This is a genomic window from Aeromonas sp. Y289-2 (assembly GCF_027705925.1).
In the GTDB taxonomy this organism is placed as follows: Bacteria; Pseudomonadota; Gammaproteobacteria; order Enterobacterales; family Aeromonadaceae; genus Aeromonas; species Aeromonas veronii.
The window spans coordinates 114,841-169,754 of record NZ_JAPDCH010000008.1; the positions used below are offsets into that span (position 1 = coordinate 114,841).

At 60.0% G+C, this 54,914-nt stretch carries 57 protein-coding genes, 1 tRNA gene and 1 riboswitch (2 of these 59 only partly in view); of the genes, 31 read left to right on the forward strand and 27 right to left on the reverse strand.

All coding sequences use genetic code 11. The annotated features are described in order from the left end of the window. On the forward strand, nucleotides 1-992 hold the 3' portion of the coding sequence (locus OKC43_RS13475) for a BglG family transcription antiterminator (RefSeq protein ID WP_236271755.1). Its footprint begins 913 nt before the window's first position; 992 of the gene's 1,905 nt are visible here — the last part of the coding sequence; its start codon lies beyond the left edge, outside the window; it ends in the stop codon at nucleotides 990-992. Nucleotides 993-1,009: 17 nt separating this feature from the next. Here OKC43_RS13475 and npr read toward each other — a convergent pair whose 3' ends face one another. The 10 genes from npr to OKC43_RS13525 all read right to left on the reverse strand — a co-directional run bounded on the left by npr (nucleotide 1,010) and on the right by OKC43_RS13525 (nucleotide 7,825). After that, nucleotides 1,010-1,282: a PTS phosphocarrier protein NPr gene (gene npr / locus OKC43_RS13480; RefSeq protein WP_005336318.1), complete on the reverse strand. Its 273-nt coding sequence runs from the start codon at nucleotides 1,280-1,282 to the stop codon at nucleotides 1,010-1,012. Next, nucleotides 1,260-2,168 (reverse strand): RNase adapter RapZ, encoded by a 909-nt coding sequence (gene rapZ, locus OKC43_RS13485; protein WP_236271754.1) that lies wholly within the window; start codon nucleotides 2,166-2,168, stop codon nucleotides 1,260-1,262. Before rapZ ends, npr begins: the two co-directional genes overlap by 23 nt. Nucleotides 2,169-2,213: 45 nt before the next feature. Further along, nucleotides 2,214-2,660: a PTS IIA-like nitrogen regulatory protein PtsN gene (gene ptsN / locus OKC43_RS13490; protein WP_005336322.1), complete on the reverse strand. Its 447-nt coding sequence runs from the start codon at nucleotides 2,658-2,660 to the stop codon at nucleotides 2,214-2,216. Between the two features lie 2 nt (nucleotides 2,661-2,662). Beyond that, nucleotides 2,663-2,950: a ribosome hibernation promoting factor gene (hpf, locus tag OKC43_RS13495; RefSeq protein ID WP_005336323.1), complete on the reverse strand. Its 288-nt coding sequence runs from the start codon at nucleotides 2,948-2,950 to the stop codon at nucleotides 2,663-2,665. 20 nt (nucleotides 2,951-2,970) lie between these two features. Next, nucleotides 2,971-4,410, reverse strand: a complete 1,440-nt coding sequence (locus OKC43_RS13500; protein WP_236271753.1) for an RNA polymerase factor sigma-54 — start codon at nucleotides 4,408-4,410, stop codon at nucleotides 2,971-2,973. Between the two features lie 65 nt (nucleotides 4,411-4,475). Then, nucleotides 4,476-5,201, reverse strand: a complete 726-nt coding sequence (gene lptB / locus OKC43_RS13505) for an LPS export ABC transporter ATP-binding protein (RefSeq protein WP_005336333.1) — start codon at nucleotides 5,199-5,201, stop codon at nucleotides 4,476-4,478. Between the two features lie 3 nt (nucleotides 5,202-5,204). Then, the gene (gene lptA / locus OKC43_RS13510; RefSeq protein WP_040068817.1) at nucleotides 5,205-5,732 is read right to left on the reverse strand and encodes a lipopolysaccharide transport periplasmic protein LptA; all 528 of its coding nucleotides are present in this window, start codon (nucleotides 5,730-5,732) and stop codon (nucleotides 5,205-5,207) included. Next, on the reverse strand, nucleotides 5,719-6,279 hold the full coding sequence (lptC, locus tag OKC43_RS13515; protein ID WP_005336338.1) for an LPS export ABC transporter periplasmic protein LptC: 561 nt from the start codon (nucleotides 6,277-6,279) through the stop codon (nucleotides 5,719-5,721). Before lptC ends, lptA begins: the two co-directional genes overlap by 14 nt. Then, nucleotides 6,276-6,830 (reverse strand): 3-deoxy-manno-octulosonate-8-phosphatase KdsC, encoded by a 555-nt coding sequence (gene kdsC, locus OKC43_RS13520; protein WP_005336340.1) that lies wholly within the window; start codon nucleotides 6,828-6,830, stop codon nucleotides 6,276-6,278. Before kdsC ends, lptC begins: the two co-directional genes overlap by 4 nt. Continuing rightward, nucleotides 6,830-7,825 (reverse strand): KpsF/GutQ family sugar-phosphate isomerase, encoded by a 996-nt coding sequence (locus OKC43_RS13525; protein WP_042053489.1) that lies wholly within the window; start codon nucleotides 7,823-7,825, stop codon nucleotides 6,830-6,832. The genes kdsC and OKC43_RS13525 overlap by 1 nt, the downstream gene beginning before the upstream one ends. 207 nt (nucleotides 7,826-8,032) lie before the next feature. Between OKC43_RS13525 and mlaF the strand changes: the two genes are divergently transcribed. The 7 genes from mlaF to murA are packed head-to-tail and all read left to right on the forward strand — an operon-like array spanning nucleotide 8,033 to nucleotide 12,553. Further along, nucleotides 8,033-8,833: a phospholipid ABC transporter ATP-binding protein MlaF gene (mlaF, locus tag OKC43_RS13530; RefSeq protein WP_005336343.1), complete on the forward strand. Its 801-nt coding sequence runs from the start codon at nucleotides 8,033-8,035 to the stop codon at nucleotides 8,831-8,833. Next, nucleotides 8,833-9,612 (forward strand): lipid asymmetry maintenance ABC transporter permease subunit MlaE, encoded by a 780-nt coding sequence (mlaE, locus tag OKC43_RS13535; RefSeq protein ID WP_069554191.1) that lies wholly within the window; start codon nucleotides 8,833-8,835, stop codon nucleotides 9,610-9,612. Before mlaF ends, mlaE begins: the two co-directional genes overlap by 1 nt. Before the next feature lie 7 nt (nucleotides 9,613-9,619). After that, entirely contained in the window at nucleotides 9,620-10,117 is a 498-nt protein-coding gene (mlaD, locus tag OKC43_RS13540; RefSeq protein WP_005336348.1) for an outer membrane lipid asymmetry maintenance protein MlaD, read from the forward strand. A gap of 2 nt (nucleotides 10,118-10,119) precedes the next feature. Beyond that, on the forward strand, nucleotides 10,120-10,752 hold the full coding sequence (locus OKC43_RS13545) for an MlaC/ttg2D family ABC transporter substrate-binding protein (protein WP_005336350.1): 633 nt from the start codon (nucleotides 10,120-10,122) through the stop codon (nucleotides 10,750-10,752). After that, the gene (locus tag OKC43_RS13550) at nucleotides 10,749-11,021 is read left to right on the forward strand and encodes an STAS domain-containing protein (protein WP_005336352.1); all 273 of its coding nucleotides are present in this window, start codon (nucleotides 10,749-10,751) and stop codon (nucleotides 11,019-11,021) included. The genes OKC43_RS13545 and OKC43_RS13550 overlap by 4 nt, the downstream gene beginning before the upstream one ends. Continuing rightward, nucleotides 11,021-11,278 carry a BolA family iron metabolism protein IbaG gene (ibaG, locus tag OKC43_RS13555; RefSeq protein WP_005306001.1) on the forward strand — a complete coding sequence of 86 codons (258 nt, stop codon included), beginning with the start codon at nucleotides 11,021-11,023 and terminating at the stop codon, nucleotides 11,276-11,278. Before OKC43_RS13550 ends, ibaG begins: the two co-directional genes overlap by 1 nt. Nucleotides 11,279-11,296: 18 nt before the next feature. Continuing rightward, nucleotides 11,297-12,553, forward strand: coding sequence for a UDP-N-acetylglucosamine 1-carboxyvinyltransferase (gene murA / locus OKC43_RS13560; RefSeq protein WP_005336355.1), 1,257 nt, complete (start codon nucleotides 11,297-11,299; stop codon nucleotides 12,551-12,553). A gap of 87 nt (nucleotides 12,554-12,640) precedes the next feature. Here murA and pmbA read toward each other — a convergent pair whose 3' ends face one another. Continuing rightward, nucleotides 12,641-13,984, reverse strand: a complete 1,344-nt coding sequence (gene pmbA / locus OKC43_RS13565; RefSeq protein ID WP_040068810.1) for a metalloprotease PmbA — start codon at nucleotides 13,982-13,984, stop codon at nucleotides 12,641-12,643. Nucleotides 13,985-14,098: 114 nt separating this feature from the next. On the opposite strand from pmbA, the gene yjgA reads away from it, so the two are divergent. Both yjgA and OKC43_RS13575 read left to right on the forward strand, forming a co-directional pair. Then, nucleotides 14,099-14,623 carry a ribosome biogenesis factor YjgA gene (gene yjgA, locus OKC43_RS13570; protein ID WP_005336359.1) on the forward strand — a complete coding sequence of 175 codons (525 nt, stop codon included), beginning with the start codon at nucleotides 14,099-14,101 and terminating at the stop codon, nucleotides 14,621-14,623. 391 nt (nucleotides 14,624-15,014) lie between these two features. Further along, nucleotides 15,015-15,797, forward strand: coding sequence for a gamma-glutamyl-gamma-aminobutyrate hydrolase family protein (locus OKC43_RS13575; protein ID WP_076495568.1), 783 nt, complete (start codon nucleotides 15,015-15,017; stop codon nucleotides 15,795-15,797). 12 nt (nucleotides 15,798-15,809) lie between these two features. On the opposite strand, the gene OKC43_RS13580 is transcribed toward OKC43_RS13575, so the two are convergent. Next, nucleotides 15,810-16,193 (reverse strand): hypothetical protein, encoded by a 384-nt coding sequence (locus OKC43_RS13580; RefSeq protein WP_040069030.1) that lies wholly within the window; start codon nucleotides 16,191-16,193, stop codon nucleotides 15,810-15,812. Between the two features lie 145 nt (nucleotides 16,194-16,338). Here OKC43_RS13580 and OKC43_RS13585 point away from each other — a divergent pair, with 145 nt between their 5' ends. Continuing rightward, nucleotides 16,339-17,865 (forward strand): cyclic nucleotide-binding domain-containing protein, encoded by a 1,527-nt coding sequence (locus tag OKC43_RS13585; protein WP_021231830.1) that lies wholly within the window; start codon nucleotides 16,339-16,341, stop codon nucleotides 17,863-17,865. Nucleotides 17,866-17,910: 45 nt separating this feature from the next. After that, nucleotides 17,911-18,309 carry an STY0301 family protein gene (locus tag OKC43_RS13590; protein WP_019444854.1) on the forward strand — a complete coding sequence of 133 codons (399 nt, stop codon included), beginning with the start codon at nucleotides 17,911-17,913 and terminating at the stop codon, nucleotides 18,307-18,309. A gap of 76 nt (nucleotides 18,310-18,385) precedes the next feature. Here OKC43_RS13590 and OKC43_RS13595 read toward each other — a convergent pair whose 3' ends face one another. The 6 genes from OKC43_RS13595 to lptM all read right to left on the reverse strand — a co-directional run bounded on the left by OKC43_RS13595 (nucleotide 18,386) and on the right by lptM (nucleotide 23,236). Beyond that, the gene (locus tag OKC43_RS13595; RefSeq protein ID WP_236271752.1) at nucleotides 18,386-19,096 is read right to left on the reverse strand and encodes an HAD-IA family hydrolase; all 711 of its coding nucleotides are present in this window, start codon (nucleotides 19,094-19,096) and stop codon (nucleotides 18,386-18,388) included. 32 nt (nucleotides 19,097-19,128) lie between these two features. Continuing rightward, on the reverse strand, nucleotides 19,129-20,106 hold the full coding sequence (gene xerC / locus OKC43_RS13600) for a tyrosine recombinase XerC (protein WP_270659515.1): 978 nt from the start codon (nucleotides 20,104-20,106) through the stop codon (nucleotides 19,129-19,131). Continuing rightward, nucleotides 20,099-20,779, reverse strand: a complete 681-nt coding sequence (locus OKC43_RS13605) for a DUF484 family protein (RefSeq protein WP_162515120.1) — start codon at nucleotides 20,777-20,779, stop codon at nucleotides 20,099-20,101. The genes xerC and OKC43_RS13605 overlap by 8 nt, the downstream gene beginning before the upstream one ends. Nucleotides 20,780-20,870: 91 nt before the next feature. Further along, entirely contained in the window at nucleotides 20,871-21,701 is an 831-nt protein-coding gene (gene dapF / locus OKC43_RS13610; RefSeq protein WP_005336371.1) for a diaminopimelate epimerase, read from the reverse strand. Between the two features lie 75 nt (nucleotides 21,702-21,776). Next, nucleotides 21,777-23,027 carry a diaminopimelate decarboxylase gene (lysA, locus tag OKC43_RS13615; protein WP_144715402.1) on the reverse strand — a complete coding sequence of 417 codons (1,251 nt, stop codon included), beginning with the start codon at nucleotides 23,025-23,027 and terminating at the stop codon, nucleotides 21,777-21,779. Nucleotides 23,028-23,059: 32 nt separating this feature from the next. Further along, nucleotides 23,060-23,236, reverse strand: a complete 177-nt coding sequence (lptM, locus tag OKC43_RS13620; protein ID WP_019444858.1) for an LPS translocon maturation chaperone LptM — start codon at nucleotides 23,234-23,236, stop codon at nucleotides 23,060-23,062. Nucleotides 23,237-23,309: 73 nt separating this feature from the next. Here lptM and cyaY point away from each other — a divergent pair, with 73 nt between their 5' ends. Beyond that, on the forward strand, nucleotides 23,310-23,624 hold the full coding sequence (gene cyaY, locus OKC43_RS13625) for an iron donor protein CyaY (RefSeq protein WP_019444859.1): 315 nt from the start codon (nucleotides 23,310-23,312) through the stop codon (nucleotides 23,622-23,624). Next, nucleotides 23,621-24,274, forward strand: a complete 654-nt coding sequence (locus OKC43_RS13630) for an alpha/beta hydrolase (RefSeq protein ID WP_236271750.1) — start codon at nucleotides 23,621-23,623, stop codon at nucleotides 24,272-24,274. The genes cyaY and OKC43_RS13630 overlap by 4 nt, the downstream gene beginning before the upstream one ends. 66 nt (nucleotides 24,275-24,340) lie before the next feature. Here OKC43_RS13630 and OKC43_RS13635 read toward each other — a convergent pair whose 3' ends face one another. Continuing rightward, on the reverse strand, nucleotides 24,341-26,860 hold the full coding sequence (locus OKC43_RS13635) for a class I adenylate cyclase (protein ID WP_236271749.1): 2,520 nt from the start codon (nucleotides 26,858-26,860) through the stop codon (nucleotides 24,341-24,343). A gap of 323 nt (nucleotides 26,861-27,183) precedes the next feature. Here OKC43_RS13635 and hemC point away from each other — a divergent pair, with 323 nt between their 5' ends. From hemC to OKC43_RS13655, 4 genes are read left to right on the forward strand one after another with little or no spacing between them, the layout of a single operon-like run. Beyond that, entirely contained in the window at nucleotides 27,184-28,113 is a 930-nt protein-coding gene (hemC, locus tag OKC43_RS13640) for a hydroxymethylbilane synthase (RefSeq protein WP_139473287.1), read from the forward strand. After that, nucleotides 28,110-28,844 carry a uroporphyrinogen-III synthase gene (locus tag OKC43_RS13645; protein ID WP_236271748.1) on the forward strand — a complete coding sequence of 245 codons (735 nt, stop codon included), beginning with the start codon at nucleotides 28,110-28,112 and terminating at the stop codon, nucleotides 28,842-28,844. The genes hemC and OKC43_RS13645 overlap by 4 nt, the downstream gene beginning before the upstream one ends. After that, nucleotides 28,841-29,890, forward strand: a complete 1,050-nt coding sequence (locus OKC43_RS13650) for a uroporphyrinogen-III C-methyltransferase (protein ID WP_005336380.1) — start codon at nucleotides 28,841-28,843, stop codon at nucleotides 29,888-29,890. The genes OKC43_RS13645 and OKC43_RS13650 overlap by 4 nt, the downstream gene beginning before the upstream one ends. Before the next feature lie 10 nt (nucleotides 29,891-29,900). Then, the gene (locus OKC43_RS13655) at nucleotides 29,901-31,064 is read left to right on the forward strand and encodes a heme biosynthesis HemY N-terminal domain-containing protein (RefSeq protein ID WP_150995502.1); all 1,164 of its coding nucleotides are present in this window, start codon (nucleotides 29,901-29,903) and stop codon (nucleotides 31,062-31,064) included. Nucleotides 31,065-31,134: 70 nt separating this feature from the next. Here OKC43_RS13655 and OKC43_RS13660 read toward each other — a convergent pair whose 3' ends face one another. Then, nucleotides 31,135-31,386 carry a YkgJ family cysteine cluster protein gene (locus OKC43_RS13660; protein WP_005336384.1) on the reverse strand — a complete coding sequence of 84 codons (252 nt, stop codon included), beginning with the start codon at nucleotides 31,384-31,386 and terminating at the stop codon, nucleotides 31,135-31,137. A 134-nt stretch (nucleotides 31,387-31,520) separates the two neighbouring features. Further along, a complete protein-coding gene (glpX, locus tag OKC43_RS13665) occupies nucleotides 31,521-32,531 on the reverse strand; it encodes a class II fructose-bisphosphatase (protein ID WP_005336386.1) in 1,011 nt (336 codons plus the stop codon). Between the two features lie 221 nt (nucleotides 32,532-32,752). Here glpX and OKC43_RS13670 point away from each other — a divergent pair, with 221 nt between their 5' ends. From OKC43_RS13670 to OKC43_RS13705, 8 genes are all read left to right on the forward strand, one after another. Beyond that, nucleotides 32,753-33,808, forward strand: a complete 1,056-nt coding sequence (locus OKC43_RS13670; protein ID WP_021231817.1) for a porin — start codon at nucleotides 32,753-32,755, stop codon at nucleotides 33,806-33,808. 120 nt (nucleotides 33,809-33,928) lie between these two features. Continuing rightward, on the forward strand, nucleotides 33,929-34,849 hold the full coding sequence (locus OKC43_RS13675; protein ID WP_040069028.1) for an ABC transporter substrate-binding protein: 921 nt from the start codon (nucleotides 33,929-33,931) through the stop codon (nucleotides 34,847-34,849). A 33-nt stretch (nucleotides 34,850-34,882) separates the two neighbouring features. After that, nucleotides 34,883-35,761, forward strand: coding sequence for a DMT family transporter (locus tag OKC43_RS13680; protein ID WP_019444869.1), 879 nt, complete (start codon nucleotides 34,883-34,885; stop codon nucleotides 35,759-35,761). A gap of 435 nt (nucleotides 35,762-36,196) precedes the next feature. Beyond that, nucleotides 36,197-37,663, forward strand: a complete 1,467-nt coding sequence (gene yjeM, locus OKC43_RS13685) for a glutamate/gamma-aminobutyrate family transporter YjeM (protein ID WP_042053465.1) — start codon at nucleotides 36,197-36,199, stop codon at nucleotides 37,661-37,663. A 259-nt stretch (nucleotides 37,664-37,922) separates the two neighbouring features. Next, nucleotides 37,923-38,834, forward strand: coding sequence for a D-alanyl-D-alanine endopeptidase (pbpG, locus tag OKC43_RS13690; protein ID WP_005336410.1), 912 nt, complete (start codon nucleotides 37,923-37,925; stop codon nucleotides 38,832-38,834). Nucleotides 38,835-39,057: 223 nt separating this feature from the next. After that, the gene (locus OKC43_RS13695; RefSeq protein WP_236271747.1) at nucleotides 39,058-40,095 is read left to right on the forward strand and encodes an acyltransferase; all 1,038 of its coding nucleotides are present in this window, start codon (nucleotides 39,058-39,060) and stop codon (nucleotides 40,093-40,095) included. Between the two features lie 293 nt (nucleotides 40,096-40,388). Further along, on the forward strand, nucleotides 40,389-42,431 hold the full coding sequence (locus OKC43_RS13700; protein WP_270804018.1) for a TonB-dependent receptor: 2,043 nt from the start codon (nucleotides 40,389-40,391) through the stop codon (nucleotides 42,429-42,431). A 64-nt stretch (nucleotides 42,432-42,495) separates the two neighbouring features. Further along, the gene (locus tag OKC43_RS13705; protein ID WP_236271746.1) at nucleotides 42,496-43,119 is read left to right on the forward strand and encodes a PepSY-associated TM helix domain-containing protein; all 624 of its coding nucleotides are present in this window, start codon (nucleotides 42,496-42,498) and stop codon (nucleotides 43,117-43,119) included. A 237-nt stretch (nucleotides 43,120-43,356) separates the two neighbouring features. Here the strand turns inward: OKC43_RS13705 and OKC43_RS13710 are convergent. Beyond that, nucleotides 43,357-43,442 (reverse strand) — tRNA-Leu (locus OKC43_RS13710). A gap of 143 nt (nucleotides 43,443-43,585) precedes the next feature. On the opposite strand from OKC43_RS13710, the gene OKC43_RS13715 reads away from it, so the two are divergent. After that, nucleotides 43,586-44,119: an RDD family protein gene (locus tag OKC43_RS13715; protein ID WP_236271745.1), complete on the forward strand. Its 534-nt coding sequence runs from the start codon at nucleotides 43,586-43,588 to the stop codon at nucleotides 44,117-44,119. A gap of 74 nt (nucleotides 44,120-44,193) precedes the next feature. On the opposite strand, the gene lptG is transcribed toward OKC43_RS13715, so the two are convergent. Further along, nucleotides 44,194-45,264: an LPS export ABC transporter permease LptG gene (lptG, locus tag OKC43_RS13720; protein WP_193860547.1), complete on the reverse strand. Its 1,071-nt coding sequence runs from the start codon at nucleotides 45,262-45,264 to the stop codon at nucleotides 44,194-44,196. A 25-nt stretch (nucleotides 45,265-45,289) separates the two neighbouring features. After that, nucleotides 45,290-46,402: an LPS export ABC transporter permease LptF gene (gene lptF / locus OKC43_RS13725; RefSeq protein ID WP_043821844.1), complete on the reverse strand. Its 1,113-nt coding sequence runs from the start codon at nucleotides 46,400-46,402 to the stop codon at nucleotides 45,290-45,292. A gap of 172 nt (nucleotides 46,403-46,574) precedes the next feature. On the opposite strand from lptF, the gene pepA reads away from it, so the two are divergent. From pepA to OKC43_RS13740, 3 genes are all read left to right on the forward strand, one after another. After that, entirely contained in the window at nucleotides 46,575-48,083 is a 1,509-nt protein-coding gene (gene pepA, locus OKC43_RS13730; protein ID WP_005336423.1) for a leucyl aminopeptidase, read from the forward strand. 174 nt (nucleotides 48,084-48,257) lie between these two features. After that, on the forward strand, nucleotides 48,258-48,713 hold the full coding sequence (locus tag OKC43_RS13735; RefSeq protein ID WP_005336425.1) for a DNA polymerase III subunit chi: 456 nt from the start codon (nucleotides 48,258-48,260) through the stop codon (nucleotides 48,711-48,713). Nucleotides 48,714-48,777: 64 nt separating this feature from the next. After that, the gene (locus tag OKC43_RS13740) at nucleotides 48,778-51,630 is read left to right on the forward strand and encodes a valine--tRNA ligase (RefSeq protein WP_236271744.1); all 2,853 of its coding nucleotides are present in this window, start codon (nucleotides 48,778-48,780) and stop codon (nucleotides 51,628-51,630) included. A 70-nt stretch (nucleotides 51,631-51,700) separates the two neighbouring features. Here OKC43_RS13740 and OKC43_RS13745 read toward each other — a convergent pair whose 3' ends face one another. Continuing rightward, entirely contained in the window at nucleotides 51,701-52,687 is a 987-nt protein-coding gene (locus OKC43_RS13745) for a sodium:calcium antiporter (protein ID WP_236271743.1), read from the reverse strand. 87 nt (nucleotides 52,688-52,774) lie between these two features. Continuing rightward, nucleotides 52,775-52,882, reverse strand: a riboswitch (yybP-ykoY riboswitch). A 172-nt stretch (nucleotides 52,883-53,054) separates the two neighbouring features. Between OKC43_RS13745 and OKC43_RS13750 the strand changes: the two genes are divergently transcribed. After that, the gene (locus OKC43_RS13750; RefSeq protein WP_033115503.1) at nucleotides 53,055-53,642 is read left to right on the forward strand and encodes a superinfection exclusion B family protein; all 588 of its coding nucleotides are present in this window, start codon (nucleotides 53,055-53,057) and stop codon (nucleotides 53,640-53,642) included. Between the two features lie 96 nt (nucleotides 53,643-53,738). Here the strand turns inward: OKC43_RS13750 and OKC43_RS13755 are convergent, their stop codons facing one another. Further along, complete coding sequence (locus OKC43_RS13755) at nucleotides 53,739-54,599, reverse strand: AraC family transcriptional regulator (RefSeq protein ID WP_236271804.1); 861 nt, start codon at nucleotides 54,597-54,599, stop codon at nucleotides 53,739-53,741. Nucleotides 54,600-54,603: 4 nt separating this feature from the next. Then, on the reverse strand, nucleotides 54,604-54,914 hold the 3' portion of the coding sequence (locus tag OKC43_RS13760) for a GNAT family N-acetyltransferase (RefSeq protein ID WP_005336436.1). It continues 187 nt past the right edge of the window; only the last 311 of its 498 coding nucleotides appear in the window; the start codon falls outside the window, past its right edge — the gene reads right to left on this strand; it ends in the stop codon at nucleotides 54,604-54,606.

A 54,914-nucleotide genomic window follows, 5' to 3' on the forward strand; every position in this document is an offset into this window, starting at 1 on the left:
ATCAACACTACCCTTACGACCTGCGAGGCGACCAACAGCTGCGGGCCGACCTGCAAACCCATATCAGCGCCATGCTGCTACGGGTCAAATACCAGATTGGCAACCACAACCCGCTGGCCGATCACATCAAGCAGTACTACCCGCTCGCCTATGACATCACGTTGGCGGCCATTTCGGAGTGGATCAAGCAAACCCCCTACCGACTGACCCACCACGAGATCGGCTATCTGGTGATCCATATCGGCGTCGGGCTGGAGCGCCATTACGATATCGGCTATACCCGCCGCCCGCAGGCGCTATTGCTTTGCGATGCGGGCAACGCCACCTTCCGGGTGCTGGAAGCACGTATCAAGCGGGAGTATCCCCAGTTGCAGCTGACCACGCTGGAGTCGGTGCGGGATTACGAATGTCTGGCGCAGATCGCGCAGGACTTTGTCATCAGTACCGTCAAGGTGAACGAAAAAAACGCCCCCGTGGTACTCGTTGCCCCCTTCCCGACCCAATACCAGCTGGAGCAGCTTGGCAAGCTGGTGCTGATCGACCGCACCCGCCCCTACATGCTCGACAAATATTTCGATGCCGACCACTTCATGGTGGTCAACGGCCCCCTCAGCCAGGCCGAACTGTTTGCCCGTATCTGTGATCAGCTGGAGGCGGAAGATCTGGTGGAGAGCGGCTTCAGAGCCTCACTGCAGGAGCGGGAGCGGATCGTCTCCACCATGCTGGGAGAAGGGATCGCCCTGCCCCACTCCCTCGGTCTGCTGGCGCGCCGCACTCTGGTTTACACCGTACTGGCCCCGCAGGGGATCGACTGGGGCAACGGAGAAATCGCGACGCTCATCTTCGTGCTAGCCATCAGCAAGGCCGACTACGAGGAGGCGATGGGTCTCTACGACCTGTTTCTGGCACTGATGAACGAAAAAGCCAGCAGGAATCTGCTGGCTTGTCGGGATTTTGCCAGCTTCAAAGCGCTGGCGCGTACCGGTTCATAACATATAACGAGGAGTGACTACTCCTCGTTGAAGCCGGAGGTGAACAGCTCCACCACGGCGGCCAGGGCCTCGACCTCTTCGGGGCCCTCAACCTGTACTTCCACCTGCCGCCCTTGCGCGGAATCCAGCATCAGCAGGCCGATGATGCTGTCAGCATCGGCCTCCACACCATCTTCATTGCGCAGCAGCACGTGAGCATCGAAACCCTGCACCAACTCGAACAGCATCATGGCAGGTCTGGCATGAATACCCAGCTTGTTTTTCACTTCAACCGAGGCGGAAACAGTCATCGGGTCGTCCTATTGGTCCGTCAAGATTGGGGGCACTCTTGTCGAGAGTGCGGTGGCGGATCTGCACGTTCTTGCCAAGCAAACGGAATGCACTGGCCAGCCGCTCTGCAATAAAGACCGAGCGGTGCTGACCACCGGTGCAACCGATGCCGACCGTGAGGTAGCTGCGATTGTTGCGCTCCAGATGGGGCAACCAGGTCACCAGCATGTTCTCGATCTGCTGGGTAAACAGCATCACGTCAGCCTGCGCCGAGAGGTAGTTGGCAACCGGCTCATCCTTGCCAGTGAACGGCTTGAGCTCGGGGATCCAGTGCGGATTGGGCAGGAAGCGAGCATCGAACACGAAGTCGGCATCCTTGGGAATGCCGTACTTGAAGCCGAACGACTCGAACACCAGCACCAGCTCGTTCTCTTTCTTGCCGAGTACCCGGGTTTTGATGAGCTCGCTCAGGTCGTGAATGCTGAGGGTGGTGGTGTCGATACGCAGGTCAGCGGTCGAGGAGAGTGGCGCCAGCAGGTGGGTCTCCTCCCGAATCGCCTCATCCAGCGACAGCTTGTTGCGTGAGAGCGGGTGCAAACGGCGGCTCTCGCCATAGCGTTTGAGCAGGGTGCCGTTGTCGGCGTCGAAGAAGAAGCTGGAGAACTCTACCCGCCCCTCATTGCGCACCTGAGCCAGCAGATTTTCCAGTTTCTCCGGATCGCTCGGCAGGTTGCGCACGTCGATGCTGACCGCCAGCTTGTCGTACTGGCTCTCCACCGAGACAATCAGCTGGGGCAGCAAATTGACCGGCAGGTTATCCACACAGTAGTAACCCAGATCTTCCAGCACTCGCAGGGCTACCGTTTTACCGGAGCCCGAACGTCCACTTACCACGATTAACTGCATCTTGTTCCCTCACGCCAAAACGGGTGTCTCATCCTTGGCCTGCTGTCAGGCCGAGGTCATGATCTGATAGAGCTCTTCGTCGCTGGTTGCCTGACGCAACTGGCGGCAAACCGCCTTGTCACCCAGCTTGGAAGCCATCAGAGAAAGGGTCTTGAGATGCTGCTTGCACTCGCTTTCCGGCACCAGCAAGGCAAACAGCAGGTCAACCGGTTGATTGTCGATGGAGTCGAAAGGAATAGGGTCGGCAAAGGTCATCAGGATCGCGGTTGGCGGGAACTCATCGTCAATGCGACCGTGGGGGATCGCAATACCGGCACCGATCCCGGTACTACCCATTTTTTCACGGGCCAGCAAGCATTCAAACAGCGCCTGACGGGAGGTGCCAAGGCGTTCGGCGGCCAGCTCGCTGATGATTTCGAGGGCGCGTTTCTTGCTGGTACAAGGGACTGCACTCTTGGTGCAGTCCCGACTCAGTATGTGTTCAAGTTGCATGGTTATTTTTTATTTAACTTATCTTTGTGCTTGATGATCTGCCTGTCCAGCTTGTCGAGCAAGGTGTCTATCGCAGCATACATATCGGCATGTTCAGAGTTGGCAAACACTTCGCCACCGCTGACGTGCAATTTGGCTTCCGCTATCTGGTTCAGTTTTTCCACGCTAAGCACCACATGAACATTGTTGATGTGGTCGAAATGACGCTCGAGTTTGGCAAATTTGTTATTCACATAATCACGCAGAGCTTCGGTGATCTCGACATGGTGTCCGGTCAGGTTAATTTGCATAACATCATCCTTTTGTTTGCCTAAACCAGGCGTTTGCGCTGATTGGAAGGTGGGATAAACAAGGATTCGCGATACTTAGCGATCGTGCGTCTCGCCACCATAATACCCTGTTCGGCCAGCAAATCCGCGATCTTGCTATCACTTAACGGCTTGGCAGGATTCTCTGCCGTGACCAGCTTCTTGATGAGCGCGCGAATTGCGGTCGATGAGCACTCTCCTCCTCCTTCGGTGTTCACATGGCTGGAGAAAAAAAACTTCAATTCGAAGATACCACGGGGGGTATGCATGTACTTCTGGGTCGTCACCCGGGAGATGGTCGACTCATGCATCTCCACCGCTTCGGCGATGTCATTGAGCACCATCGGCTTCATCGCCTCTTCACCATACTCGAAAAAGCCCTGTTGCTGCTCGACAATGCAACTGGCCACTTTCAGCAGGGTGTCATTGCGACTTTCCAGGCTCTTGATGAACCACTTGGCTTCCTGCAAATGGGAGCGAATAAACTGGGTGTCGGTGCTGCTGCGGGCGTTGCGGGCCATGGCGGCATAAGTCTCGTTGACCCGGATGCGGGGGGCGGAGTCGGGATTGAGCTCGACCACCCACTTGCTGCCCTTCTTGACCACGGAGACGTCGGGGATCACGTACTGGGAGTCGCTCTGGATGATGCCATTGCCGGGGCGCGGCTCCAGCAGCTGGATCAGATCCAGCACCTCCTTGAGGTCGCTCTCTTTGAGTTTTGTCTTGCGGGCGAGGGTGCGGTAATCCCGGTTGCCGAGCAGCTCCATGTGCTCGAGGATCACCTCCTTGGCCTCGTTGAGCCAGGGGGTCTGCGGGTCATACTGATCCAGCTGGATAAGCAAACACTCCTGCACAGAACGAGCAGCAATGCCGACCGGATCGAAGTGCTGCACCCGCTTGAGTACCGCCTCGACCTCATCAAGTTCCACCTCTACGTCATCGCTGGTGACGGCAGCCTGGATATCCTCCAGCGCAACGGTCAGATAACCGGATTCGTCGATGGCATCGATGATGGCGAGCGCGATGGCGGCATCCACATCGCTGAACGGTGTGAGCCGCATCTGCCACAGCAGATAATCCTGCAGGTTTTCGGTGGTTTCACCCTGATAGACGGTATCTTCCCCATCATGGATGGGGCCCGCGCTCTGGGCGGTGCCGGCAGAGTAAACCTCGTCCCAGGTGGTATCCACCGGCAACTCGTCCGGCATCTGCTCCTGGGCCATGGCATCGCTGGAATCCAGCTGGCTGGCATCGACCGGCGCTTCCGGACTGGTCTCTTGCGCATCGCTCTCTTCCTGCTCCAGCAGAGGGTTGTTTTCGAGCGCTTGCTGAATTTCCTGCTGAAGTTCCAGAGTGGAGAGCTGGAGCAGACGAATCGCTTGTTGTAATTGCGGCGTCATGGTCAGGGACTGACCGAGACGCAACTGTAATGTCGGCTTCATCTACGTCGGGATATCCTTATGTTCAGCGAGGCACTCGTCAAAGGAAATGAAGGCATGCCCCCTTACTATAGACTGAATTGATCGCCCAAATAGACGCGCTTGACCTGCTCATCGGCAAGGATGTCAGCCGGTGCACCTTCGGCAATCATCTTGCCGTGGCTGACGATATAGGCCTTCTCACATACGTCCAGAGTCTCTCTGACGTTGTGGTCGGTAATCAAGACGCCAAGGCCCCTATCTTTCAGATGCTGAATGATCTTCTTGATGTCTATCACAGAAATCGGGTCAACCCCTGCAAAGGGTTCATCCAGCAGAATAAAACGCGGCTCGGCCGCCAGCGCACGGGCGATCTCGACCCGGCGACGCTCACCACCGGAGAGGCTCTGACCCAGGTTGTCGCGAATGTGGGTGATATTGAACTCTTCCAGCAGTTGCTGAACCTTGTCCTCGCGCTCCTCACGGCTCAACCCCTTGCGGGTCTGCATCACCCCCATCAGGTTGTCGAACACCGACAGGCGACGGAAGATGGAGGCCTCCTGCGGCAGGTAACCGATGCCGTTACGCGCCCGCACATGCATGGGCTGCAAGCTGATGTCCTGATCGTCGATGGTGATGAGACCGGCATCGCGCTGCACCAGCCCCACGATCATGTAGAAGGAGGTGGTCTTGCCCGCCCCGTTGGGGCCGAGCAGGCCGACAATCTGGCCGGTGCCCACTTCAAGACTGACGTCACTCACCACCATGCGGCGCTTGTAGCTCTTCTGCAGGCCCACTGCTTTTAACACTGCCATAGCTTATTTTCCCTGCTTCTTCTGGTCGGCGGGCTTGTCGAAATTCTCTACCTGATCAGGCAGGAACACGGTTTTGACCCGCTGGCTCGGGCTCTTGCTCTCGGCAATCATCTTCTGTTTGACGATGTCGTAGCGGATCAGATCGCCATTGACCTGGCTATCTTCCTGCTTGAGCTGACCGTTGCCGGTGATGGTCACCAGCCGGTTCTTCAGCTCGTAGCGGATAGTGTTGCCGTGGGCATTGACCGGCTTGCCGTTATCCAGGATCTGGAAGAAGGTGGCGGGTTTGCCGTAGGCAGTCATCACCTCCGCCCCTTTCTCGCCGGAGCGGGTCACTACCACCTTGTCAGCCTTGATCCGGATGGTGCCCTGATTGATGGTCACATCCTCTTCGAAGGTGATGCGGTTGTCCTGCATCTCGGCCACCTGTTTGACGGCATCGACGTAGACCTTCTCGGCAAAGTCGGACTCTTTGGCGGTCACCGCACCACACAACAACAGGGCTGCGAGGGCCAGATTAGCGTTTTTCATTGAAATAGATGGCATGGCCTTGATCCAGTAACTCAAAATATTTGCGGTCCAGATGGCCCTTGAGGCCAACCCCTTGGGTCTGGAAATCCCGACCCAGAATGTTCACTTCCCGGTTGCTGCGCACATCCTGCGTCACCAGATCCAGCTCCAGATAGGGGGTATCCAGTGTGGAAATGAAAGATGTGGGCAGCAGACCATCCAGATGCACCTTGTCCCGCAGGATGACGTTGTCACCGGTGTTGAGCACGCCGGTTTCGGCGGTCACCTTCCACTCGGCGGCACCCTGATCGTCATACATGTAGACCACCGGCTTGTCGAAGGTGGCCTGCTCGAGGATTTGATAATACTCGGCGTAGGTCGACTCCAGCCGCTCGGTGCGCTTGCCATTGATATCAAAACGGGTGGTCACCAGATCTTTGGCGACAAAATCCGGCTGATAGTTTTCGATTTTGACGGCGCTCTCAGGCACCAGCTCAACCTTGCCCAACTGCCAGGCAACCAGCGCGACCAGAAACAGCAGGGCAAACAACAGGGTCTGTCTGCTCATACCGAGGCCTCGGGCTGATAATCGTCGTGGCCCTGCGCCTGCAAAATGAGGTCACACACCTCGCGCACCGCGCCCATGCCACCGCCAAGCCGGGTCACCATATCGGCACGACTCAGCACCAGCGGATGGGCATCGGCCACGGCAATGCCGAGCCCACAGACCTGCATCACCGGCAGATCGATGGTGTCATCGCCCATATAGGCGGCCTGTTCAGCAGTCAGCCCCAGCTTGGCCAGCAGCGCTTCGAAGTGAGGCAGCTTTTTATCAGCCCCCTGCACCACATGAGCCACCCCCAGGCTTTTCATCCGATCGCTGACGATACGGGAGTTGCGCCCGGTGATGATGGCGATCTCGATCCCGGCATTGAGCAACGCTCGCATGCCCGCACCATCGCGGGTGCAGAAGGTTTTCAGTTCTTCGCCGTTGTTTCCCATGTAGATGAGGCCGTTGGAGAGCACCCCGTCCACATCGCACACCAGCAGGCGGATTTGCGCCGCCTTGTCGAACTGGCTGCGCGTCACCGGACCATAGAGGGTCGGTACGTTTTGCATCAAATTACTCCGGCTTTCAGCAGGTCGTGCATGTTGAAGGCGCCGAGCGGGCGTTTCTCTTCATCCACGACCAGTAATCCGTTGATTTTTCTCGTTTCCATCAGCTTGACGGCTTCCGCAGCCATCATCTCTGGACCTACGGTAACACAGTTGGCCGTCATCACACGGCTGATGGGGGTGTGATGGATATCGATCTGCTGGTCAAGAATGCGGCGCAGGTCGCCATCGGTAAAGAGCCCGGCCAGCAGGCCATTGCCATCGACCACCGCCGTCATACCGAGCCCCTTGCGGCTCACTTCCAGCAGCGCCTGGCTGATGGTGGCATCTATCCCCACCTGGGGCAACAGATCGCCACTGTGCATCAGGTCGCCAACCCGCAGCAACAGACGCTTGCCGAGCGACCCGCCCGGGTGAGAGAGGGCGAAGTCATCGGCGGTAAAACCGCGTGCTTCCAGCAGGGCGACCGCCAGGGCATCGCCCATGACTAAGGTTGCCGTGGTGCTGGAAGTGGGTGCCAGACCCAGCGGGCAGGCCTCTTTCTCCACCTTGATGCACAGATGTACGTTGGCCTCTTTGGCCATGGTGGAGGCGGGATTACCGGTCATACAGATGAGCGGAATGCCGCGGCGCTTGAGCACCGGCAGCAGGGCCAGGATTTCGTCGCTCTCGCCGGAGTTGGAGATAGCGATGATAAGGTCGCCACTGGAGATCATCCCCAGATCGCCGTGACTCGCTTCTCCCGGGTGAAGGAAGAAGGCCGGGGTGCCGGTGCTGGCGAGGGTGGCGGCGATCTTGCTGCCGATATGGCCCGATTTGCCCATGCCGGTGACCACTATCTTGCCACCGCAGCGCAGCACCATTTCGCACGCCTTGTCGAAGGCGTCGTTCAGATACTGATAGAGTCCATCAATGGCTTGCTTTTCTGTGTCCAGCACCGCGCGGGCACTGCGACGAAAATCGAACAGTTCAGACACTTTCTCAGGCTTTACAGACATAAAGACACAGCTCCGGGCCGAAATTAGCTGCGGGATTATAAAAAAGTCTGCCCGGATAAGCGAATCGGATGGCAAGTCCCGCTCTCGATGACGCACTTTGTTACAGAAAACTGTCGTGCAAATGGGCTTGCAGCCTGTTCAATAGTTGTTCCTTGCTGTTGCTTAGACCTAGACTACCCCATAAAATTCGCACCTCATTTACACCGGATGGACAATTGTTTGAACAATGACCTGATCACCATCTCCGATCTGACTTTCAGTCACGGAGATCGGCTGTTGTATGACGGGATCAACCTGACCATTCCTCGTGGCAAGGTGACCGCCGTCATGGGCCCGAGCGGCATAGGTAAAACCACCCTGCTGCGGCTGATCGGTGGCCAGCTCAAGCCGGAGTCCGGTCACATTCTGTTTGACGGGGAAGATATCCCCACCCTCTCCCGTTCGCGCCTCTATGAAGTGCGCAAGCGGATGAGCATGCTGTTCCAGAGCGGCGCCCTGTTTACCGGCATGACGGTCTACGACAACGTGGCCTTCCCGCTACGGGAACACTCCGGCCTGCCGGAGGAGCTGATCCACACCATCGTCATGATGAAGCTGCAGGCGGTGGGCTTGCGCGGCGCGGCGAAACTGATGCCCTCCGAGCTCTCCGGCGGCATGGCGCGCCGGGCGGCGCTGGCACGGGCCATCGCCCTTGACCCCGACCTCATCATGTATGACGAGCCGTTTGTCGGGCAGGATCCCATCACCATGGCGGTGCTGGTCAAGCTGATCAAGGAGCTGAATGATGCCCTCGGTATCACCTCAGTCATCGTCACCCACGATGTGAAAGAGGTGCTGAGCATCGCCGATTACGCCTACATCATTGCCAATCGCAAGGTGGTGGCGCACGGCACGCCGGACCAGCTGCGCGAGGAGCACAATCCCGAAGTCGAGCAGTTCCTCAAAGGATTGCCCGATGGTCCTGTTCCGTTTCATTTTCCGGCAGGCGATCTGCTACAGGATCTCTGATGTTGATAAGTCAAATAAGCAAGCTGGGGCGGGTCGGAGTGCGGTTTATCAGCTCCGTCGGTCGCGCCACCATCATGTTGTTCCATGCGCTGGCGGGCAAACCCGAGCCGCACAAGCACTTCCCGCTGCTTGTCCAGCAGCTCTATGTGGTGGGTGTGCAGTCGGTGGCCATCATTCTGGTCTCCGGCCTGTTCATCGGCATGGTGCTCTCGCTGCAGGGTTACAACGTATTGAAGGATTTCGGCGCCGAGCAGAGTCTGGGGCCGCTGGTCTCCCTCTCCCTGCTGCGGGAGCTGGGTCCTGTGGTCACGGCACTGCTGTTTGCCGGCCGTGCCGGTTCGGCCCTGACCGCTGAAATTGGCCTGATGAAGGCCACCGAGCAGCTTTCAAGCCTCGAAATGATGGCAGTCGACCCGCTGCGCCGGGTGGTCGCCCCCCGCTTCTGGGCTGGCGTCATCAGCATGCCGCTGCTGGCCTTTATGTTCAGCCTGATCGGTATCTTCGGCGGCAAGCTGGTCGGTGTGGACTGGCTCGGCGTGGACGAAGGGGGCTTCTGGTCTGCCATGCAGGCCTCCGTCGACTGGCATGAAGACATCATGCAGGGCGCCATCAAGAGCCTGATTTTCGCCCTGGTGGTCACCTGGATTGCGCTCTTTAACGGCTATGATGCCAAGCCGACCTCGGCCGGGATCAGTCAGGCCACGACCCGTACCGTGGTCCACTCATCCCTCGCCGTGCTCGGCCTGGATTTTATACTCACTGCAGTCATGTTTGGATAAGGTAAAGATGAAGTTCAGCAAAGTAGAATTCCTGGTCGGCACCTTTATGCTGGCTGGCATCGGTGCCATTCTGGCACTGGCCCTGCAAGTGGCCGGTTTGAGCTTCAAACCGGAAGGAGAAACCTATACCCTGCGCGCGCATTTCGATAATATCGGCGGCCTGAAAGTCCGTTCGCCGGTCAAGGTCGGCGGCGTGGTGGTAGGCCGGGTCAGCGACATCGTACTGGACCCGAAAACCCAGGTGCCCGAAGTGACCCTGATGATGCAAAAGAGCGCTGGCGAGTTCGCCGATACCAGTTCCCTCTCCATCCTCACCTCCGGTCTGCTCGGCGAGCAGTACATCGGTCTGGCCCCCGGCTTCAGCGATGAGGAGATGGGCACCGAGATGCTCAAGGATGGCGACCTGATTGAAGACACCAAATCCGCCATCGTACTGGAAGATCTGATTGGCAAATTCCTCTACAGCCAATCCTCCGACAGCAAATCAGACAGCAAGAAGGAGTAACCATGTTCAAGAAAATCGCCCTGCTGCTGGGCCTGATGACCAGCATGCTCTTTTCCCTGTCTGCCCAGGCCGCAGTCGATGCCACCGACCCCAACGCGCTGGTGGATCAGGCTGCCAAGCAGACCTTTGCCCGCCTGAAAGCCGATCAGGCCCAGGTGAAGAGCAATCCGGATCACCTGCGGGTGATCATCCGCGAAGAGCTGCTGCCCTATGTGGACAACCGCTTCGCTGCCTACAAGGTGCTTGGCAACCAGATTAAAGAGACCACCGAAGCGCAGCGCAATGCCTTCGTCGAGGTGTTCACCGAGTACATGGTGAGCTCCTACGCCGATGCGCTGGCCCATTTTGACAAGCAGACCGTCAAGGTCGAGCCGGGCAAAGCCCCCAGCGGCAATATCACCGCCGTCAACGTCAGCGTGAAAGAGGCCGGCAAGCCGGACATCTTCCTCGAGTTCAAGCTGCGCAAGAACAACAAGACCGGCGAGTGGAAAGCCTTCGACATGGTGGCAGAGGGGATCAGCCTGCTCTCCGCCAAACAGAGCGAGCTGGGCGGTTTGATCCGCCAGAACGGCATCGATGCGGTGATCGCCCAGTTGCGCGAGCACAACGCCAAGCCGCTGGTACTCAAACCATGACCCTCAGCGGTGAGCTGCAGGCGCCACAGGTCAATGACCTGTGGCAACGCCGCGCCGAATGGTGGCAGGACGACCAGCTTGAGCTCGGCGGCGTCACCACCCTCGACTCTGCCGGACTGGCCCTGCTGGTCAAATGGGCCAAAGCCGTATTAGCGCGAGGCGCCACACCGCAACTGGTGGGCGCCTCCAGTGATTTCTATACCCTGGCCAACCTCTACGGGGTGGCCGGGCTGTTTCAGTCAACCCCGCTCACAACTGAGGACGCATAATGCAAGTCTCTGAAATTGAAGCGATACTCCTTGAGGCTCTGCCATTGTCCGAAGTCCATGTCAAAGGGGACGGTAGTCACTACCAAGTGATCGCCGTCGGTGACATGTTTGACGGCATGAGCCGGGTCAAGAAGCAGCAGGCCATCTATGCCCCGCTGATGGACAAGATCGCCAGCAACGCCATTCACGCCCTCTCCATCAAAGCGTTCACCGACGCCGAGTGGAAACGCGAACGTAAATTCCTATTGCCCTCCTGATTTGGTAACGAAGTAAAAATGGACAAATTCAAAATCGATGGTCGTTGTACTCTCAACGGCGAAGTGACCATCTCCGGCGCCAAAAACGCCGCGCTGCCGATCCTGTTCGCGACCCTGCTCTGTGATGAAGAGGTACACCTCTCCAACGTGCCGCGCCTGAAAGATGTAGGCACCACCATCAAGCTGCTGGAGATGCTGGGCGCGACCACCAAGGTCAACGGCAACGTCACAGTGCTGACCGGTGCGGTGAACAACCACGTCGCCCCCTACGAGCTGGTGAAAACCATGCGCGCCTCCATTCTGGCGCTGGGCCCGCTGGCCGCCCGTTTCGGTGCTGCTGATGTCTCCCTGCCCGGCGGCTGCGCCATCGGTGCCCGTCCGGTCAACCTGCACGTCCACGGCCTGGAGCTGATGGGTGCCAAGATCACCATCGAAGATGGTTACATCAAGGCCCGTGTTGATGGCCGCCTGAAAGGCGCTCACATCCTGATGGATATGGTCTCCGTGACCGGTACCGAAAACCTGATGATGGCCGCCACCCTGGCTGATGGCCGCACCGTGATCGAAAACGCCGCACGCGAGCCGGAAGTGGTCGATCTGGCCAACTTCCTCAATACCCTTGGTGCCAAGATTCAGGGCGCGGGCACCGACACCCTGACCATCGACGGTGTCGAGCGTCTGCACGGCGGCAACTACAGTGTGCAGCCTGACCGCATCGAAACCGGAACCTTCCTGGTGGGCGCAGCGGTCACCGGCGGCAAGATCACCTGCCGCAAGACCGACCCGACTCTGCTGGAAGCGGTACTGGTCAAGCTGGAAGAAGCTGGCGCCCTGATTGAGAAGGGTGAAGACTGGATCACCCTCGACATGACTGGCCGCACCCTCAAGCCGGTCACCATCAAGACTGCCCCCTACCCGGCCTTCCCGACCGACATGCAGGCACAGTTCACCGTGCTGAATGCTGTCGCCAAAGGCACCGGCATGGTCACCGAGACCATCTTCGAGAACCGCTTCATGCACGTTCCCGAACTGGTACGGATGGGCGCAGACATCGAACTGCAGGGCAACGTAGCCATCTGCCGTGACACCGAGCAGCTCAAGGGTGCCCAGGTGATGGCGACCGATCTGCGCGCCTCCGCCAGTCTGGTGCTGGCCGGCTTCGTGGCCGAAGGCTCCACTATCGTCGACCGTATCTATCACATCGACCGTGGCTACGAAGATATCGAGCAGAAGCTGCAGGGTCTGGGTGGCCGCATCGAGCGCATCAAGGGCTGATAGCCCCCTGATCGCAGGCCGATAAAAAGGCCCCCTCGCGTTGGCGAGGGGGCCTTTTTCATGGTTTCGGTTCAGTTGAAACCGGGATCAGTGACCCGCCAGCTTCATATTTTCTACCAGCACCGAGCCGGTCTTGAGACTGGAGCGCTCATCCTCGTCACGACCCACCGCCACGATATGGCTGAACATCTCGGCCAGATTGCCGGCGATGGTGATCTCTTCGACCGGATAGGCTATTTCGCCATTCTCGACCCAGAAACCGGCAGCGCCGCGGGAGTAGTCGCCATTGACGATATTGACCCCCTGCCCCATCAGCTCTGTCACCAGCAGGCCGGTGCCCATCTCCTTCAGCATGCCCTGAAAATCCTGGCCAGTATTGGAGACCTGCCAGTTGTGGATGCCACCGGCGTGACCCGTAGTGGTCAACCCCAGCTTGCGAGCGGAGTAGGAGGTAAGCAGCCAGCTCATCAGCTCGCCGTTACGGATGATATCCATGTCGCGGGTACGCACCCCTTCGCCATCGAACGGGGTACTGGCAAGCCCGCCCAGCAGATGGGGGAACTCCTGAATGGTGAGCCACTCGGGCAGGATCTGCTTGCCCAATTTGTCGAGCAGGAAGCTCGACTTGCGATAGAGGTTGCCACCGCTGATGGCCATCACCAGATGGCCCCACAGACCGGAGGCTGTGTCAGGGTGGAACAGCACAGGCGCGTGACGGGTAGAGATCTTGCGGGCGCCGAGGCGGGAGACGGTACGCTCAACGGCTTCGTCGGCAATGCGCTGCGGGCTCCAGAGCCCGTCGAGGGTACGGCTGGAGGAGTAGCCGTAATCACGCTGCATATCGCCATCCTGCTCGCCGATCAGCACGCAGCTCAGTGAGTTGCGCGACGCCGCGTAGCCTTTGACGAAGCCGTGGCTGTTGCCATAGACCTTGATGCCGAGATGGCTGGAGAAACCGGCGCCGTCGGAGTGTTTGATACGGGCATCGCGACCCAGAGCGAGTCGTTCGCACTCGATGGCCAGTTCGATGCCGCGCTGGGGATCCAGTTCGATTTGGTGACACAGTTGCAGATCGGGGGCATCCCATGCCAGCAGCTCGGCGTCCGCCAGACCGGCGCAATCATCCGCCGAGGTGTGGCGGGCTATCTCGATAGCCGCTTCAACGGCGGCACGAATGGCGGGTTTGCTCAGATCGGTGGTCGAGGAAGATCCCTTGCAACCATCGCGATAGACAGCGATGCCGAGGGCGCCATCCTTATTGAATTCAATGCTTTCCAGTTCACAACCCCGGGTGTTCACCGACAACCCGGTCTGCTTGCTGATGGAGACTTCGGCCAGCGAGGCGCCCAGTCCTTTGGCTATCTCCAGGGCTTCGGCAACCACGGCCTCGAGATGGGCTTGATCCTGGCGGATTTGGTCTTGCTGATCCATAACTCACATCTGTATGAAAGAAGGAAAGGGGGGTAAGCATATCAGACCCCTGCGCCCAGCGGGAGAAGCTGGTAACATATCCGCCAAACGTGAATGACAGGAATCAAGAGACCGATGAGTCAATATCAAGACGACAACGAGTTCGAAGACTGGGGCCCCAGCAAGAGCCAGCTCAAGCGCGATGCCGAAGCATTGCAGAAAATGGGGGAAGAGATCGTCTCCCTCAGCCACAGCGAGCTGGAAAAAATCCCGTTGGATGAAGAGCTTGCAGAAGCTGTCGAGCTGGGTCGCAAACTCAAGCCGAAGAAGGATGAGTCCTTCCGTCGCCATCTGCAGTTCATCGGCCGCCTGATGCGCAGCCGCGATATCGAGCCGATTGCCGAAGCGCTCTCCATCATCAAGAACCGTCACTCCACCGTGAATGCACGTCTGCATCGGCTGGAGCAGTGGCGCGAGCGCCTGATCACCGAAGGTGACAGCGCCCTCAACGAGCTGATGTCCCAGTTCCACGAGCTGGATCGCCAAAAGCTGCGCCAGCTGATCCGCTCCGCCAACAAGGAGCGGGAGCTGAACAAGCCGCCGGTCGCCTACCGCGAGATGTACCAGTATCTGCGCGGCGAGATCGAAGACCTGCTGTAATCCCCGAAACACGCCTCCCCTTGCGGAGGCGTGCTTCTATTGATGCCTTCTCCCCTCTCCCCGCCATCCCTGCGCGTTTAATATATCCACCATTTTGCTACCCCAACCATAACGGCCCATCTCAACAGCCCCGTTAAATCGCCGCTTCAGAGCAGACCAAAACAGATGCGTTAACAATTTGGTATCATTTTGTTTGACATATTGAACGGCCTTGGCAGACTGAAGAGAGGATCCATGCCGTCGCTGCCCAGGCTGACCAACGATTCTGTCACCCGGCCCGACGCGGGATCCCATGACCATGCCTTGAGGCATGCCCTTGCCCTGCCGGTTTGCAAGGGCCTGCCCAAGGCGCAGGATGAGACTTCAACGCCAAGGATAATCAAGGTGCCCTATGCCAAATCCCCAGCCTCCCGCTCCCCGTAAACCTGTCGTGCTGATGACCATGGGCGCCCAGCCCCGCAACGGCCACGCCTATCAGGTGATGACCCACAAATACATCATGCCGCTGGTGGAGATAAGCGGCTGCGTCCCGCTGCTGGTACCCACCTGCTGCGGCACCGCCGATCTGGAGCAGTATCTGGATCTCGCCGATGGGGTCTATTTGAGCGGCGCCGGCTCCAACATCGATCCGGCCCTCTACGGCCAAGAGAACCTCACGCCGGAGAAACAGCAGGACAGGGATCGCGACCTGTTCGACCTGCCCCTCATCAAGGGGGCGCTCGCCCGTGGCTTGCCGATCCTCGGTATCTGCCGCGGCATGCAGGAGATCAACGTGGCGCTGGGGGGAGACATCCATCAGAAGGTCTATAACGAGCCGGGATATGACGATCACCGGGAGGATGCCGACGATCCGGTCGACGAGCAGTATGGGCCGAGCCATCAGATCAAACTGCTGCCCGGCAGCTGGTTTGCCGAACTGATGGGGGAAGAACAGATTCCGGTCAACTCCCTGCATGGGCAGGGCATCAACCGGTTGGGGAAGGGTCTGGAGCCGTTGGCCCACGCCGAAGATGGGCTGATAGAGGCACTTCATGCTCCCGCACTGTCGCCCTTTTTGCTGGCAGTGCAGTGGCATCCGGAGTGGAAGGCCAATGAAAACCCCCACTCCATCAAGATATTTCAAGCCTTTGGCGATGCCTGCCGCCAGCGCTGTGCATTGATGGCAGCGAGTTAATCCCTCATCGATTCAGTCGCCAAACCCGCGCGCCTTGAGCTTGGGCAGTCCACCCCGCTCGGGGCGCAGGGTACGGCAGATATCCATCCCCTTGAGCCCGCGCTGGATATGGTCAGGCGAATGGCCAAACACCATGCCGTTGCTGCGGTAGAGGTTGTTGTCATCCAGCTCGAACTTCTCGCCGCCAATCAGCAACTGCTCGCGGCCATTAACCGTGTCACCCCGCTTGATGGGCACCTTCATGTCGCTCAGCACCTCGCCGGTGGCACACCCCTCGCGCCAGCGCGCCTCGCTGGAGAAGGGGGTAATGGCTATTTCACGCCAGGAGCCATCGCGGAATTCGACCCGATACTTCTCGGCCAGCAGATCGCAGCCAGCCAATGGCAACAGGGCCATCAAACAGATGATTTTCTTTGAAAATTTCACTCAATCGCACTCCTTTGCCCGGTTCTGCACAGGATAAATAAATTGCCGCCCCAACGCACCATTTCCCCGCGCCGCAGCAGCTATGCTGGAAATAAAACCACAATAAGGTGCTGCTATGGCTGGCGAAAACCTCACCGCGCTACCGACGCTGATCTGGATTGGCGAACACCCGTTCTGGACCCTGCTCACCCTTTCCCTGATGCTGATCCACTTCTGGCGCCGTCCGGGACAGCGACGGGAGCTGCTCTCCGAGCTCAGTTTCGTGATGATAAGCGCGGTGGTGATCCTGCTGATCCAGCTGGAAGGGGGCTGGTTCAAACTGCCGCTGCCCCATCAATTGCTGATCGAGATCTCCACTCTGCTGGCTGGCCTGATACTGGTCAAGATATGGGGGATCCTGCTGTTCGAGTTTCTGCTCCCCCTCTGCCATGTGCGGATCCCGCGGATCATCGCCGATATCGTCATCACCATCGGCTATATCGGCTGGGGTCTGTTTCGCCTCTACGCCTCCGGCATGGCGCTCGGGGAGATAGTCACCACCTCGGCGGTGATCACCGCGGTCATCGCCTTCGCCATGCAGGACACCCTGGGCAACCTGCTGGCCGGGGTCTCCATTCAGCTCGACAACTCCATCGCCATCGGTGACTGGCTGCAAGTGGATACCACCCAGGGCCGGGTGGTGGAGATCAACTGGCGTGCCACCACCATCGAGACCCGCAACTGGGAGACTGTCGTCATCCCCAACAGCCACCTGCTTAAACAGCGCTTCACCGTGCTCGGGCGCCGTCGCGGCGAACCGCTGCAGTGGCGGCGCTGGGTCTGGTTCGATCTGACTCTGGATACCTTGCCGACCCAGATCATCGCGCTGATCGAGAAATCCCTGCGGGAGACCAAGCTCCCCTGCGTCGCCAAGCATCCGCAACCGGACTGCCTGCTGATGAACGTCGAAGGGGGCATCGCCCGCTATGCAGTGCGCTACTGGCTGACCGATCTGGCTCGCGACGATCCGACCGACTCCATGGTGCGCAGCCTTATCGATGCCGCCCTGCGCCGCAACGATCGCCGCCTCACCCCGCCGATCTTCAACGTCTTTATGGCCAAGGAGAAGCAGCATCTGGATGCCCGCCACAAGCGCCACACCGCCGAACGAACCGATACCCTGCGCAAGCTGCCGCTGTTTGCCATGTTGCAGGAGAACGAGCTGCTCCAGCTGGCCGATCAGGTGAAGTTCGCCCCCTTCGTCAGCGGCGACATCATGCTGGAGCAGGGGGATGTCTCCAGCTGGCTGTTCGTGCTGGTCAAAGGGGAAGCCGAGATGGTGGTCAATGTCGAAGGGCGAGAGCTGAAGCTTGGTACGCTCAACGCGGGAGACTTCTTTGGCGAACTGAGCCTGCTCACCGGCGAGCCCAGCTCCTTCACGGTGCGGGCGGTGGCCACCGTCGAAACCTATCGCATCAATCAGGCAATGTTTCAGGAGCTGGTGATGCAGCGCGAGTCGCTGGTCGAGCCCCTCTACCGGGTGCTGAGCGACCGCCAGCAGGAGCAGCGGGCGCTGCTGGAGCGGGAGGCGGAAGCCATGAAGCAACCACCACAACAGCTTGATCTGCTTGATAAACTGATGAAGCTGTTCGGCGGAAGATGACGTAGCATGGCATCGTATTGAGGACGTGAAGAGAGAACCGCAGCCATGTTACTGACCACCCTGGCCCTTGCCGCCAGCCTGCAATTTGATTGTCCCGCCACCATCGAGAGTCGCCAGCAGCTGCTGACCCCGCAGCAGGGCTGGCAGGCGTTCACTCGCAATGACGATGGCAAACCGGACGAAACCCTCAGCCACCGGCTCGATAATCTGGCCCTGTTCGACGGAGATCCTGCCGAACTGGCCCAACTCAAACCGGATAATGGCGACAGCGACGAGATCCACTACTGGAGCCAGCTCGATAGCAGCCTGCGCCCCCTCTATCTGGTCTGCCGCTATCAGAACAGCGCCATCACCCTGCAGCAGGCGCTGCCCGTCGGCATCAGTTACTGCCGCGTCAACCAGCGCGACCGCTACACCCTGCTCGGGCTGGTTTGTCGCAAATAGCGGGCGTAACCCCTTGCCATATATCGCTATTCGATGACAGCCATTACCGCCTTAGCCGGGCCACCCGCCAGCGCCATCAGAGCAGCAGCTCGGCCAGATCCTCCAGAGCCGTCAGCTCCACGTCCGGCAACAGTTGCAGCTGTTGCCACGGTTGCTGCCGTTCGTTGAGCCAGGCGGCGCGAAAGCCGTGCAAACGGGCCCCCAGCACATCGGTCTCGGGATGATCCCCCACATGGAGGATCCGCTCCGCTGGCAGCTTGAGGGCGCTGCGGGTCTGCTCAAACATATCCGGCGCCGGTTTCATTCTGGCGCCCGCCCCCGCCTTGCAGACCAGCGTGAAGTAGCGATCCAGCCCGGCCTGAACCAGATCCAGATTACCGTTGGTGATCACCACCAGCGGATAGCGTTCGGCCAGTCTGGCCAGCAGCTGATGAGTGGACTCGCTCACCTCGATCTTCGAGCGCTCTGCCAGAAACGCAGCAAACACCTGCTCCGCCTCGCGACTGGCCTGCTGGTCAGCCATGCCCCCCGCCACCATAGCGGCGCGGATGGTCTGCTGGCGCGCCAGACTGACATCGTGGCGCAGCTCGGGCCTGGCCAGCAACACGGTGCGTTTTAACTCCAGCCAGCGCGGCTTGTCGAGCATGGCGGTGGCCAGATATTCGCTGCGCAGATGGCTCAGCATCCACTGCTCGGCGCGCACGATGGCGGGGCCGTTGTCATAGAGGGTGTCATCGAGGTCAAACGAGATGGCAGCAACCGGCTGCCAGCGGCGATAGAAGTGCATGGACTCTCCTCTGCAACGGGGCTCAGGGCCCGTTATTCATCGTCCTGCGCATCCGGGTCACGCTTGGCCCTGGGGTGGGCGCTGTCGTAAACCTTGGCCAGATGCTGGAAGTCGAGGTGGGTATAGATCTGGGTGGTAGAGAGGTTGGCATGTCCCAGCAGCTCCTGCACCGCCCGCAGATCGCCGGAGGACTCCAGCATATGGGTGGCGAAGCTGTGGCGCAGCTTGTGGGGATGGACGTGGGCGTTGAGCGCCTGCTTATTGCCCCAGCCATCGAGGCGGGCCTGCACCGAGCGGGCCGACAGCCGCTGCTTGCGGCTGGAGACAAACAGCGCCTCGCTCTCGTCCCCGGCCAGCAGCGGGCGCACCTTGAGCCACTTCTGCAGCCACTCGACCGCCATCCGGCCGATGGGCAGCACCCGCTCCCGCGCGCCCTTGCCAGTCACCTTGAGCTGACGGTCGTCGAGCTTCAGATCCACCAGATTGATCCCCACCAGCTCAGCCAGACGCAGCCCTGAAGAGTACATCAGCTCCATAATGGCGCGATCCCGCACCGCCAGCGGATCCTGCTCGTCGGTGATGTTGAGCAGCTGGTGCATCTCGTCCACATCGAGGTTTTTCGGCAGCGGCCGCCCCTGTTTGGGGGTGACGATGCCACGGGCCGGATTGGCGGTCAGCCGCCCCTGCCGCACCTGCCAGTCGCAAAAGCTGCGCAGGGCCGAGACCTTGGTGGAAAGGGAACGAGGAGCAAGGCCCCCCTTGTGCATCCGGGTCACCAGAGTGCGCACCTGACTCGCCTCGAGCCGACCCCAGTCAGAAAGCCCGAGGGCCACCAGCTCGGCGGTCATCGCCTCCAGATGGGCTTGATAGTTATTGCGGGTATGAGGGCTGAGCTGACGCTCGACCCTCAGGTATTCGATAAAGGCCGCCAGCTCTTCCGCCAGTGCCGCGGGCAGTGGCGGTGCGACGACGGGAGCTTTGGCAGGCGCCCTGGCCGGTGTTCTAGCCATGAGTCAGCTCGGGCAGACGCAGTTGCAGCAGGCGCCCCAGTTGGCCCAGCAGCAGGGTGTCGTTGTGGGGAGTAAAGTGGCCGGGATCCGAGCTGGCGAAGGCCAGCACACCGAGATCGCCGAGCCGCATCAGGGCCACCGAGTTGACCAGCACATCGTGGCCAAACAGTGCCTGCTTCTCGCTCTGGCTCAGGCGGCCAAAGTAGTAATCCTGCCCCGGCAGACGCTGACCCAGCAGGGATTCGAGCTGCTTGCCTTGTGCCAGAAAGCGCTGCTCGGGCCCGCTCAGGGCAAACTTCTTGGGATTGAGCCAGAGTCGCAACCCGGTCAGGCGCAGCCGCTGGACAAAGGCCTTGCCCATCACGGCACTCACCTCGAACAGGGTCTGGCAACCGTACAGCTCGCCGTAGAGATCGGCATAGACCCTGAAGATCCGCTCGTTCTCGCTGGCGATCCCCATCAATTCGGTGATCTCCTGCTCCAGCTGTTCGATCCGCTCGCGCTGACGATCCAGCTGGCGCTCGACCAGCGAGACCGACCCTTTGCGTTCATGGGGAATGCGGATCCGGTCCAGCACGGCAGCATGGCGTTGGAAAAACTCGGGATAACGGGCCAGGTACTCCAGCACAGTGGCTTCATCCACCGATTGCTCCTGCCGTTTGAGTTCGCTCATAAATTGGTTGATCCATCAGAGAAATGGGGCTCGCTGCCCCGACATCATGGGCAAAGGGGGCCAACGCCCCCCGTACCTGAACCTTTATCGGCTAAACCTCTATCTGGCCGTCAAACACATGCTCGGCGGGGCCTGTCATATAGACCGGCTGGCCCGGCCCCTTCCAGGCGATGGTCAGCTTGCCGCCCGGCAGACTGACGGTGACCCGCTCCTTGAGCTTGCCCTGACTGATGCCAATCACCGCCGCCGCACAGGCACCGGTGCCGCAGGCCAGGGTCTCGCCACAGCCCCGCTCGAATACACGCAGCTTGATCTCGGTGGCGTTGACCATCTCCATGAAGCCGACGTTGACCCGCTCGGGAAAACGCTCGTGGCGCTCCATGATGGCACCCAGCGTTTCGACCGGCGCATCGGCGACCGAAGGCACCTCGATGACGCAGTGGGGATTGCCCATGGAGACCACGCCACACATCACGGTATGCTCCTGCGCCCGCAGCAGATAGGTTTTCTCTGCCTTCTGGGCCCGGAACGGGATCTTGCCCGGCTCAAACTGGGGAACACCCATGTTGACCGTGACCTGATTCTCCCCCTCCAGCTGCAACACGATGCGACCCCGAGCGGTACTCACCGCAATGCGATCTCGGTTGATCAACCCCTTGAGGCGCACGAAACGGGCAAAACAGCGGGCGCCGTTGCCACACTGCTCCACTTCGCTGCCATCAGCATTGAAAATGCGATAGTGAAAGTCGAGTTCAGGGTCATAGGGCGGCTCCACCAGCAGCAGCTGGTCAAAGCCGATCCCGAAGTGGCGATCTGCCAGCTTCTTGATGACGTCATTGCTGAAAAATACCTTCTGGGTGACGCCATCCACCACCATGAAGTCGTTGCCCAAGCCATGCATCTTGGAAAAATCTATCAACATCGTGCATTCCTGTGCTGTTAGGGCTGTAAAAACTCACCGTCAACCGTTATGAAATCATTGTCCCAGACTGCGCCATCAGGGCAGCAGGTGCTCACCGCGCCAGAGATCGGCCAACTGCTCACGCTCGCGGATCAGGTGTGCTTCGGCACCATCCACCAGCACTTCAGCTGCGCGCGGACGGGTGTTGTAGTTGGATGACATGGTAAAGCCGTAGGCACCGGCCGAGCGCACTGCCAGCAGGGAACCCTCGGCAATGGCCAGAGTGCGCTCCTTGCCGAGGAAGTCGCCGGTCTCGCACACCGGGCCCACCACGTCATAGAGCGCGGGAGCATGACCGGCACGGCTATCCACCTCGATGATGTTCATCCAGGCGCCGTAGAGCGAGGGGCGCAACATGTCGTTCATACCGGCATCGATCAGCGCGAAGTTGCGGGTTTCGCCCGGTTTCAGGTACTCGACCCGGGTCAGCAGCACGCCGGCATTGGCGACGATGGCACGGCCCGGCTCGAACAGCAGGGTCAGATCCCGGCCCGCCAGCTTCTGCTTCAGCGCTTCGGCATACTCGGTCGGATGGGGTGGCTGCTCGGAACCATAGTTGACCCCAAGGCCGCCCCCCACGTCCAGATGATGGATATGAATGCCTTCCGCCGCCAGACCATCGATCAGCCGCAGCAACTTGTCAGCCGCTTCCATAAAGGGATTCAATTCAGTGAGTTGCGAGCCGATATGGCAATCCACCCCGACGATCTCGATGTTCGCCATCGCGGCCGCCTTGCGATAGATGGCGGGCGCCAGCTCGATGGGAATGCCGAACTTGTTCTGCTTGAGGCCAGTGGAGATATAGGGGTGAGTACCGGCATCGATATCCGGATTGACCCGAACCGAGACGCGAGCCTTCTTGCCCATGCTGCCCGCCACCCGATTGAGGCGCTCCAGCTCTGCTTCCGACTCCAGATTGAAACAGAGGATCTCTTTATCCAGCGCGAGGCGCATCTCGGCTTCACTCTTGGCGACCCCAGAGAAGACCACTTTGCCCGGATCACCGCCCGCCGCCAGTACCCGCGACAGCTCGCCACCGGAGACGATGTCAAACCCCGAGCCCAGTCGGGCCAGCAGGTTGAGCAGCGCCAGGTTGGAGTTGGCCTTCACCGCATAGCAGATCAGATGGGGAATATCGCCAGCGGCCTTGTCGAAGGCGTGCCAGTGGCGCTCGAGGGTCGCACGGGAGTAGACGTAAAGCGGGGTACCGTACTGCTCGGCAAGCTGTTGCAGCGAGGTTTGCTCGGCCTGAAGCTGGCCGGCGGCGTCGTAGTTAAAGTGATCCAAGGGGGCGGTTCCTTCCTAGAATGGGTGCGGCATTAGTGCGGCGCGGCCTCGGTGGCAGCCTCAGTGGTCGCAGGCGGTGCTGCTTGCGGTGTACTCTGGCTCTGTGGCTGCTCGGGGGGCGGCATATAGAGCGGCCCCTTCAGACCACACGCGGCCAACCCGAGGGACAGAAGAGTGGCAAGCAGACACTTGGTGAACTGAGTGATCATAATGGTTCGCTGCGAAAAAATTTTTGGCCCTCTATAATCGCACTCACATTGTTAAAAGCAACAGGATAAACCGATGAAGGATCACGAGTATCACGCCCTGACAGACGCCTTTTTCCAATATGTGGAAGACACGCTCGACGAGGGGTATCCGGATATCGACTGCGAACGCAGCGGCGGCGTATTGACCCTCTCTTTCGAGAACAAGACCAAGGTCATCATCAACAAGCAGGAGCCACTGCATCAGATTTGGGTCGCCACCCGCGAGAACGGCTTCCACTTCGAACTGCAGGGTGACACCTGGATCGACAACCGCTTCGGCCACGAGCTCAAGGCGCTGCTGAGCCAATCCTGCACCGCCCAGGCGGGCGAAGAGGTGGTGTTCCCATGATCGACCTGCACCCGCAGGGCGCCCGTCATGCGGTGATCTGGCTACACGGGCTGGGTGATTCCGGCGCCGGTCTCGCCCCGCTGGTGGACGCGCTGGACCTGCCCGCCGAGCTACCGGTGCGTCACCTGCTGCCGGATGCCCCCGAGCGCCCCATCACCATCAACATGGGCTACAAGATGCGCGGCTGGTACGACATAAAGAGCTTCGAGGATCCCGCCGAGCGGGCCGTGGAGTCCCATGTCCGTGAATCAGCCGACCAGATTGCCGCATTGCTCGATCAGCTGGTGGCCGACGGGTTTGCCCCCGAGCATATCGTGCTGGCAGGTTTCTCTCAGGGCGGGGTGATTGCCTCCTTCACCGCGCTGCGCTATCAGGCAACGCTGGCTGGCCTGCTCTGCATGTCCACCTATCTGGCCGCCCCCGACAAATTGCTCGGCGAGATGAGCGAGGCCGCTCGCTCCCTGCCCATCTGCTACATGCACGGCATCTATGACGATGTGGTGAGCCTGTCGCTCGGTTGGGATGCCAAGAACCGGCTTGAAGCTGCCGGACTCACCCCCGAGTGGCATGAGTACCCGATGCGTCACGAGATCTGCCGCCCGCAGCTGGGCGACATTCGCAGCTGGCTGCTGGCCCGCCTCGGCGCGTGAGCCCTTCCGGCAAAGCAAACGGCCTGCATCTGCAGGCCGTTTTTTATGGCGATTCCAACTGACGGGTCAGCCCACTTCCCGAGCGGGCGGCACCTGTTCGCGCAGAGTGCCCTGACTGCGATAGGGGATCACATCCAGCTCGCCATTCACTTGTACTATCTCGTAGTACTGCGGCAGGTTGAAGTTGATGAACTGCCCATCATCGCTGAACCGCTCGTGATTGGAGGTGTAGAAGCGGTTGACCCCCGCCACCAGCTCATCCTTGTTGCCGGCAAAGTGCTGGTAGATCTCCACCCGGTTCGCCTCATCGAGGATATAGATGTTGGTGCCCGCATCCCGGGTATCGAAGAAAAACTGCACCAACCCTTCGCTGGCGTAGGCATCGACGATGCTCGGCAGATGCTGGCTGTGGGTCTTGTCGAGCCGCAGCGGCAGGTGATCCAGCTTGTTGTGGGAGATGTGACGGTAAAAATCGATGGCGTTTTCCAGCTTCTTCACCGACACCCCGCGCCGCTCGAAGAAGATGCCGTACTTCTCGCGGCCAAGGGCCATGGTCTTGACCAGTTGCTGCTTGTCGCGGGCAAGGCGCAGGTCGATACACTCCGCCACTAGGGTCTGGAAGCGGGAGCGCACCAGAGAACGGAAGTGCTGGCTGTAGCAGAACACCTCGATCATCTCGGGGGCGGCAGCATCCTGATGCATCTTGCCGAGGATGGTGGTGAGGGCATCGACCACGGCTTCATCCCCCTGGAAGTGCAGGGTACGGATCTCGCTCCAGGAGTTGCGGTAGACCAGATCTACAGATCCCACCAGACACTCCTGATTGCGACCAAACGAGAAGACATCCACTGTATTGGCGTCAAATTCGATCACCTGACCGACCCAGTGGCTGGTCGGGTCCATCTCCAGATTGAGGAAGATGGAGAGCTGGCGGATCTCGCACGGCCGACTGAGGGCCAGGTTGGTGGCCAGCGGGTACTTCTCGGGGAAGCAGCCGGAGAGATCACGGCAGAACTGGTGCAGATTGTCGATGTGCAGATCCGAACCCTGATTGAACAGGTGCACCCGCGACTGGGGGGTCAACAGATCGTTGAAGTAGGCCCAGGAGACCAGCTTGCTGATGTAGCCGTTGAACTCCAGCGGCGCGCGGCCAATGATGTCCACCGGCTCCAGCGAATGTTTGTAGAGATACCAGCCGGCGCGGTTGAGGCGACCATGCGGCACCTGCACGAAGCTGAGATCCGGCTCGCTCAGATCCGGCGCGATCTTGAGGTTGATACGCTGCACCTTGCCCGGCAGGCTCTCGAACGCGGCGTAGAGCTTGCGCGACAGAATGCCGATATCTTCCGGGTTGATCGACTCGCTGATGTTGTTGCGGCGAGCGAACTGAATCAGGTTGCGGTAGCTCTGCATCAGGGCTTCCAGCAGCTCGGCATGAGCGATCTTCACCTCTTCGATCTTCCACTCGTGGCGATGATCGAGCTGATAGAGCTTGTCCTGACTCCAGCCCCAGTAGGAGACCAGTTGGCTCATCTGCTCGCGGCGCCACTCGGGGGAGTGATCATCCTTGGGATGGCTGAGACCGTCGCACACCTTGAGGTAGAAGCAGCGGCGCACCAGATCGAGCCGCGCCATGTCGCCGATGGACTTGAGGTAGTTGGTCACCTTGTCCAGCATCAGACAGTAGTTGTCGAGCCGGTAGTGCATCCCCTCATTGTGCTGGAACCAGTCGCGACCAATCATCGACAGCAGGCGGGTGTTGGGATACTCGTGGGAGTAGGCCTCCATCAGCACCGACTTGAGCACCGCCTTGTAGGGGGAGTCGATCCCCTTGTAGAGCTGCCACAGGGCGGAGCCGAAATACTCTTCGGCCGGAATACGGTCAAAACTGCCGAGATCGAGCCAGTCGTCCTGCTTGAGCTTGCCGCCCTCGAACAGCTCGTTCACATACGCATCGTAGTGATCATCACACTCGGTGGGCACCAGATACCAGATCAAGCGTTTGCCAGCGATACGCATGGCACTGCGGTAGAACTCGTCGAGCAACAGCAGGTGCTGGGCACTGCCGCAGCTCTCCCCCTGCATCTGGGCATCGTTGGTCTGGCGGAACTTGTCTTCCGGGATCAGGAAGAAGTTGAGATCGACCCCACGCTGTTCGGCCCACTTGGAGAGTTGCTGGCACTTCAGCTCCAGCAGATCGAGCCGCTCCTGCGACAAACCGGCCACGTGGCAGACCCAGATATCGAGATCGGAGTGACAGCACTGGCCGATGGAGGATGTGCTGCCCATGGAGTAGAGCCCCTGAATGGCTCGATCATGGGTTGCCAGACCGCTCTGACAGTTGGCGTTGCGGCAGAGGTCATCGATAAAGGCTTGCTGCTCGGCGGTGGCGCTGAAGCTCCAGATGCCATGAGGGACATCACCGGAGACATAACCGGGCAGCAGGGGATGATTGAAGTGCAGCATGACAGGCAGCAGTTGGAATACCTGCTGCCCATAGCGACTCATGAGGCCTAACGCCCGTTGCGTCTTGAGACGGGTAATGTCGTCATAACGCGCAACCAGCGTATCGATGTGTTCCTGCAATGCCCTGCCTATCACCTAAGTGAAAATGACGCACCAAAAGGGGGATACGTCAAAAAAGTGTGATCATGTTAACAATGCAAACAGCGGTGGTAAACAAGCCTTCAGCTAAACGCCAGATTATTTCTGGTATGACCACATCAAGTATCAGGTGAAATCATTAAATTCCAATGCATTCAATGAATTAATCAACACCCCGTGCTTAATGAAAATCATTTTCAGCATGCATTTTTGAGCTTGGCCCCGCTTTTGCCGGCTCCGCCATGAAAGCCCGGGCAAAGGGTGGTAATATCGATTTCCTTCTAAAAATGAAACAACTGATTGATATGGCAGCCCGAACCCTGAAAATTGCCACTCGCAAGAGCCCGCTGGCCCTGTGGCAGGCCAACTTTGTCAAAGACCGGCTCGAAGCCCTGCACCCGCAGTTGCAGGTCGAACTGGTGCCCATGAGCACTCAGGGTGACAAGATCCTCGATACCCCGCTGGCCAAAGTGGGTGGCAAGGGGTTGTTCGTCAAGGAGCTGGAGACCGCCATGCTGGAAGGACGGGCCGATATCGCCGTTCACTCCATGAAAGATGTGCCGGTGGAGTTCCCCGAGGGGCTCGGTCTGCACACCATCTGCGAACGGGAAGATCCCCGCGATGCCTTCGTTTCCAACCGTTTCAAGGCCATTGCCGAACTGCCACAAGGGGCCGTGGTCGGCACCTCCAGCTTGCGCCGCCAGTGCCAGCTGCGCGCCGCCCGCCCGGATCTGGTGATCCGCGACCTGCGTGGCAACGTCAACACCCGCCTCGCCAAGCTGGATGCGGGTGAGTATGACGCCATCATCCTCGCCGCCGCCGGTCTGAAACGACTGGAGATGGCGCACCGCATCACCGCCTTTATCGAGCCGGAGCAGAGCCTGCCGGCCAACGGTCAGGGTGCGGTCGGCATCGAATGCCGCCTCGACGATGTTGAGCTACACGCTCTGCTGGCGCCGCTGGAACACGCCGAGACCCGCGCCCGGGTGCTGACCGAACGCGCCATGAACCGCGCTCTGCAAGGGGGATGTCAGGTGCCTATCGGTGCCTACGCACTGGTCGACGGCGAGCAGATCTGGCTGCGCGGTCTGGTGGGCAGCCCGGATGGCACCCAGGTGATCCGCGACGAGATCCGCGGTCCGCTGGCCGATGGTGAGGCCCTCGGCGAGCAGCTGGCCCAGCGCCTGCTGGCCGCCGGAGCCGACGAGATCCTGGCCGAGGTCTACCGCGCATGACCCCGCTGGTGGTGCGTCCGGCCACTCAGGCAGCAGAGCTGGTGCAGTTGCTGCGCCAGCACGGCCATGCACCACTCTGCTGCCCGCTGCTGGAAACCGTGGCGGGCAGCGAACTCCCTCTCCTGCCCGACCTGCTGCGCAGTGCCGACGCGGTTATCGCCGTCAGCATCCATGCCGTTCATTTTGCACACGATTTTCTGTTGCAAACTGGTCAGACCTGGCCACATATTGAGTACTTTGCGGTGGGTCAGGCCAGCACAGATGCGTTTGCCGCCATCGGCATCACGGCAAGCTGCCCGGATGACCCGCGCAGCGAAGGGCTGCTGGCCCTGCCCGCCCTGCAGCAGGTAGCAGGCAAACGGGTACTGATCTTGCGCGGTAATGGCGGGCGGGATCTCATCGCCACCACGCTGGCCTCACGCGGTGCTCTGGTGCACTATTGTGCGGCCTATGAGCGCCACTACCCCGATCTAGACGGGGAGACATTGACCCGCCACTGGCAGGCAGCGGGGCTGGACAGCCTGCTCATTACCAGTGGTGAACTGCTGCAACGGCTGCTGGAGCTGGTTCCCGACCACCAGAGGCCCTGGCTTTTTGACCGCCTGCTGGTGGTCCCCAGCCCGCGCGTGGCCGAGATGGCCAGCGCAGCGGGCTTTATCCATATCACGATTGCCCAAGGTGCATCCAACCAGGCCCTGACGGCCGCACTGGAACTGAGGAAGATGGAATGACAGAACAACAAGAATCCCAGGTCAAACCCCAGCCGACCGCTGCGGTCAATGGCAGCAAGAGCCGCTCCGGTGCCGTACTGGGAGGGGTCGCCATCCTGCTGGCCCTTGGCCTGACCGGCGGTCTCTATCTGCACGGTCACAAGAACGCCGTGGCCCAGCAGGCCGAACTGGCCCAGCTCAAGCAGCAGCTGGCGAGCGCCCTGAGCAAGATCGACCAGACCAGCAGCAAGGATGCCGAGCAGCTGGCCGCACTGGATCAAACCCAGCAGCGACTGCAGGGGGAGATGCAGGGTCTGCAGAACCGGGTACTGGACCTGAATGACAAGCGCCCCAACGACTGGATGCTGGCCGAATCCGAATATCTGGTACGAATGGCGGGCCGCAAACTGTGGCTGGAGCATGACCTCGTCTCCGCCATCACCCTGCTCGGCAACGCTGACGAGCGCATCGCCGCCCTCAACGACCCCAGCCTGATGCCGATCCGCAAGGCACTGGCCGAGGATATCGCCAAGCTCAAGGGTATGCCGCGCATCGACCGCGAGGGGCTGACCCTTAAGCTGGCCGCCCTGTCCGACCAGATCGAGCTGCTGCCCCTCTCCACCGTCAGCATGCCGGAAGCCAAGGCCGAGCCGGATCAGGCAGTTAGCACCAATCCCGACGAGTGGGAGAGCAACCTGAAGAAGAACTGGGTCAAGTTCACCGAGAACTTCGTCACCATCCGCCGCCGCGATGGTGCAGTAGAGGCGCTGCTCTCGCCGCAGCAGGAGATCTTCCTGCGTGAAAACCTCAAGACCAAGCTGTTGCAGGCCCAGCTCTCCGTCTATCGCGAGCAGCAGGCGCTCTACGAAGACAGTCTGGACAAGGCCCAGCGCTGGCTGACCCAGTATTTCGACACCGACAACAGCGCCACCCGCTACATGCAGGGCGAGATCGACAAGCTCAAGGGTGAGCAGATCCAGATCGACTATCCGGCCCAGTTCAAGACCCAGGCCATGCTGGAGCAGGTGCTGACCGAACGCCTGCAACGCATTCTGGCCAGCAGCTGAGGAGGGCACCATGATCCGTATAATCATTCTGGTTGCCGTGATGGTCGCAGGGCTGATCTTTGGCCCGCAAGCCTCCGGTAACAAGGGCTATGTGCTGATTGCCCTTGGCAATTACACCATCGAATCCTCCGTCACCAGCGCGGTGATCCTGGCCGTGCTGTTCTACGGCGCCCTGCTGATCGTCGAGTGGCTGCTGGGTCGGGTATTCGGCCTGCGCCGCAAGACCCTCGGCTGGTACGGCTCGCGCCGCCGCCGCAAGGCCAATCAACAGACCGTCGCCGCCACCCTGGCAATGGCCGAAGGGCACTACAGCCAGGCTGAAAAGCTGATGATCAAGGGGGCCAGCAACAGCGACACCCCGCTGCTCAACTACCTGAGCGCCGCCAAGGCGGCACAGGCCCGTGGTGACGACGCCCGCCGGGATCAATACCTGCAAAAAGCGCAGGAGGAGAACCCCAAGGCCGAGCTGGCGCTGACCCTGACCCAGACCCAGCTGCAGATCGAGCAGGGCCAGTACGATACCGCGCTGGCGATGCTGGAGTCAGTCTACGCCCTCAACCCGCGCCACCCCATGGTGCTGGATCAGCTGCGTCAGGTGCATCTGGCCCGTCAGGACTGGAGCGCTCTGTGCGACCTGATCCCGGCGCTGCACAAGGTGGGCAAGCTGACCCCGAAACAGGAAGAAGAGTTGCTGCAACAGGCTTGGTCTGGTCGCCTGCAACAGGCTGCCGGCAGCCTCGAGACCCTCAAGGCGGTATGGCAGGATCTGCCGCGCAAGCTGCGCCTTGAGCCAGAACTGCTGGCCTGCTACGGCGATCTGCTGCGCCAACTGGGCGCCGATGGCGAAGCCGCCACCCTGTGGCAGGAGGCGCTGCGCAAACAGCCGATGCCGCAGCTGCTGGCTCGCCTGCCCAAGCTGAAACTCGACAGCTACCAGCCGCTGCTGGCGCTGCTGCAAAAACAGCAGGGGCAACCGGAGGTGGACACCGCACTGGCCCAGCTCTATCTGCTGGCAGGTCAACTGGACGATGCCCAGAAGCTGCTGGAACAGGAGGTGGAGCGGGCGCCGAGCGCCGCCGCCTATCACGCTCTCGGCCAGCTGATGGACAAGCGCCGCCTCACCAACAAGGCCAACGAGTACTATCGTCAGGCACTGGAGCTGGCGGGAGTCTGATCCCCGGCAAACAGAAACGCGAGAGGCCGCATGATGCGGCCTCTTTTTTTATCTCTTCACCCTGCCCTCGTCAGGTGGTGAGCCGCTCCAGCTCGCCGATCAGCCAGATGGCCTCGGCACGGTGGCTGCCGCACACATCCATCATGGGGCGAAAACCGCCGCACACCGCCGGGCGCTCCGGTTGACCGAAGATCTTGCAGCCAAGGGCGCTATCGAGCTGGATACAGGGGACGCCAGCCGGTTTGCCATCTGGCATACCGGGAATGGCACTGCTGATACTGGGGGCGATGCAACAGGCAGCGCAGCCGCTACGACACTCCATAGACTCCACTCCTTTGGGACGGTCTGAGCCACCATAGCCGAAGCGGCGGCACAAACGTAGCTGGCGCACAAGAAAAAGCCCGACCGCACGGGCGATCGGGCTTCAGACAACACAGCCGGTTCAGCGAGCCATCATCACAGGATGATATCGCGTACCACGCTGTCTTTGCGCTCAAGATAATGGATCGACTTGATACGACGAATGGTGCGCGACTTGCCACGGATCAACAGAGTCTCGGTGGTCGCCATCACGCCATCGCTGGTGATGCCATCCAGCAGATCACCCTTGGTGATGCCGGTGGCGGAGAAGATGACGTTGTCATTCTTCGCCATGTCTTCCAGCTTGAGCACCTTGTTCACATCGATGCCGAGCGCTTCGCAGCGGGCAATCTCCTGCTCGCCCAGCGCACGCACTTCCGGGCTGTCGCCCTTGACGCGGTGACGCGGCACCAGACGGGCCTGCATGTCACCATCCAGCGCGCGGATCACCGCAGCGGAGATCACCCCTTCCGGTGCGCCGCCGATGCCATACAGCATGTCGACTTCGCTGTCCGGCAGACAGGTGAGGATGGAGGCGGCAACGTCACCATCAGGAATGGCGAACACCCGCACGCCCAGACCCTGCATCTCCTTGATTGCCTTGTCATGACGCGGCTTGGCCAGGGTAATGACGGTCAGACGGGAGAGCGGCTTGCCCAGCGCCTTGGCCACGGACTTCAGGTTCAGCTCGAGAGCCTGATCCAGGTCGATGGCGCCTTTGGCCTTGGGGCCGACGATCAGCTTTTCCATGTACATATCAGGCGCTTTCAGGAAAGAACCCTTGTCGCCCACCGCCAGCACGGCCAGCGCGTTGGCCTGACCCATGGCAGTCATGCGGGTACCCTCGATGGGATCGACCGCGATATCCACCGCGTCGCCGTGTCCGGTACCAACCTTCTCGCCAATATAGAGCATCGGCGCTTCATCAATTTCACCTTCGCCGATCACAATCTCACCATCGATCTCGATCTGGTTGAGAATGTGGCGCATGGCCGCTACGGCCGCCCCATCAGCGATATTCTTGTCACCACGTCCGAGCCACTTGTAGCCAGCCAGTGCAGCCGCTTCCGTCACTCGGGAAAACTCGATTGCCAGTTCACGTCTCATCGCATATCCAACCTATGGAGCTCGAAAACGGGCGGCATTCTACCACAAGGGCAAACCTTTGCGCACAAAAGTAGCCGCTGCGAGCAAGAATGTAGCCAATTCATCCAATTGCAACCCAATTGCCATCGACTCTTCATCCAACTGTCACCCCGCTGTCATCCCCGCTGCCTAGCATGACCCCGTTTTCAAAACAAAAGCTTGCAACACCACAAGGGATTAAGATGAAAAAGCTGACTGTAGTGGCACTGGCTCTCACCGCAGCCTTCCAGGCTCAAGCCGTTGAAGTGTACAAAAATGACACCTCCATGCTGGATCTCTATGGCCGTATCTACGCTGGCCACTTCTTTGGTGACAAGAAGGAACTGGATGCCAGCGGCAAACCGAAAAGCGAATACAGCGACAAACAGGGTGCCAACCAGTTTGTCCGTTTCGGCGCCAAGGCCGAGACCCAGATCCAGAGCGGCCTGAAGGCTCTGGCTCAGTACGAAGTACAGATGTATATCAATGACAGCGAGAAGACCATCAGCGAGAACTCCGACAACCTGCGCACCCGTCTGGCGTTCGCCGGTGTCGGCGCTGACTGGGGCACCGTGACCTTCGGTCGCCAGAAGGGGGCCCCGGGTTTCCTGGCTGACTGGACTGATGTCTCCCTCTCCGACGGCTACGGCAACGACGCGCTGGGCGCCAAGACCGACACCTTCGCCACCAACCGCGCCGGTTCCGTGCTGAAATACTCCGGCCTGTTCAATGGCTTCCAGCTCGACACCAGCTACAAGTTCGACGGTGGTGACACCGAAGAGACCACCAGCAAGGATAGCGATGCCGCCTACGGTGCTGCCGTGGCCTATACCTTCCCGTTCAACCTGTCTCTGGGTACCGCCTACAACGTCGGTATCCGCGACAAGAGCGGTGAAGAAGATGCCAAGCTGTGGCTGATCTCCGCCAAGTTCGACAACAAGGCCGCCTACGCCGCCCTGAGCTATGCCGATGGCAGCGACTTCCTGGCGACCGGCACCGATCACACCGGTTGGGAAGCCGCGCTGGGCTACAACTTCGAGAACGGCTTCGGTCTGATGGCCCTGTGGAACAAACAGGAACAGGACAAGGCTGGCATCAAGAAAGACAACGTGGATTACTACACCCTGGGTGCCCAGTACAAATTCAACAAGAACCTGCGGGTGATTGGCGAATACCGTATCAACAATCTGGACAGCAAGGAGAGCGGCAAGCTCAACGTCAAGGATGACTTCCAGCTGGCTGCCCGCTACGACTTCTAATCGAGGTTTTGCGGATCCCCAAAGCGCGATGGCTTGCCATCGCGCTTTTTGCTGGGCGTCGCTCACGACCGGAGAAAGTGGCCTAGGCTCAACAGTAGATGTATCGCCGGAGAGATGATCATGGTCAGGCTGCTTTTCGTCCTGCTGTTGCTGCTGGCACTTCCCGCTCACGCCCTCTCTATCGCCATGGTGCTGTGGCGCGGTGAAACCGCAGCCGAAGCGGGCTTTCGGGCAGAGCTGACCCGCCTTGGCTATCAGGCCACCATCACCACCTATAACGCCGATCAGGATCGTACGGCGCTGGCAACCATGCTGCGCCAGCAGATGCTGCCGAAACTGGCCGAATACGACTACATCTACACCTTTGGCACCACCGCCACCACCATGACCAAGAGTCTGGTGGCCAACCGCAAACCTCTGATTTTCAATGTGGTCTCCGATCCGGTCGGGGCAGATATCCTCTCGGAAGATAAAGCCCAGAACAGCATGGTGGCCGGGGTAAGCAATATGGTGCCGATGGCGCTGCAACTGGCCAATGCCAGCGAGCATCTGGCCACCGGAAAACGGCTGCTGCTACCCTTCAACCCCCGTGAGCAGAACACCCTGCTGGTGGCCGATATGCTGCTCAATGAAGCGAAGCGCTATCAGTGGCAGATGGTCACCTGGCGAATGGCCCCTGACCCACGGCGGCTGGACAACGAACTGAAGCGGCTGCAACAGGATGCCAAAAACGACATCGTCTTTCTGGCCGCAGACAGCTATCTGCTCTCCATCGCCCCCCGCCTGCTGAATGCGCTCAACGCAGCTGCCATCCCTACCATCTGCAGTGCCGAGCTGTTCGTCGAGCACGGCTGCAGCGTTGGCACCATCAGCAGCTACGAGGCACTGGGCAAGATGGCCGCCGGGATCATCCATCGCCACCAGCAGGGAACCGAGCTGCAAGATATACCGCTGCAGACCGATCCCCATCCCAAACTGGTACTGGGGCAACTGGGTAACGCCACCACGCAGGAGGCGAGCCCCGAAAAGCCGAAGCCTTGATAAAGATCTCGGCCAATCAGGCTCCGGGCGGGTATGCTGTTGACCCCCATCGCCCGAGAGCCCTTTCCCATGAGCACCACCGTCTTTTTTGCCGTTCTGCTGGCAGCCCTGCTTCACGCCAGCTGGAATGCGCTGGTCAAAATTGGCGAAGAGCGGCTGGTGGGGGTATCACTGGTGGCGATCTTCTCAGGGCTTATCGCCGCCGTGGCGCTGCTGCCAATGGGGCTTCCCTCTGCTGCCGAGCTGCCCTGGCTCGGCCTCTCAGTCCTGCTCCATATCGGTTACTGCCTGTTTCTCAGCCATGCCTACAATCAGGGCGATTTTGGCCAGATCTATCCGCTGGCCCGTGGCAGTGCCCCACTGCTCGCCATGGCGTTAAGTGCCCTGCTGCTGGGGGACTACCCCGGTTACGGCGGCATCATCGGCGCCTGCGTGCTGATCATGGGGGTCTTGCTAATGGCCTGGCGAGGTGGGCAGCAGCGCCTTGACAGCAAAGCGGTTCGGGCAGCACTGATCACGGCCATGTTCACGGCGACCTATACCCTCTCGGATGGAGCCGGCGCCCGCGCAGGGGGTGAACCGGTACGCTACACCCTCTGGCTCTTTGCCTGCACCGGGCTGGCAATGTTGCTGGTGCTGCTCGTCCACCAAAAGCGCAACGCATGGCGCCAGATCCGCCAATATGCACTGGTTGGCGCCACCGGAGGTGCCATGTCACTGCTTGCCTATGGGATTGTTATCTGGGCCATGACCCAAGCCCCCATTGGCGTGGTCGCGGCTCTGCGCGAAAGCAGTGTGCTGTTTGCCATGCTACTCTCGGTCTGGCTGCTGAAAGAGCCGCTCGGGCGCATGCGGCTGACGGCGGCGGCCATTATCACTGGCGGCGTGCTGCTGACCCGGCTGGGAGGATAAGCGCTGTCGCCATTGGGGCGTATTTATCAGGCAGGATGGCGTAATTCACTCCGCCAAATATGCCGAATACCAATAATGGAAATAAGTGTCGGCCCGGGCGTAAATGTTTACATCCGCAACGTATCAATTAACTGGCAGGTCTGTTTATTTCAACCACAGCTTCATTCGGGAAACTTACCTGCCAAGCAGCATTAATGATAAAATCGTTCACAGTTAATTTTCGGCAACGCTGACCAATACCGCGCATGGCACAGACCATGCCGCTCCGCCCATACATTCATTGACCGCCTGACGGGTAAGCCAGCCCGGTCAGAGATGACCCGATCGCGCCCGCCACAGCAAGATGGCATGGCGCTACCGCGTTATTAATGGGTCTGGTTTCGTCCGTTTAATTTTTGATTATTTTAAATCCAGCACCATCAGGGAGTTTTTAATATGTCAGCAAAAAAGCTGAAATTGGGCGCCTTTATATTGATGATATTAACATCGGTATTTGGCGTCACTAATATCGGGATCGGTTTTTACCGAATGGGATATGCCGCCATTCCGATGTTCGTGATCGGCGGTCTGTTCTTCTTCATCCCGTTCATTTTGATGATGATCGAATTCGGCACCGGCTTTCGCAAAGAGGCAGGCGGCATCTTTACCTGGATGCGCCACTCGGTCTCGACCCGATTCGCCTTTATCGGTCTGACCATGTGGTTCGCCTCCTACGTCATCTGGATGTTTGGCAAGGCGCTCTCCATGTGGGTGCCCCTCTCCTTCATGCTGTTTGGCCGCGACATCACCGTCATCCCGGTCACCCTGGGTACCGGCATCGACTTTGGCCCCTTTATTCTGGGTGTGGTCGCCATCGCACTGGTGGCCACCGTCACCAAGCTCATCACCCTGGGTAGCGCCCGCTTCGCCAAAGTGGCAGCCATCGGCGGTCTCTCCGTGGTGGCACTCAACGTGTTGCTGTTGGTCGGCGGCGTCTTCACCTTCGCGGTGAGCGGCATGACCCTGCAGGAGCCCTTCACCCAGGCATCGCTGACGGCGTCTCCCAATGCAGCGTTCAACGACATCATCCCCTTCCTCGGCTTTATGGTGTTCGCCATCTTCGCCTACGGCGGGGTCGAGGCGATGGCCGGGGTGGCTGACGAGCTGGAAGATCCGGAGCGCGACCTCAAGCGCGGCATCTTCCTCTCCGGCGCCTTCATCGTGCTCTGCTACATCATCGGCTTTCTGGCGGTCGGCTCCATCATGCGCTGGAGCGACTTCCCGGCCGAGGGGATCACCTCTCTCTCCGCCCTCTTCATCATCATGCTGGAGCTGGGGCGCCATCTTGGTGGCGAGTGGCTGGGACAGGTGTTCATGCGCTTTGCCGGATTGGGCATGTTCCTGAGCTATCTTGGCGCCTTTATCGCCCTCTCCTACGCGCCGCTGCGCCAGTTCATCACCGGCACCCCGAGCTACTTCTGGCCGGAGCGTTTCCAGCGCGAGAACGAGAATGGCGTGCGGATTGAAGCCCTCAAGGTGCAAGCCTGGGTGGTCTGTCTGTTCATTGCCGCCAAGTCCATCTTTACCCTGATCAACCCGGAAGGGGCCGCCGCCCTCTATGAGCTGATCATCACCATGACCAATGTCGGCATGACCCTGCCCTACATGTTCCTCATCTACGCCTGGTATCGCTATCGCAACAACCCGGCGCTGGGCAAGGACCTGATCTTCTTCAAGAGCGCGGGCTCGGTACTGCTGGCTACCATCATCAGTCTGATCCTGGTCGCCTTCGGCAACGTCTTTACCGTGGTCGCCCCCTTTATCTCCGGCGATATATCCACCGGCGTCTGGACCATCATTGGCCCGCTGCTGTTCGTGGTGATCGCCATGCGCTTCAAGATCAAGCAGGAAGATGCCCACTAAACGGTAAGCAATGCTCCATGCCAATCGGGACTGTTCTGGTCCCGATTTTTTTAGTGCCGGCTTCCGCTCGCCATCACGACCAGTCCATAGTTTCAATGTAAGAAAAGACTCTATGGAGACCTCTTTTACACTCTCCTCGCCGTCAGAGCGCGCTCAACGCCGTAAATTATCAATATCAAGGTGAGAATGATTGTGAAGCGCCAGTTCACGACATATAACTTAGCGAGATATCCCTGTATTTCGTCCGGTAGAGCTGATCATGATGATGCGTTCCCTCCTTCCCCTGTTGCTTGGCGCAGTAATGCTGCCGGCCACTATGGACAGTGCCCATGCCAACCCCTTTTCCGCCAGCAGCAAGAGCAGCAGCGGCTTTCTCGAGCGACGGGATGTGCCCAACCTCAGCTCGGCCGCTTTCGTGGTGGCCAACCACAGAACCGGCGAGGTGATCTCCGAGCGCAACGGCAACCGGGTAATGCCCATCGCCTCACTCACCAAGCTGATGACGGCGCTGGTGGTGCTGGATGCCAACCTGCGCCTCAACGAAATGCTCACCGTGACCAATGCCGACATCGACCGCATCAAGGGAACCGGCTCGCGCCTGGCCATAGGTTCCAGGCTCAGTCGCGCCGAAATGCTCCATATCGCCCTGATGTCCTCTGAAAACCGCGCCGCCTCGGCGCTGGCCCGCCACTATCCCGGCGGCCAGCGTGCCTTCGTCGAGGCGATGAATGCCAAAGCCCGCATGCTGGGGATGTGGAATACCCGCTACGCCGACAGCACCGGGCTTAACCCACGCAATGTCTCCACCGCGCAGGATCTCGCCAAACTCGCCGCCGCAGCGGCCTCCTATCCGCTGATCCGCCAATATTCCACCGACGAGCAGAGCTATGTGCGCACCAACAAGCGTCAGCTGCACTACCTCAACTCCAACCGGTTGATCCGCGAAGGGCAATGGGAGTTCACCCTCTCCAAGACCGGCTATATCCGCGAAGCGGGCCGCTGTCTGGTGCTGGGCACCAAGGTCAATCGCGAGCCGGTGATCATGGTGCTGCTCAATGCCGAGACCACCAACGATCGGGTCGCCGACGCCAAGCGGATCAAAACCTGGCTGGAGAGCTCGGGCAGAACCACCCTGGCAGCCAACCAGAGCAGCATGCTGACTCACCAGTAAGCTCGACATCCCCAACCAAGCGAGGCGCCCGCCTCGCTTTTTTTATCTGCATGAGCGCGCCCAAAAAACGGGAGCTTGCTCCCGTTACAGGTAACACCTTCCGCCATCCCGTTACAAAACGTAACTACTCAACAGCGTGATTCACACTAATAGAATCAATTGGTTGTAAGTTTTCGGCAAGAATTTTAGCGTGTCATCACAACCCCTGTAGCGACGAGCCACCATGCGTATTTCCAGTATCGAGTGCGGGCGGGTACTGGCCATTCTGGCCGTGATGACCATTCACGTATCCCCCTTCGCCAATCCGTTCAACCCCGCCCTGTGGGGAAGCGGATCCTGGCTCTGGCTGAGCGGCACCATCAACCAGTTATGCCGCTTTGCAGTGCCGCTGTTTTTCCTTTGTGCCGGTTACTTTCTGCAGCCGAGACTGAGCCGCGAAGCGCCGCTGACCGTTGCCTGGCACTACTGCCGCCCCTTGCTGTTGCTCTGGCTGGTGTGGAGTCTGGTCTACCTGCTAGTGCCGTTCAATCCGCTGGATGCCGTGCAACAGGGCTATCTGGCCTCCCTGTGCGGGCAGTGGCAATTCCAGCTCGGCGACCCCCTCAATGGCTGGCTGGTGGGCGGCATGATCCACCTCTGGTTTCTGCCAGCCCTGGTGATGGCGGTGGCCCTGCTGGCACTCTGCTATCGGCTTGGCAGACCATCGCTCGCCCTCTGGCTGGGTCTTGGCCTTTACCTGCTGGCGCTGCTGGGGGGCTCCTATGCCAAGCCGCTGCTGGGCACCGAGTGGCCACTACTCACCCGTAACGGCCCCTTCTTCTCCCTGCTGTTTGTGGCGCTCGGGGCCCTGCTGCGCCAGCGTCAGTGGCAGCCCGATGCCCGCACCGGCTGGCAACTGCTGCTGGCGGGCGTGGCGCTCTATGGCTGTGAAGCCTGGGCGCTGCAGCACTTCGCCGCAGTGCCGCTCACCCGCCACGACTTCCTGCTCGGCTCCCTTCCCTGGGCTATCGGCCTGTTTGGCCTGCTGCTGGCCAACCCCGAGTGGGGCAAAGGCAGCTGGCTTGAACGTCAGGCACCCAAAGTGCTCGGGATCTATTGCCTGCACATGATGCTGGTAGTCTGGCTCTTCGTGTTTGGCCCGCAGGGCGCATCCATCCTGTGGGAGATCGCCAAGGTGCCGCTGCTGCTGGGAGCGTCTCTGCTGGCCTATCGCCTGCTGGCGGCCCTGCCACTCGCCCATCGACTGCTGCGTACTCGCTGAGTCCGGTATCCGGCCCGTCCTATCGGGCCGGATACCTCTTCACGTTTCGTCTCTTTCTCTTCCGCTACGCCCTTTTTGCTCTCGCTTCATTCCCGCAGTTTGCTGCAATGGTTCTACTTTTCAGCCGCGCTTCCCCAACCGTAAACCTGCCCCCACAGCCCCCCTCTATTTTCACCTTGCCAGACAAATGAAAATCAATATCATTGGCATCCCGCTTAAGCGGGTCAGGCTAATTATAATTAAATCAATATGTTCGAGCCGTCAGGTCGACATCCAAAGAGTCAATATTGAATATGCAGCACCCTCACTTTCGCAGAACGCTGGTCTCGCTGGCACTGCTGGGCACCGGCTTCACTGCCCAGGCCACCGATGAAACCATGACAGTGGTTGGCAAACGATCCCAGCATCAGGAAGTTGCCACCGCAACCCGTACCAATACGCCAGCCAAGCTGGTTCCCCAGACCATCGACAGCGTCAAGGTCAGCGAGCTGACCGCCTTCGGCCAACCGACGCTGAGCGAAGCCCTGAGCGGTATTCCCGGGGTCAACGCCAGCGGTGATACCCGCTTCGATGGAGTCAATATCCGCGGCTTCAGCGCCAGCAACGACTTCTATCTCGACGGGTTCCGCGACGACATGCAGTACACCCGGGATCTCGGCAACATCGAGCGGGTGGAAGTGCTCAAGGGCCCGGCTGCCGTACTCTACGGCCGTGGCAGCACGGGGGGCATCGTCAACCGGGTCAGCAAGAAGCCGCAGAAAGGGCAGGAGTCCAGCGTCACCGCCCGGGTCGGCAGCTTTGACAGTCAGCGACTGGCCGCCGACCTCAATGGCGAGGCGAGTGAGCAGGTGCAACTGCGCCTCAACATGGCACAAGAGGACAAAGATAGCTTCCGCAACGGCGTGAAGAGCAAGCGCACTCTGCTGGCCCCTTCCGCCAACTGGGAGATCAGCGACAACCTCAACTGGCTGGTGCAGTACGAGCGCAACGAACATGACCGCACCCCGGATCGCGGCATTCCCGGGGTCAATGGCCGTCCGGCCGATGTGCCGCGAGAGTATGTTTACAGCGATACCAGCCGCGACTTCATTGATGACGTGGCGCAATCCACCCGCTCCCGCCTCTCCTGGGATATCAACGATCAGTGGCAGCTGCGCCAGCAGCTCGGTTACTCCACCCTCGACAGCCAGTTTGACAACACCTATGTCACCAGCGTCAAAGGGGATCAGGTGACCCGCTCCCGCTGGCAGCAAGATCTGAAAGCGAAGAGCCTGATCAGCAACACCGAGGCCGAAGGTCTGTTCCAGACCGGCCCGGTGGAACATCGCCTGCTGGTTGGCTTCGAGCAGAACTGGCAGGAGCGCACACCCAAGCTCTACCAGAACGCCACCGCCATCCCGTCTGGCAATCTCTACGATCCGGGCTCGCTGCCCACCTACAATGGCTCCATGAAGCTCTCCAGCGACGCCAAACACAAGGTGCGCGGTAATGGCCTCTATCTGCAGGATCAGCTCACCCTGGGTGACTGGCATCTGGTGGGCGGGCTGCGCCGTGACGACTTCACCGTCACCAGTCGCCGCTACGACCTCAACAAGGAGGAGAGCGTCTCGGTCAACAGCCTGAGCCCGCGCCTCGGTCTGGTGTGGAATCCCCTCGAGGATCACGCCTTCTACACCTCCTACAGCAAGACCTTCACTCCGGTGGGCGGCGAGCTGATCGGCATCACCCCAGGTGACAAGAACAACGGGCTGGAACCCCAGCACACCCGCCTCTACGAGGGGGGGGTGAAGAGTGACTGGCTGAACGGCAAGCTGGCGACCACTCTCTCCCTCTATCGACTGGAGATGTACAACAAGCGCACCAAGGATCCGCTGGATCCCACCAAGGTGATCCTCACCGGCCTGCAGCGTACCGAGGGTGTCGAGCTGAGCGCCCGCGCCGAGCTGACCGACGAGATCTACCTGCGTGGCGGCTTCGCCATTCAGGATGCGGAGCAGGTCAAGGCGGACGCGGATCTGCAGGGCAAGCGCCCGATGAACGTCTCCCGCCAGAATGGCCAGTTCTACCTCGGCTACAAGAGTGGCGAGCAGGGCTGGTTCGGCGAAACCGGCGTGACGGCAGTGGGCGATCGCTTTGCCGACAACGCCAACACCACCACACTGCCCGGTTACGCCCGCTTCGATGCGCGCGCCGGTTATCGCTGGCAACAGTGGGAAGCCGAGCTGAGCGCCGAAAACCTGACCGATCACGAGTACTTTGTCAGCGCCACCAGTGCCACCCAGATCATGCCGGGTACGCCCCGTCAGCTGAGTCTGACCGGAACCTACCGCTTCTGATCTCTGTGACAACCACCCCGACTGGCCAGCCCCTGCTGGCCAGTTTTTTTATGAAGCAACCACGATGAAACGCAGAAGAGTTCCCCTTCACAACAACAAATGGGTACGCCGCCTCCATGCCTGGGCCGGTTTTTTTACCCTCGCCCTGATGCTGATGTACGGCATCACCGGTCTCTGGCTGCAACACCGTGCCGTGTTGCCCATCCCCGGCCCCCATACTGACAAATCGAGTGAAGAGATAGTGCTGGAGGCGCCGCTCGCCAGCCCGGAGCAGCTGAAAATCCTGCTGCAACAGCGCTATCCCGATACCTTTGCCGACGGGCGAACCATGATCACCCCTGCCCAGACCCTGCCCACCCCGAACGGCCCGCTCATCCTGCCCGCCAAGTGGGAAATGCGCGGCGTCACCCTCAGCCAGAGCGTGGCCGCCAGCTATGTTGAGGGTACCCTGCTGGTACGTACCGACCTGCAGCAAGCCAACTTTGCCGCCAGCCTCAACCGGCTGCACCGCGGCATGGGTACCGGCCTCGGCTGGCAGCTGTTTGGCGATATCGCCGCCCTGGCCCTGCTGCTGCTCGCCCTCACCAGTCTGTTTATGTGGACCAAGCTGCACGGCACACCCAGAGCCATCATCGCGCTGACACTCGCTGGCACCCTCGGTACCCTGCTGTTTGCGCTGCTGGGATAGTGCGGCAACCATGTTCTGATGCAGCAAGGTTTGGAAAAAACCGCAATAGAGACAGGCCGCTGGCGGTGATGCCGTCAGCGGCTATATCAAGGAAATGAAATAACGGAGAGCGGGAAAAGAGAAGGGATACCAAGAGGTAACGGGAAGTACTGCCTGCTCAGCAGCAACGCACCAATGCGCAGGAACGCCAAAAAACAAAAGGCCATCATTGCTGATGGCCTTTTGTCATGAATTTGATGGTGCCCGGGGTCGGACTCGAACCGACACGGTTATTCACCGGCGGATTTTGAATCCGCTGCGTCTACCGATTTCGCCACCCGGGCAACTGCGAGGGATTATACGAATGGCGCGATGCCATGCAAGGTGTTTTTCGATTGAACACTCCCGTTTGTTCATTTATTCAACGCCTTGCCGATGCGGGGCCAGTTACATAGAATGCCGCCATCATCTTAATGGAATAAAAACGATGGCCAAGCCTAAAAAAGTCCAACTAAAATCCCCCTCTCCTGCCACTCAGCCATACCCGTCAGCAGGTCTGCTGCGTCGCCTCGGCGCTCTGATTTATGATGCGCTGGTGGTGACTTCGCTGCTGATCATCGCCGGCTTTATCGGCATGGGTGTCGCCAAGCTGTTGCTGGTCACCGGCATGGCCAGCGTACCGGCGGGTGAAGATACCGTCTGGTTGCTTACCCGCCACCACCTGAGCCTGATCTACACCCTGTGGCTCGCCTTCGTCATCTGTGGTTTCTACACCTGGTTCTGGACCCGCGCTGGCCAGACCGTCGGCATGCGCGCCTGGCGGCTGCGCATTCAGAACGAAGATGGCAGCCATATCCGTATTACCCAGGCGCTGATCCGTCTCGCCACCGCCGCCTTTGGTCTGGGCAACCTGATGTGCCTGTTCAACCGCCAACGTCCGCGGGCGTTTCAGGATATCTGGGCCGAGTGCGAAGTGATCGTGCTGAACAAGCAGGAAAATCTGGAATTGCTTAACAAGTAATACCGGAGCAATGCAGCAACGAAAGAGGGCACCAACAGGTGCCCTCTTTGCATTTCCTCATAATCCCGTGCGGATTACTGCTTGCGGCTGAGGATGTAGAAGGAGATGCCGCCAAACAGCAAGCTGGGCGCGATAGCCGCCAGAATCGGCGGTACCGCATAGACCAGACTGATGGGGCCAAACACCCGATCACTCACATAGACGGCAAAGCCGGTCATGATCCCCATCAGCATCCGTGCCCCCATGCTCACAGAGCGTAGCGGGCCGAAGATGAAGGAGGAGGCCAGCAGGATCATCGCCACCACTGAGAGCGGTGACAGCAGTTTGCGCCACATCTCCAGCTTGTAGCGACCGGCATCCTGCTTGTTGGCATCGAGATAGCCGATGTAATCGAGCAGACCGGAGACCGAGAGGTTCTCGGGGTCGATACTCACCACCCCCAGCTGCTTGGGCGTCAGCTCCGAGCTCCACTCCATCTTGTCATGCTGTTCGCTACGGATCTGCGCCGGGTCGTCGAAGCGGGTAACCTGAGTCTGCTTGAGCAGCCAGTGGTGACGCTCGAACACACCCTCCTGCGCCTGCACCACGTCGATCAGCTTGCGCTCGGGGGTGAAGCGATAGAGGGTGATGCCGGTGAGGGCGCCATCGTTGCGCACCCCGTTGATATTGACGAAGTTGTTGCCATCGCGAGCCCACACCCCGTAGGCGGAAACCGTCAGACGACCTTCGGACAGCGCGCCCGCCTTGATGTCATCAGCTATGCGCTTGGCGGCGGGGGCCACATATTCCCCCATCAGCCCTACCATGATCATCAGCGGGATCGCCGTCTTGAGCGCCGCCATCACGATACTGATCTTGGAGCGACCCGCCGCCTGCATCACCACCAGCTCGGAGCTGGTCGCCAGCTGACCCAGACCAATCAGGCCACCCAGCAGCGCGGCCAGCGGGAAGAAGAGCACCGCCTCCTTGGGCATGGAGAGCAGCACATAGTAGAGGGCGTTGATCATGTCGTAGTTGCCGTCACCGACCGACTTGAGCTGCTCCACATATTTGATGAGCCCCGCCAGACCAACCAGCGTGATTTCACACAGCAGGATCGACATAAAGATGACCCGACCGATATACCTATCGAGAATGCCAAACATCAGCAGAAGTTCCTATGTTGCAGCATCATGCTGATTTTCTGTTGAAATAGCGCCCTTTCACCCCGTTCCACCAGCTGGTGCCCTGCAGATTGAGGGGCAGGCCGATAAACAGCAGGTAACCGAGCGGCACCAGGAACATCCCCGGCCAGTAGGGCAGCCGACCGCTGTCGATGGCCGAACGGGCGGCGCTGAGCAGCAGGAAGTAGGAGAGATAGAGCATGATGGCTGGCAACAGCTTGGCGTAGCGCCCCTGACGGGGATTGACCCGCGCCAGCGGTACCACCAGCAGGGTGAGCACCGGAATGGAGAGGGGCAGCGAGATACGCCACTGCAATTCCGCCATCATGGCGTTGTCCTGGGTACCGAACAGTTCCATGGTCGGCTTGGCCGCCGCCTTGCGGTTGGAACGCTCCATCTCTTGCTGGCGGATCACCAGACCATATTCGCGAAAATCGGAGATCTGAAACTGCTTGCCGGAGAAGTTCCCTTCGTAGCGGGAGCCATCCATCAGGGTCAGCCACTGCAGACCGTTCTCATCGACCGTCACCACCCCTTCGGTCGCCACCACCACCGAGGGAGGATTGTTCCCCTCCGCCCGCTGCAACACGAAGATCTTTTGCAGTTTTGAGCCGTTGTCGTTCAAATCCTGGATATAGGCAACCAGACGCCCCTTGTCGAGCTCCATAAAGCGGCCCGCCTGCAGGAAGGAGATACCCGGGTCCGCCTTGAACTCGTCGATCACCTGATACTCGCGCTCCTTGGCCTGCGGGGCGATCCAGCCAGTGTTGAACGCCGCAACCACCGCCGTCAGCAAGGCCAGCAACATGGCGCTGCGCATCACAAAACGGTGGCTGAAGCCGACCGCATGCATCACCGTCATCTCGCTTTCGGCGTAGAGGCGACCATGGGCAAACAAAATGGCTAAAAAGAGACTGATAGGCAGCATCAACAGCGCCATATTGGGCAAGTTGAGCAGCAGCAGGGTGGAGACCAGACGTGTCGGCACCTCGCCATCGGCAGCGTCACCGATGATCTTGATAAATTGTTGGCTGACAAAGATAAGCAGCAATACGAATAACACTGCCAGCTGGGTTTTCAGGGTTTCCCTGAACAAATATCGGAAAACGATCACAGTCATTCCCAAGTAAACTTGTGTTTTTAGTCGAATGCCTGAAAAATAGGGCCGTATATTGGATTTTTACCAGTTTGAACTGCGGAGCCTGTGGCTGTTCGCTCCGCCTCTGATACCCCAACAAGCACCGCATTATTCAATAAAAGGTGCCTTTTGTCTTTAGGATGTAGGAGATTCCATGGAGTTCAGTGTAAAGAGTGGCAGTCCAGAGAAGCAACGGAGCGCCTGCGTCGTAGTCGGCGTATTTGAGCCTCGTCGCCTCTCTCCGGTTGCCGAACAACTGGACAAGATCAGCGATGGCTATATCAGTTCGCTGCTGCGCCGTGGCGACCTGGAAGGGAAACCAGGCCAGATGCTGCTGCTGCATCAAGTACCGGGCGTGCTCAGCGAGCGCGTACTGCTGGTCGGATGCGGCAAGGAGCGGGAACTCGACGAACGCCAGTACAAGCAGATCATCAACAAGACCATCACCACCCTGAACGAAACCGGCTCCATGGAAGCGGTCTGCTTCCTCACCGAGCTGCACGTCAAGGGTCGGGATACCTATTGGAAGGTGCGCCAGGCGGTAGAAACCACCAAGGCGGGCCTCTACAGCTTCGATCAGTTCAAGACCAACAAGGCCGAGCCACGTCGCCCGCTGCGCAAGCTGGTATTCAACGTGCCGACGCGTCGGGAACTGACCATTGGTGAAAAAGCCATCGCTCACGGTCTGGCCGTGGCCAAGGGTGTGCGGGTCTGCCGCGACGTGGCGAACATGCCGCCCAACGTCTGCAACCCGGCCTATCTGGCCTCCCAGGCCCGTCGTCTGGCAGATGCCTACGACAACATCACCACCAAGGTGGTGGGCGAGCAGGAGATGGCCGAGCTCGGCATGAACTCCTATCTGGCGGTAGCCCGCGGCTCCGACAACGAAGCCATGATGGCCATCATCGAATACAAGGGTCATCCGGATGCCAAGCCCATCGTGCTGGTCGGCAAGGGTCTGACCTTTGACTCCGGCGGCATCTCCATCAAACCGGCCGATGGCATGGACGAGATGAAGTACGACATGGGTGGCGCCGCCTCCGTGCTCGGTACCATGCATGCGCTGGCCCAGCTGCAACTGCCGATCAACGTCATCGGCGTGCTGGCAGGCTGCGAGAACATGCCGGGTGGCAACGCCTATCGTCCGGGTGACATCCTCACCTCCATGTCAGGCCAGACCATCGAAGTGCTCAACACCGATGCGGAAGGTCGTCTGGTGCTGTGTGATGCACTGACCTATGTGGACCGCTTCGATCCGGAAACCGTGATCGACGTGGCGACTCTGACCGGTGCCTGCGTCATCGCGCTGGGTCACCACACCTCGGGTCTGCTGGCCAACCACAACCCGCTGGCCCACGAGCTGCTCAACGCCTCCGAACAGGCGGGTGATCGCGCATGGCGTCTGCCGCTGTTTGACGAGTATCAGGAGCAGATCGACAGCCCGTTTGCCGACATGGCCAACATCGGCGGTCGTCCGGCCGGTACCATCACCGCGGCCGCCTTCCTGTCACGCTTCACCAAGAAGTACAACTGGGCCCACCTGGATATCGCCGGGACCGCCTGGAAGAGTGGCAAGGATAAAGGCTCCACCGGTCGTCCGGTGCCCCTGCTGACCCAGTTCCTGCTGAACCGGGCTGGCGTGGATATCGAAGAGAAAGAGTAACTCTCCGGCCCCTGCCGATGGCTGCATCGGAAGGGTTGGCGTTACCCTGAACCACAAGGAAGAGGCCCGCCTCTTCCTTGTTTCATTCTTGAATCAGTGAGCTGCGGACGGGAAACGCCCCGTCAGCCTCATGAGGCGGTCAACAGTCCGTCACCGCAAAACGGGATCAACCTGATGAGCCAAGTGACCTTTTACCTGATGAGCGAACAGGATGACGCGCAGGCCTCTGCGGTCGAGCGACTGGCCTGCACTCTTGCAGCCGAGTCGTGGGGCGCGGGCCATATCTACCTGTTCTGCGACGATGAGGCTCAGGCTCTGCGCCTGGACGAGCTGTTGTGGCAACTGCCGCCGGAGCGCTTCGTGCCGCACCAGCTGCAAGGCGAAAGCGGCATGGCCCCGGTGGAGATCGGCTATCAGCCACCGAAACGGCGCTACGCCCGCCTCATCAATCTGGCCACTGCGACACCTTTGTTTGCAGGACACTTCGCTCAAGTGGTAGATTTTGTCCCCACTGACGAAACACAAAAGCAGCAAGCCCGCGAGCGCTACAAGCACTATCGCCAGGCAGGCCATACCCTCGAAATGAGGGACCAGCCCGTCCTTGCCGCACCGGATCCGGCGCAGCCCTGACTGCAACCAATTGATCCATAAAGAATCAACACCAGACTCCATCCATCCAGATTACGGCGAGACCATGGAAAAGACTTTTAATCACAACGCCATCGAACAGGCGCTCTATCAGCACTGGGAAGCCCAGGGTTACTTCAAGCCCCACGGCGACACCAGCAAAGACTCCTTCTGCATCATGATCCCGCCGCCGAACGTCACCGGCAGCCTGCACATGGGTCACGCCTTCCAGCAAACCCTGATGGATACCCTGATCCGCTACAACCGCATGCAGGGCAAGAACACCCTGTGGCAGGCAGGTACCGATCACGCCGGTATCGCTACCCAGATGGTGGTTGAGCGCAAGATCGCCGCGGAAGAGGGCAAGACTCGCCACGATTACGGCCGTGATGCCTTCATCGACAAGATTTGGCAGTGGAAGGAAGAGTCCGGTGGCACCATCACCCGCCAGATGCGCCGTCTGGGCGACTCCGTGGATTGGGAGCGCGAGCGCTTCACCATGGATGAGGGTCTCTCCGCCGCCGTGCAGGAAGTGTTTGTTCGTCTCTACGAAGATGGCCTGATGTACCGCGGCAAGCGTCTGGTGAACTGGGATCCGAAACTCAACACCGCCATCTCCGATCTGGAAGTGGAAAACCGCGAGATCAAGGGCCACATGTGGCACCTGCGCTACCCGCTGGCCAACGACGCCAAGACTGCCGAAGGCAAGGATTACCTGATCGTCGCTACCACACGTCCGGAGACCATGCTGGGCGATACCGCCGTGGCCGTGAACCCGGAAGACCCGCGCTACAAGGCGCTGATCGGCCAGCACATCCTGCTGCCGCTGGTGAACCGTCTGATCCCCATCGTCGCCGATGAACACGCCGACATGGAGAAGGGCACCGGTTGCGTGAAGATCACCCCGGCCCACGACTTCAACGATAACGAAGTGGGCAAGCGCCACAGCCTGCCGATGATCAACATCTTCACTCTGGACGCCCACGTGCGTGCCGAGGCCGAAGTAGTCGACACCAACGGCAACCCGAGCACCGCCTACGATGCCGCCCTGCCGGCCGAGTTCGCCGGTCTGGAGCGCTTCGCCGCTCGTAAAGCGATTCTGGCCAAGCTGGAAGAGCTGGGTCTGCTGGACGAGATCAAGGATCACGTGCTGCAACAGCCTTACGGCGATCGCGGTGGCGTGCCCATCGAGCCGATGCTGACCGACCAGTGGTACGTGCGCGTAGCACCGATGGCCAAGACTGCTATCGAGGCGGTGGAAGATGGCCGCATCCAGTTCGTGCCGAAACAGTACGAAAACATGTACTTCTCCTGGATGCGCGACATTCAGGACTGGTGCGTCTCCCGTCAGCTGTGGTGGGGCCACCGCATCCCGGCATGGTATGACGATGCCGGCAACGTCTACGTTGGCCGCAGCGAAGATGAAGTGCGCGCCAAGCACAGCATCCCGTCCGTAACCACCCTGCGTCAGGACGAAGACGTGCTCGACACCTGGTTCAGCTCCGCTCTGTGGACCTTCTCCACTCTGGGCTGGCCGAACAACACCGAGGCACTCAAGACCTTCCACCCGACCGACGTGCTGATGAGCGGCTTCGACATCATCTTCTTCTGGATTGCCCGGATGATCATGATGACCATGCACTTCATCAAGGACGAAAACGGCCAGCCGCAAGTCCCGTTCAAGACCGTCTACATCACTGGCCTTATCCGTGACGAAGAGGGCCAGAAGATGTCCAAGTCCAAGGGCAACGTGCTGGACCCCCTCGACATGATCGACGGCATCTCGCTGGAAGATCTGCTGGAGAAGCGCACCGGCAACATGATGCAGCCGCAGATGGCCGAGAAGATCGCCAAGCGTACCGCCAAGCAGTTCCCGGAAGGGATCGATGCCCACGGTACCGACGCCCTGCGCTTCACCCTGGCGGCGCTGGCCTCTACCGGTCGTGACATCAACTGGGACATGAAGCGCCTGGATGGCTACAACAACTTCTGCAACAAGTTGTGGAACGCCTCCCGTTATGTGCTGATGAACACCGAAGATCAGGATTGTGGCTTCAACGGCGGCGAGATGCAGTTCAGTCTGGCGGATCGCTGGATCCAGTCCCAGCTACAAGTGGCCATCCGTGACTTCCGCACCGCCCTCGATACCTACCGCTTCGACATCGCGGCTGGCGTGCTGTACGAATTTATCTGGAACCAGTTCTGTGACTGGTATCTGGAGCTGACCAAGCCGGTACTGACCAAGGGTTCCGAGGCCGAGCAGCGCGCTGCCCGCCACACCCTGGTGACCGTGCTGGAAACCCTGCTGCGTCTGGCGCACCCGATCATCCCGTTCATCACCGAGACCATCTGGAAATCGGTCGCGCCGCTGGCCGGCGTACACGCCGACACCATCATGATTCAGGCCTTCCCGGAGTTCGACGCCGCCAAGGTGGACGAAGCCGCGATGGCGGATCAGGAGTGGGTGAAGGAGTTCATCGTCAGCATCCGCAACATCCGCGCCGAGATGAACGTGGCCCCGAGCGTGCCCCTGAACGTGCTGCTCCAGTGCGATGCCAAGGATGCCCAGCGCGCCGCTGACAACGAGGCCTTCCTCAAGTCGCTGGCCCGTCTGGAGTCCATCCGCGTACTTAGCGAAGGTGAAACCGCACCGCTGTCAGTGAAGAAGCTGATCGGTGCCACCGAGCTGATGATCCCGATGGCCGGTCTCATCGACAAGGATGCCGAACTGGCCCGTCTGGCCAAAGAGGTTGCCCGTCTGGTGGGCGAGTGCGGCCGTATCGAAGGCAAACTCGGCAACGAAGCCTTCGTCGCCAAAGCACCGGAAGCGGTCATCGCCAAAGAACGCGAGAAGCTGGAAGATTACCGTCTCCAGCTGACCAAGCTGGAAGCCCAGCAGGCCGAAATCGCCGCGCTGTAAGCGCCGCGACCAACCGCGACAGCAAAGCCCCCTGACCCAAGGGGGCTTTTTCATATCCGCGCCTCCCGTTTCAGCTCACCAGCAGCCAGCCGCAAAAACCGAGATAGAGCAGACCGACCAGCGCCAGCCGTCCGGCGGTCATCGCCCCCTTTCTGAACCCCCACCAGAGCAACCCCACCGCCAGCAGCGTCACCAGCGAGGAGGCCATCATGGCGCCATCCAGCAACCAGGGGGTAAAGAGCAGACAGAACGCCTTGGGGATAGTGCCCTGGATCATCATGGCTCCGGAGATATTGGCCAGCGCCAGCCGATTCTTGCCCTGTCGCACCCAGATCAGCACGTTCATCAGCTCCGGCATCTCGGTCGCCACCGGGCTCAGCAACAGGGCTGCCAGCACCGGCGAGAGGCCAAACAGCTCGCCCATGCTCTCCAGCTGATGGACAAACAGCTGGGCCGCCAGCGCTACCACCACCAACGCAGCCAGCGTCTGCAGCAACACCTTGCCAAGGGGCGGGATCCCGGCATTTGGAGCCAGCTTGAGGGGCTCCGGCAATTCGACTTCGTGGCTGTCACTCTGTTTCAGCTCGCGCCTTACATAGACGAGGTAGACCAGCACAAAGAGCGGAGCCAGCCAGCTCTTGCCGGTGAAGGCGACCAGCCCCAGCGCGGTCGCCACCAGAAAGATGCCGATAAACCAGCGCTGATCCCGGCCAATCTCGCGCTGCACCTCGCCATCGATGGCCCGTTCGGTACGCCCCATGCAAAGCAGCAGGGTGAGGCCGACTGCCGCATAGCCGATGGTCGCCAACACCAGCGGCCCGCCAAGGGCGGCGCCAATGCCGACCTCCTGCTGGGCGGTTGTGTTGCCCATCAGCAGAGCGGTCAGGGTCACGATACACTCGGGTAGCGCCGTACCCAGTGCCGCCAGCAGCGAACCGGTGGCGCTTTGGGAGAGTTTGAAGTGGTGGCCGGTCCACTCGATGCCGTTGACGAAGTATTCGCAGGCAAGGTAGATGGTGACCGCAGAGACGAGAAATAACAGCAGGGTAATCAACATAATAGATACCGCCAGGCGAGCAGAGTAACCAATGGGCCCGACATGGCTCGCCCGGCTGGCGTGCATATCGAGGCCAAAGGTCTTGCAGAGCGATAGTGCCTATCGCCGCCCATGCCATGGATGCGAGGATCCAAGAGTGTTGACATGGGCCCGGCCCGGAATGCGGGCGGGTTGCTACTCCCCAATGACTGAGGGGACGTTTTACCAACTCGACCGCCGCCTCACAAGGCAAATTAATGACAACTCATTCAATAAGTTGTAAGGGAATGTAACCTCACCAGCCTCCCCTCCCCGCCGTCATTGCGCTGTTGGCACACCGATTGCTGTAGGTAGTTCACTATCCACAACAGTTTGGGAAGGATGAACAATGAAACGGTGGATCCAACATTTCTATCAACTGAACCGCCTCAACTGGATGATGGTCTGGTTGTTGCTCTGTTGCAGCATCATTTTGCTGTTTCCAGCCGGACTGATGAAGGGGGCCGTCAGCCAGTGGGCCACGACCCACGCGGCCTGGCTGGGTGTCGGCATGTTGATCGCCATCTCCTACTTCTGCAGTCAGGGCTTCCTGATCGCCTGGGAGTGGGCCTGTGACGAGTGGCAGGCACGCCGCCAGCAGGATCAACTGGCCCAGATGATCAGCTTCCTCGATTTCAACGAGAAGGCGGTGCTGCGCGAGTTCGTGCTGCAGCGTAAAAGCGTCATAAACCTGCCGATCACCGAGCCAGCCGTCAAAAACCTGATGGATGCCGGCGTTCTCACCTACGCCTACGGCAAACCGACGCGCGAGAAAGAGGACGAGAACCAGATCCGCGCCCTGATGATCGCCCTGCCCGCCCGACCGCTGCTCACCTACAAGGTGCTGGGGCTGTCGCGTGGCAAGATGAGCGACGAGCAGGTGGAGCAGATCATGAATGCCAGACCCAAGTTCGCCCAGAAGGGGTTCCAGCGCTAACCGCCGCCCAACCGCCAGATGCAAAAGAGCCGGACATTGTCCGGCTCTCTAATTTCTGCACGACGTTCTGTACCATCCCTTGCGTCTTGTTGTGCCCTACCCCTTGAGGCTGGAGCAAAAGCTGACATCGTCCTGCACCGGATCATCGCTCATGCTGTGATAGAGCTCGAAGCAGGGACCATTGCCAAACTCCAGCCCGGCAGCAACGATGTCGCCGATATGTTCCTGCCAACGCGGGCCATACTGACTGCGGTCGGTAATAAGATAACGGGACTGCGCGTAACGACCGGCGGGAATAAGCTGGATCTCGACCGCCCCCATCCCCACCGTCCCCGCAGGCACCGTCACCCCGATGTCAGTGCGACACTGGGCTGGCGGAGTCACCTCGGGGTTATCGTGATAGATGAAGATCCACTCCCCACCTTCCAGACCGCGGGCGCTGGCCCACTGATGCAGCTGGCGGCAGACGGGGTCATACCCCTCGCCATAGGGGCCGGTGACACGCATATAGGCCAGAGTACGGGCGTCCATCTCGATGGTTTTCATGGTATTGCTCCTTGCTGATGAGTGACCCTCAGCATAAGGATTCGGCTGCACAAGTGCGTGTCCATCCTTGCTCATCAAGTGTCCATTCTTGCTCTTGTCGCGGCGAAACTCTCCCGGCGTGCAACCATAGTAACGGCGAAATACCTTGGCAAACGCCTGAGAGCTGGCGAGCCCCGCCCCCAACGCAATGGCCGTGACACTGGCATCGGTATAGCAGAGCTGCCAAGCAGCCCGCTGGATGCGCAGACGACGACACATCTCCCCGGGCGTCTCCCCCGCCACAGCCGTAAACACCCGGTGAAAATGGTAGAAAGACAAGCAGGCACTGCTTGCCAGCGTTTCGATGGAGAGCTCGGGATTCTGCTCCAGCGCCCGGATCACCGGGCGCAATCTGGCCTGATAATCGACCATACCGTTAGCGACTGGCGCCCCCCGCGACTCTGGCCATATAGAGCGCATCCACATAACGCCCTTGGCGGAAGGCATAGTCACGGGCTCGCCCCTCCTCGGTAAAACCGAACTTGCGATAAAGCGCCTGTGCGGCCTCATTGTCGGTATAGACGGTCAGCTCAATCCGGTGCAGGTTGAGCCAGTTATCGGCCAGATCCAGCGCCGCGGCCATCAGGGCAGAGCCAGCCCCCTTGCCAGCCCAGTCATCCCGCACTCCCATGCCAATCCCGGCCACATGCTTGCGTCTCGGATTGGACTCAACCAGCAGCGAGAGCT

Bases quoted from the DNA above. Each gene is read 5' to 3' on its own strand.
- npr (WP_005336318.1), bottom strand. From the start codon at position 1,282: ATGACTGTTTCCGCCTCGGTTGAAGTGAAAAACAAGCTGGGTATTCAT.
- rapZ (WP_236271754.1), bottom strand. From the start codon at position 2,168: ATGCAGTTAATCGTGGTAAGTGGACGTTCGGGCTCCGGTAAAACGGTA.
- ptsN (WP_005336322.1), bottom strand. From the start codon at position 2,660: ATGCAACTTGAACACATACTGAGTCGGGACTGCACCAAGAGTGCAGTC.
- hpf (WP_005336323.1), bottom strand. From the start codon at position 2,950: ATGCAAATTAACCTGACCGGACACCATGTCGAGATCACCGAAGCTCTG.
- OKC43_RS13500 (WP_236271753.1), bottom strand. From the start codon at position 4,410: ATGAAGCCGACATTACAGTTGCGTCTCGGTCAGTCCCTGACCATGACG.
- lptB (WP_005336333.1), bottom strand. From the start codon at position 5,201: ATGGCAGTGTTAAAAGCAGTGGGCCTGCAGAAGAGCTACAAGCGCCGC.
- lptA (WP_040068817.1), bottom strand. From the start codon at position 5,732: ATGAAAAACGCTAATCTGGCCCTCGCAGCCCTGTTGTTGTGTGGTGCG.
- lptC (WP_005336338.1), bottom strand. From the start codon at position 6,279: ATGAGCAGACAGACCCTGTTGTTTGCCCTGCTGTTTCTGGTCGCGCTG.
- kdsC (WP_005336340.1), bottom strand. From the start codon at position 6,830: ATGCAAAACGTACCGACCCTCTATGGTCCGGTGACGCGCAGCCAGTTC.
- OKC43_RS13525 (WP_042053489.1), bottom strand. From the start codon at position 7,825: ATGTCTGTAAAGCCTGAGAAAGTGTCTGAACTGTTCGATTTTCGTCGC.
- mlaF (WP_005336343.1), top strand. From the start codon at position 8,033: ATGGACAATTGTTTGAACAATGACCTGATCACCATCTCCGATCTGACT.
- mlaE (WP_069554191.1), top strand. From the start codon at position 8,833: ATGTTGATAAGTCAAATAAGCAAGCTGGGGCGGGTCGGAGTGCGGTTT.
- mlaD (WP_005336348.1), top strand. From the start codon at position 9,620: ATGAAGTTCAGCAAAGTAGAATTCCTGGTCGGCACCTTTATGCTGGCT.
- OKC43_RS13545 (WP_005336350.1), top strand. From the start codon at position 10,120: ATGTTCAAGAAAATCGCCCTGCTGCTGGGCCTGATGACCAGCATGCTC.
- OKC43_RS13550 (WP_005336352.1), top strand. From the start codon at position 10,749: ATGACCCTCAGCGGTGAGCTGCAGGCGCCACAGGTCAATGACCTGTGG.
- ibaG (WP_005306001.1), top strand. From the start codon at position 11,021: ATGCAAGTCTCTGAAATTGAAGCGATACTCCTTGAGGCTCTGCCATTG.
- murA (WP_005336355.1), top strand. From the start codon at position 11,297: ATGGACAAATTCAAAATCGATGGTCGTTGTACTCTCAACGGCGAAGTG.
- pmbA (WP_040068810.1), bottom strand. From the start codon at position 13,984: ATGGATCAGCAAGACCAAATCCGCCAGGATCAAGCCCATCTCGAGGCC.
- yjgA (WP_005336359.1), top strand. From the start codon at position 14,099: ATGAGTCAATATCAAGACGACAACGAGTTCGAAGACTGGGGCCCCAGC.
- OKC43_RS13575 (WP_076495568.1), top strand. From the start codon at position 15,015: ATGCCAAATCCCCAGCCTCCCGCTCCCCGTAAACCTGTCGTGCTGATG.
- OKC43_RS13580 (WP_040069030.1), bottom strand. From the start codon at position 16,193: ATGGCCCTGTTGCCATTGGCTGGCTGCGATCTGCTGGCCGAGAAGTAT.
- OKC43_RS13585 (WP_021231830.1), top strand. From the start codon at position 16,339: ATGGCTGGCGAAAACCTCACCGCGCTACCGACGCTGATCTGGATTGGC.
- OKC43_RS13590 (WP_019444854.1), top strand. From the start codon at position 17,911: ATGTTACTGACCACCCTGGCCCTTGCCGCCAGCCTGCAATTTGATTGT.
- OKC43_RS13595 (WP_236271752.1), bottom strand. From the start codon at position 19,096: ATGCACTTCTATCGCCGCTGGCAGCCGGTTGCTGCCATCTCGTTTGAC.
- xerC (WP_270659515.1), bottom strand. From the start codon at position 20,106: ATGGCTAGAACACCGGCCAGGGCGCCTGCCAAAGCTCCCGTCGTCGCA.
- OKC43_RS13605 (WP_162515120.1), bottom strand. From the start codon at position 20,779: ATGAGCGAACTCAAACGGCAGGAGCAATCGGTGGATGAAGCCACTGTG.
- dapF (WP_005336371.1), bottom strand. From the start codon at position 21,701: ATGTTGATAGATTTTTCCAAGATGCATGGCTTGGGCAACGACTTCATG.
- lptM (WP_019444858.1), bottom strand. From the start codon at position 23,236: ATGATCACTCAGTTCACCAAGTGTCTGCTTGCCACTCTTCTGTCCCTC.
- cyaY (WP_019444859.1), top strand. From the start codon at position 23,310: ATGAAGGATCACGAGTATCACGCCCTGACAGACGCCTTTTTCCAATAT.
- OKC43_RS13630 (WP_236271750.1), top strand. From the start codon at position 23,621: ATGATCGACCTGCACCCGCAGGGCGCCCGTCATGCGGTGATCTGGCTA.
- hemC (WP_139473287.1), top strand. From the start codon at position 27,184: ATGGCAGCCCGAACCCTGAAAATTGCCACTCGCAAGAGCCCGCTGGCC.
- OKC43_RS13645 (WP_236271748.1), top strand. From the start codon at position 28,110: ATGACCCCGCTGGTGGTGCGTCCGGCCACTCAGGCAGCAGAGCTGGTG.
- OKC43_RS13650 (WP_005336380.1), top strand. From the start codon at position 28,841: ATGACAGAACAACAAGAATCCCAGGTCAAACCCCAGCCGACCGCTGCG.
- OKC43_RS13655 (WP_150995502.1), top strand. From the start codon at position 29,901: ATGATCCGTATAATCATTCTGGTTGCCGTGATGGTCGCAGGGCTGATC.
- OKC43_RS13660 (WP_005336384.1), bottom strand. From the start codon at position 31,386: ATGGAGTGTCGTAGCGGCTGCGCTGCCTGTTGCATCGCCCCCAGTATC.
- glpX (WP_005336386.1), bottom strand. From the start codon at position 32,531: ATGAGACGTGAACTGGCAATCGAGTTTTCCCGAGTGACGGAAGCGGCT.
- OKC43_RS13670 (WP_021231817.1), top strand. From the start codon at position 32,753: ATGAAAAAGCTGACTGTAGTGGCACTGGCTCTCACCGCAGCCTTCCAG.
- OKC43_RS13675 (WP_040069028.1), top strand. From the start codon at position 33,929: ATGGTCAGGCTGCTTTTCGTCCTGCTGTTGCTGCTGGCACTTCCCGCT.
- OKC43_RS13680 (WP_019444869.1), top strand. From the start codon at position 34,883: ATGCTGTTGACCCCCATCGCCCGAGAGCCCTTTCCCATGAGCACCACC.
- yjeM (WP_042053465.1), top strand. From the start codon at position 36,197: ATGTCAGCAAAAAAGCTGAAATTGGGCGCCTTTATATTGATGATATTA.
- pbpG (WP_005336410.1), top strand. From the start codon at position 37,923: ATGATGATGCGTTCCCTCCTTCCCCTGTTGCTTGGCGCAGTAATGCTG.
- OKC43_RS13695 (WP_236271747.1), top strand. From the start codon at position 39,058: ATGCGTATTTCCAGTATCGAGTGCGGGCGGGTACTGGCCATTCTGGCC.
- OKC43_RS13700 (WP_270804018.1), top strand. From the start codon at position 40,389: ATGCAGCACCCTCACTTTCGCAGAACGCTGGTCTCGCTGGCACTGCTG.
- OKC43_RS13705 (WP_236271746.1), top strand. From the start codon at position 42,496: ATGAAACGCAGAAGAGTTCCCCTTCACAACAACAAATGGGTACGCCGC.
- OKC43_RS13715 (WP_236271745.1), top strand. From the start codon at position 43,586: ATGGCCAAGCCTAAAAAAGTCCAACTAAAATCCCCCTCTCCTGCCACT.
- lptG (WP_193860547.1), bottom strand. From the start codon at position 45,264: ATGTTTGGCATTCTCGATAGGTATATCGGTCGGGTCATCTTTATGTCG.
- lptF (WP_043821844.1), bottom strand. From the start codon at position 46,402: ATGACTGTGATCGTTTTCCGATATTTGTTCAGGGAAACCCTGAAAACC.
- pepA (WP_005336423.1), top strand. From the start codon at position 46,575: ATGGAGTTCAGTGTAAAGAGTGGCAGTCCAGAGAAGCAACGGAGCGCC.
- OKC43_RS13735 (WP_005336425.1), top strand. From the start codon at position 48,258: ATGAGCCAAGTGACCTTTTACCTGATGAGCGAACAGGATGACGCGCAG.
- OKC43_RS13740 (WP_236271744.1), top strand. From the start codon at position 48,778: ATGGAAAAGACTTTTAATCACAACGCCATCGAACAGGCGCTCTATCAG.
- OKC43_RS13745 (WP_236271743.1), bottom strand. From the start codon at position 52,687: ATGTTGATTACCCTGCTGTTATTTCTCGTCTCTGCGGTCACCATCTAC.
- OKC43_RS13750 (WP_033115503.1), top strand. From the start codon at position 53,055: ATGAAACGGTGGATCCAACATTTCTATCAACTGAACCGCCTCAACTGG.
- OKC43_RS13755 (WP_236271804.1), bottom strand. From the start codon at position 54,599: ATGGTCGATTATCAGGCCAGATTGCGCCCGGTGATCCGGGCGCTGGAG.